45 protein-coding genes, 2 tRNA genes, 1 rRNA gene and 1 pseudogene (1 of these 49 only partly in view) are annotated in these 57,444 nt (G+C 72.5%); 14 read left to right on the top strand and 35 right to left on the bottom strand.

The features are described 5' to 3' along the window. A protein-coding gene (locus tag ACIOGZ_RS07075; RefSeq protein WP_400985140.1) for a chitinase crosses the window boundary here: on the top strand, positions 1-1,503 show its 3' portion. 36 nt of this gene lie to the left of the window's left edge; the window shows 1,503 of its 1,539 coding nt (coding positions 37-1,539); the start codon falls outside the window, past its left edge; its stop codon occupies positions 1,501-1,503. 22 nt (positions 1,504-1,525) lie between these two features. Here the strand turns inward: ACIOGZ_RS07075 and ACIOGZ_RS07070 are convergent, their stop codons facing one another. Further along, complete coding sequence (locus ACIOGZ_RS07070) at positions 1,526-2,047, bottom strand: hypothetical protein (RefSeq protein WP_363586429.1); 522 nt, start codon at positions 2,045-2,047, stop codon at positions 1,526-1,528. A 316-nt stretch (positions 2,048-2,363) separates the two neighbouring features. Further along, positions 2,364-5,003 carry a valine--tRNA ligase gene (locus tag ACIOGZ_RS07065; protein ID WP_363369869.1) on the bottom strand — a complete coding sequence of 880 codons (2,640 nt, stop codon included), beginning with the start codon at positions 5,001-5,003 and terminating at the stop codon, positions 2,364-2,366. Between the two features lie 186 nt (positions 5,004-5,189). Between ACIOGZ_RS07065 and ACIOGZ_RS07060 the strand changes: the two genes are divergently transcribed. Together ACIOGZ_RS07060 and ACIOGZ_RS07055 are read left to right on the top strand one after the other, a co-directional pair. Continuing rightward, positions 5,190-6,065, top strand: a complete 876-nt coding sequence (locus tag ACIOGZ_RS07060; protein ID WP_400985138.1) for a hypothetical protein — start codon at positions 5,190-5,192, stop codon at positions 6,063-6,065. 101 nt (positions 6,066-6,166) lie between these two features. Then, positions 6,167-6,949, top strand: a complete 783-nt coding sequence (locus ACIOGZ_RS07055) for a hypothetical protein (RefSeq protein WP_363586431.1) — start codon at positions 6,167-6,169, stop codon at positions 6,947-6,949. Positions 6,950-7,046: 97 nt separating this feature from the next. Here the strand turns inward: ACIOGZ_RS07055 and clpX are convergent, their stop codons facing one another. From clpX to ACIOGZ_RS07030, 5 genes are all read right to left on the bottom strand, one after another. After that, the gene (gene clpX / locus ACIOGZ_RS07050; RefSeq protein WP_063347569.1) at positions 7,047-8,336 is read right to left on the bottom strand and encodes an ATP-dependent Clp protease ATP-binding subunit ClpX; all 1,290 of its coding nucleotides are present in this window, start codon (positions 8,334-8,336) and stop codon (positions 7,047-7,049) included. A 249-nt stretch (positions 8,337-8,585) separates the two neighbouring features. Next, complete coding sequence (locus ACIOGZ_RS07045) at positions 8,586-9,248, bottom strand: ATP-dependent Clp protease proteolytic subunit (protein ID WP_350886164.1); 663 nt, start codon at positions 9,246-9,248, stop codon at positions 8,586-8,588. Positions 9,249-9,304: 56 nt separating this feature from the next. Beyond that, complete coding sequence (locus ACIOGZ_RS07040) at positions 9,305-9,922, bottom strand: ATP-dependent Clp protease proteolytic subunit (RefSeq protein ID WP_360211667.1); 618 nt, start codon at positions 9,920-9,922, stop codon at positions 9,305-9,307. Positions 9,923-10,187: 265 nt separating this feature from the next. Then, on the bottom strand, positions 10,188-11,582 hold the full coding sequence (gene tig, locus ACIOGZ_RS07035; protein ID WP_400985136.1) for a trigger factor: 1,395 nt from the start codon (positions 11,580-11,582) through the stop codon (positions 10,188-10,190). A gap of 294 nt (positions 11,583-11,876) precedes the next feature. Next, a tRNA-Pro gene (locus tag ACIOGZ_RS07030) sits at positions 11,877-11,950 on the bottom strand. A gap of 157 nt (positions 11,951-12,107) precedes the next feature. Here ACIOGZ_RS07030 and ACIOGZ_RS07025 point away from each other — a divergent pair. Further along, positions 12,108-12,178, top strand: a tRNA-Gly gene (locus ACIOGZ_RS07025). 109 nt (positions 12,179-12,287) lie between these two features. Here the strand turns inward: ACIOGZ_RS07025 and ACIOGZ_RS07020 are convergent. After that, positions 12,288-12,860, bottom strand: coding sequence for a hypothetical protein (locus tag ACIOGZ_RS07020; protein ID WP_400985135.1), 573 nt, complete (start codon positions 12,858-12,860; stop codon positions 12,288-12,290). A gap of 210 nt (positions 12,861-13,070) precedes the next feature. On the opposite strand from ACIOGZ_RS07020, the gene ACIOGZ_RS07015 reads away from it, so the two are divergent. Continuing rightward, entirely contained in the window at positions 13,071-13,862 is a 792-nt protein-coding gene (locus ACIOGZ_RS07015; RefSeq protein WP_363629180.1) for a DUF6348 family protein, read from the top strand. Between the two features lie 34 nt (positions 13,863-13,896). On the opposite strand, the gene ACIOGZ_RS07010 is transcribed toward ACIOGZ_RS07015, so the two are convergent. The 4 genes from ACIOGZ_RS07010 to ACIOGZ_RS06995 form a co-directional block, all read right to left on the bottom strand. Continuing rightward, positions 13,897-14,094 (bottom strand): hypothetical protein, encoded by a 198-nt coding sequence (locus tag ACIOGZ_RS07010; protein ID WP_063347574.1) that lies wholly within the window; start codon positions 14,092-14,094, stop codon positions 13,897-13,899. A 501-nt stretch (positions 14,095-14,595) separates the two neighbouring features. Further along, positions 14,596-15,687, bottom strand: a complete 1,092-nt coding sequence (locus tag ACIOGZ_RS07005) for a PP2C family protein-serine/threonine phosphatase (protein ID WP_400332257.1) — start codon at positions 15,685-15,687, stop codon at positions 14,596-14,598. Between the two features lie 432 nt (positions 15,688-16,119). Then, the gene (locus ACIOGZ_RS07000; RefSeq protein WP_063347575.1) at positions 16,120-16,605 is read right to left on the bottom strand and encodes a ribose-5-phosphate isomerase; all 486 of its coding nucleotides are present in this window, start codon (positions 16,603-16,605) and stop codon (positions 16,120-16,122) included. 44 nt (positions 16,606-16,649) lie between these two features. Beyond that, positions 16,650-17,249: a biotin transporter BioY gene (locus tag ACIOGZ_RS06995; protein ID WP_400805334.1), complete on the bottom strand. Its 600-nt coding sequence runs from the start codon at positions 17,247-17,249 to the stop codon at positions 16,650-16,652. Between the two features lie 277 nt (positions 17,250-17,526). On the opposite strand from ACIOGZ_RS06995, the gene ACIOGZ_RS06990 reads away from it, so the two are divergent. Beyond that, a complete protein-coding gene (locus ACIOGZ_RS06990; RefSeq protein WP_400805332.1) occupies positions 17,527-18,942 on the top strand; it encodes an amino acid permease in 1,416 nt (471 codons plus the stop codon). A gap of 63 nt (positions 18,943-19,005) precedes the next feature. Here the strand turns inward: ACIOGZ_RS06990 and ACIOGZ_RS06985 are convergent, their stop codons facing one another. Beyond that, positions 19,006-19,638 carry a disulfide bond formation protein DsbA gene (locus tag ACIOGZ_RS06985; RefSeq protein WP_400805330.1) on the bottom strand — a complete coding sequence of 211 codons (633 nt, stop codon included), beginning with the start codon at positions 19,636-19,638 and terminating at the stop codon, positions 19,006-19,008. Positions 19,639-19,863: 225 nt separating this feature from the next. Here ACIOGZ_RS06985 and pepN point away from each other — a divergent pair, with 225 nt between their 5' ends. Continuing rightward, entirely contained in the window at positions 19,864-22,428 is a 2,565-nt protein-coding gene (gene pepN / locus ACIOGZ_RS06980; protein ID WP_363586435.1) for an aminopeptidase N, read from the top strand. Between the two features lie 56 nt (positions 22,429-22,484). Here the strand turns inward: pepN and ACIOGZ_RS06975 are convergent, their stop codons facing one another. Together ACIOGZ_RS06975 and acnA are read right to left on the bottom strand one after the other, a co-directional pair. Beyond that, complete coding sequence (locus ACIOGZ_RS06975; protein WP_400805327.1) at positions 22,485-23,822, bottom strand: glycoside hydrolase family 18 protein; 1,338 nt, start codon at positions 23,820-23,822, stop codon at positions 22,485-22,487. Positions 23,823-24,008: 186 nt separating this feature from the next. Then, positions 24,009-26,654 (bottom strand): aconitate hydratase AcnA, encoded by a 2,646-nt coding sequence (acnA, locus tag ACIOGZ_RS06970; protein ID WP_363588329.1) that lies wholly within the window; start codon positions 26,652-26,654, stop codon positions 24,009-24,011. 470 nt (positions 26,655-27,124) lie between these two features. Here acnA and ACIOGZ_RS06965 point away from each other — a divergent pair, with 470 nt between their 5' ends. Then, complete coding sequence (locus ACIOGZ_RS06965; RefSeq protein WP_400805325.1) at positions 27,125-27,697, top strand: superoxide dismutase family protein; 573 nt, start codon at positions 27,125-27,127, stop codon at positions 27,695-27,697. A gap of 9 nt (positions 27,698-27,706) precedes the next feature. Here ACIOGZ_RS06965 and argF read toward each other — a convergent pair whose 3' ends face one another. From argF to ACIOGZ_RS06950, 3 genes and pseudogenes are all read right to left on the bottom strand, one after another. Beyond that, entirely contained in the window at positions 27,707-28,708 is a 1,002-nt protein-coding gene (gene argF / locus ACIOGZ_RS06960) for an ornithine carbamoyltransferase (RefSeq protein WP_400805323.1), read from the bottom strand. A 197-nt stretch (positions 28,709-28,905) separates the two neighbouring features. Then, the gene (locus ACIOGZ_RS06955; protein ID WP_400985134.1) at positions 28,906-31,593 is read right to left on the bottom strand and encodes a polynucleotide kinase-phosphatase; all 2,688 of its coding nucleotides are present in this window, start codon (positions 31,591-31,593) and stop codon (positions 28,906-28,908) included. Continuing rightward, positions 31,590-33,193 (bottom strand): annotated as a pseudogene (locus tag ACIOGZ_RS06950) (3' terminal RNA ribose 2'-O-methyltransferase Hen1). The gene ACIOGZ_RS06955 and the pseudogene ACIOGZ_RS06950 overlap by 4 nt, the downstream one beginning before the upstream one ends. A gap of 176 nt (positions 33,194-33,369) precedes the next feature. Here ACIOGZ_RS06950 and dapD point away from each other — a divergent pair. Both dapD and ACIOGZ_RS06940 read left to right on the top strand, forming a co-directional pair. Then, positions 33,370-34,359, top strand: coding sequence for a 2,3,4,5-tetrahydropyridine-2,6-dicarboxylate N-succinyltransferase (gene dapD / locus ACIOGZ_RS06945; protein ID WP_363588339.1), 990 nt, complete (start codon positions 33,370-33,372; stop codon positions 34,357-34,359). A gap of 449 nt (positions 34,360-34,808) precedes the next feature. Then, entirely contained in the window at positions 34,809-35,051 is a 243-nt protein-coding gene (locus tag ACIOGZ_RS06940; protein ID WP_363588341.1) for a hypothetical protein, read from the top strand. Here the strand turns inward: ACIOGZ_RS06940 and ACIOGZ_RS06935 are convergent. The 6 genes from ACIOGZ_RS06935 to ACIOGZ_RS06910 form a co-directional block, all read right to left on the bottom strand. Continuing rightward, positions 34,991-35,617 (bottom strand): DUF6099 family protein, encoded by a 627-nt coding sequence (locus ACIOGZ_RS06935; protein ID WP_363588343.1) that lies wholly within the window; start codon positions 35,615-35,617, stop codon positions 34,991-34,993. The genes ACIOGZ_RS06940 and ACIOGZ_RS06935 overlap by 61 nt on opposite strands. 165 nt (positions 35,618-35,782) lie before the next feature. Continuing rightward, positions 35,783-36,202, bottom strand: a complete 420-nt coding sequence (locus ACIOGZ_RS06930; protein ID WP_400332227.1) for a nucleotide pyrophosphohydrolase — start codon at positions 36,200-36,202, stop codon at positions 35,783-35,785. 15 nt (positions 36,203-36,217) lie between these two features. Further along, the gene (locus ACIOGZ_RS06925) at positions 36,218-37,570 is read right to left on the bottom strand and encodes an AAA family ATPase (protein WP_400985133.1); all 1,353 of its coding nucleotides are present in this window, start codon (positions 37,568-37,570) and stop codon (positions 36,218-36,220) included. A 94-nt stretch (positions 37,571-37,664) separates the two neighbouring features. After that, positions 37,665-38,495 (bottom strand): putative RNA methyltransferase, encoded by an 831-nt coding sequence (locus ACIOGZ_RS06920; RefSeq protein ID WP_400985132.1) that lies wholly within the window; start codon positions 38,493-38,495, stop codon positions 37,665-37,667. 124 nt (positions 38,496-38,619) lie between these two features. Next, positions 38,620-39,426 (bottom strand): RimK family alpha-L-glutamate ligase, encoded by an 807-nt coding sequence (locus ACIOGZ_RS06915; RefSeq protein WP_400985131.1) that lies wholly within the window; start codon positions 39,424-39,426, stop codon positions 38,620-38,622. After that, on the bottom strand, positions 39,423-40,379 hold the full coding sequence (locus tag ACIOGZ_RS06910; protein WP_400985129.1) for a RimK family alpha-L-glutamate ligase: 957 nt from the start codon (positions 40,377-40,379) through the stop codon (positions 39,423-39,425). The genes ACIOGZ_RS06915 and ACIOGZ_RS06910 overlap by 4 nt, the downstream gene beginning before the upstream one ends. Before the next feature lie 235 nt (positions 40,380-40,614). Here ACIOGZ_RS06910 and ACIOGZ_RS06905 point away from each other — a divergent pair, with 235 nt between their 5' ends. Then, positions 40,615-41,484 (top strand): GNAT family N-acetyltransferase, encoded by an 870-nt coding sequence (locus ACIOGZ_RS06905; protein WP_400805315.1) that lies wholly within the window; start codon positions 40,615-40,617, stop codon positions 41,482-41,484. Positions 41,485-41,558: 74 nt separating this feature from the next. Here the strand turns inward: ACIOGZ_RS06905 and ACIOGZ_RS06900 are convergent, their stop codons facing one another. The 4 genes from ACIOGZ_RS06900 to ACIOGZ_RS06885 form a co-directional block, all read right to left on the bottom strand. Then, positions 41,559-41,981, bottom strand: a complete 423-nt coding sequence (locus tag ACIOGZ_RS06900) for a fic family toxin-antitoxin system, toxin component (RefSeq protein ID WP_350886206.1) — start codon at positions 41,979-41,981, stop codon at positions 41,559-41,561. Then, positions 41,978-42,214, bottom strand: coding sequence for a toxin-antitoxin system HicB family antitoxin (locus tag ACIOGZ_RS06895; RefSeq protein ID WP_063347592.1), 237 nt, complete (start codon positions 42,212-42,214; stop codon positions 41,978-41,980). The genes ACIOGZ_RS06900 and ACIOGZ_RS06895 overlap by 4 nt, the downstream gene beginning before the upstream one ends. Before the next feature lie 153 nt (positions 42,215-42,367). Further along, positions 42,368-45,007, bottom strand: coding sequence for a collagenase (locus tag ACIOGZ_RS06890; protein ID WP_400985127.1), 2,640 nt, complete (start codon positions 45,005-45,007; stop codon positions 42,368-42,370). A gap of 211 nt (positions 45,008-45,218) precedes the next feature. Continuing rightward, positions 45,219-46,178: a LysR family transcriptional regulator gene (locus tag ACIOGZ_RS06885; RefSeq protein WP_363620190.1), complete on the bottom strand. Its 960-nt coding sequence runs from the start codon at positions 46,176-46,178 to the stop codon at positions 45,219-45,221. 431 nt (positions 46,179-46,609) lie between these two features. On the opposite strand from ACIOGZ_RS06885, the gene ACIOGZ_RS06880 reads away from it, so the two are divergent. Further along, positions 46,610-46,807 carry a hypothetical protein gene (locus ACIOGZ_RS06880; protein ID WP_363588357.1) on the top strand — a complete coding sequence of 66 codons (198 nt, stop codon included), beginning with the start codon at positions 46,610-46,612 and terminating at the stop codon, positions 46,805-46,807. 172 nt (positions 46,808-46,979) lie between these two features. Here ACIOGZ_RS06880 and ACIOGZ_RS06875 read toward each other — a convergent pair whose 3' ends face one another. Together ACIOGZ_RS06875 and ACIOGZ_RS06870 are read right to left on the bottom strand one after the other, a co-directional pair. Next, positions 46,980-48,326, bottom strand: coding sequence for a class I SAM-dependent RNA methyltransferase (locus ACIOGZ_RS06875; protein WP_400985382.1), 1,347 nt, complete (start codon positions 48,324-48,326; stop codon positions 46,980-46,982). A gap of 383 nt (positions 48,327-48,709) precedes the next feature. Continuing rightward, positions 48,710-50,779: an APC family permease gene (locus tag ACIOGZ_RS06870; protein WP_363588359.1), complete on the bottom strand. Its 2,070-nt coding sequence runs from the start codon at positions 50,777-50,779 to the stop codon at positions 48,710-48,712. 229 nt (positions 50,780-51,008) lie between these two features. Between ACIOGZ_RS06870 and ACIOGZ_RS06865 the strand changes: the two genes are divergently transcribed. Both ACIOGZ_RS06865 and ACIOGZ_RS06860 read left to right on the top strand, forming a co-directional pair. After that, positions 51,009-51,677 (top strand): TrkA family potassium uptake protein, encoded by a 669-nt coding sequence (locus ACIOGZ_RS06865; RefSeq protein WP_363369779.1) that lies wholly within the window; start codon positions 51,009-51,011, stop codon positions 51,675-51,677. Then, complete coding sequence (locus ACIOGZ_RS06860) at positions 51,677-52,348, top strand: TrkA family potassium uptake protein (protein WP_063347598.1); 672 nt, start codon at positions 51,677-51,679, stop codon at positions 52,346-52,348. The genes ACIOGZ_RS06865 and ACIOGZ_RS06860 overlap by 1 nt, the downstream gene beginning before the upstream one ends. A 96-nt stretch (positions 52,349-52,444) precedes the next feature. Here the strand turns inward: ACIOGZ_RS06860 and ACIOGZ_RS06855 are convergent, their stop codons facing one another. From ACIOGZ_RS06855 to rrf, 5 genes are all read right to left on the bottom strand, one after another. Beyond that, positions 52,445-53,260, bottom strand: coding sequence for a DUF3159 domain-containing protein (locus tag ACIOGZ_RS06855; protein WP_363588361.1), 816 nt, complete (start codon positions 53,258-53,260; stop codon positions 52,445-52,447). Between the two features lie 2 nt (positions 53,261-53,262). Next, on the bottom strand, positions 53,263-53,670 hold the full coding sequence (locus ACIOGZ_RS06850; protein ID WP_063347599.1) for an OB-fold nucleic acid binding domain-containing protein: 408 nt from the start codon (positions 53,668-53,670) through the stop codon (positions 53,263-53,265). A 67-nt stretch (positions 53,671-53,737) separates the two neighbouring features. Then, positions 53,738-54,418 (bottom strand): response regulator, encoded by a 681-nt coding sequence (locus ACIOGZ_RS06845; RefSeq protein ID WP_033351413.1) that lies wholly within the window; start codon positions 54,416-54,418, stop codon positions 53,738-53,740. A gap of 109 nt (positions 54,419-54,527) precedes the next feature. After that, positions 54,528-57,116, bottom strand: coding sequence for a sensor histidine kinase KdpD (locus ACIOGZ_RS06840; protein ID WP_363588363.1), 2,589 nt, complete (start codon positions 57,114-57,116; stop codon positions 54,528-54,530). A 241-nt stretch (positions 57,117-57,357) separates the two neighbouring features. After that, a 5S ribosomal RNA gene (gene rrf, locus ACIOGZ_RS06835) occupies positions 57,358-57,444 on the bottom strand; the annotation flags it as partial.

Below are 57,444 nucleotides of genomic sequence, written 5' to 3'. Positions count from 1 at the left end.
CACACCCTGCTCGCCGGGGCCTGCGCCGTCGCCCTCGGCCTGAGCGGGCTCGCCCTCGCCACCGGCACCGGCGCCCAGGCCGCCGACCCCGACCTGATCGCCAACGGCGGCTTCGAGACCGGCACCCTGTCCGGCTGGTCCTGCGGCAACGGCGCCGTCCAGAGCGCGACCGTGCACTCCGGCCGCTACGCCCTGCAGTCCACCCCGGGCTCGGGCGACACCGGCGAGTGCACCCAGACCGTCGCCGTGCAGCCCTCCTCGACGTACACGCTGAGCTCCTGGGTCCAGGGCTCGTACGTCTACCTGGGCGCCCGCGGCACCGGCGGCACCGACCCCGGCACCTGGACGAACTCCACCGGCTGGGCCCAGCTGAGCACCGGCTTCACCACCGGCCCGCGCACCACCAGCGTCACCGTCTACCTGCACGGCTGGTACGGGCAGCCCGCCTTCCTCGCCGACGACGTCTCGCTGATCGGCCCGGGCGGACCGCAGCCCTCCCAGAGCCCGACCGCCACCACGTCCCCGAGCCCCACCGGCACCGGCAGCCCCTCCCCCACGGACACCGGCACCGCAAGCCCGACCGCCACCTCGACCGGCAAGCCTCCCGGCCTGCCCAAACACATCCTGACCGGCTACTGGCAGAACTTCGACAACGGCGCCACCGTCCAGCGGATCAGCGACGTCCCGGCCGCCTACGACATCATCGCGGTCTCCTTCGCCGACGCCACCACCACACCGGGCGGGCTGGGCTTCACCCTGGACCCCGCCCTCTCCTCCCGCCTCGGCGGCTACACCGACGCCCAGTTCAAGGCCGACATCGCGGCCAAGCGGGCGGCCGGCAAGAAGGTGGTGCTCTCGGTCGGCGGGCAGAACGGCACGGTGTCGGTGAGCGACCCGACCTCGGCGGCCAACTTCGCGAGCACCGCGTGGGCGCTGATGCAAGGCTACGGCTTCGACGGGGTCGACATCGACCTGGAGAACGGCGTCAACGCCGCCTACCTGGGCCAGGCGCTGCACTCGCTGGCGGCGAAGAGCGGCAGCGGGTTCGTCCTCACCATGGCGCCGCAGACCATCGACATGCAGTCGACCGGCATGGAGTACTTCAAGCTGGCGCTGAACGTGAAGGACATCCTCACCATCGTCAACATGCAGTACTACAACTCCGGTGCGATGAACGGCTGCGACGGCAACGTCTACTCGCAGGGCACCGAGGACTTCCTCGCCGGGCTGGCCTGCATCCAGCTCAAGGGCGGGCTGCGGCCCGACCAGGTGGGGCTCGGCGTGCCGGCCTCCACCAGCGCGGCGGGCGGCGGGTACGTCAGCCCGAGCGTGGTCGACAACGCGCTGGACTGCCTGGCCGCCGGCACCAACTGCGGCAGCTACAAACCCGACACCACCTGGCCGGGCATCGGCGGGGCGATGACCTGGTCGACCAACTGGGACGCCAAGGCGGGCAACCCGGTCGCGGGCACCATCGGCGCGCACCTGCACGCCATGCCGTGACGCCCCCTGCCCGGACCGGGGTTCAGACCCCGGCCCGGGCCTCCGGGACGTGTGCCGCGGGCCCGCCGTGCCGGCGGCGCAACTCGGCCGTGATCTCGGCCAGTTCGCCCTCGGGCAGCAGCGGCAGCATCATCGCGACGCCCTGGAGCAGACCGCCGAGCAGGAAGGTGGTGTCGGCGGTCGAGGCGACCAGGCCGCGCACCTCGGCCACCTCACCGGCGGCCACCGCCTCGATCAGCCGGGCGGCGTCCGCGCTCTCCTCGTCCACCGCGACCGCGCCGTTGTCGGCCGGGGCGCGCCGGGCCATCGCCCGCAGCACCCGGTCGCCGACCTCGGGCGCGTACGCCTTGCGGACGGCCTCGGCGGCGATCCAGGCGAGCAGGGTGGTCACCTCGCGCTCGGCGCGCTCGGCGAGGAGCAGGTCCAGCTCGTGGTCGAAGGCGAGCTGGTTGCCGTGGCGGAACGCCAGCAGCAGGGTCGCCGCCCTGGCCTTGGCCTCCTCCACCGCCTCGGCAGGAAGTTCTTCGGCCAATTCCTCGGTCACCACCACGCCATGCCCTCCCGTCCGTCGGCTCAGCAGGAACGCTCAGCAGAAACACCCGTCAGAAACTCCGTGCACACCGTACACATCCGACCTGCAAACTTCCGCGAACCCGCGCGGGCAAGACCGGAATGAATTCGGAAGGAATAGGACCTCACCCGGTCCAGGATGAATATTCGCCGGAAGGGAGCAATGTTGCTGGGCTATTAGGCGTAGCAAAAAGAACACCGCCGCCGTGCCCGGCCGAGCCGCCCGGAAACGCCGGAGGGGCCGCACCCCGCGCGTCGCGGAGTGCGGCCCCTCACGGACCGGTACGGGCTCAGCCCTGCGGCAGCGCCGCGAGCTGGGCGGTGATCCGGGCGATGTCGGCCTCGGCGGCCTCCTGACGGCCCCGGATCTTGGCGACCACCTCGTCCGGCGCCTTCGCGAGGAACGCCTCGTTGCCGAGCTTGGCCGTGGTCTGCGCCTTCTCCTTCTCGGCGGCCGCGAGGTCCTTGGCGAGGCGCTTGCGCTCCGCCGCGACGTCGATGGTGCCGGAGAGGTCGAGCGCGACGGTGGCGCCGGCGACCGGGAGCGAGGCGGTGGCCGCGAAGCCCTCCTCGGGGACGGTCAGCCGCAGCAGCGAGCGGATCGCGTCCTCGTGGACGGCCAGCACGGTGCCGTCCAGCTCCAGCTTCGCCGGGACGCGCTGCGCGGGCTGCAGGCCCTGGTCCGAACGGAACCGGCGGACCTCGGTGACGACCTGCTGCAGCGTGGCGATCTCGGCCTCGGCGGCGGTGTCACGGAACCCGCCGTCCGTCGGCCAGTCGGCGACCACCAGCGACTCGGCGCCGGTCAGCGCCGTCCACAGGGCCTCGGTGACGAACGGGACCACCGGGTGCAGCAGCCGCAGCGTGGTGTCCAGGACCTCGCCGAGCACCCGGCGCGCGGCGTCGGCCTGCGGGCCGCCCTTGGCCAGGGTGGTCTTGGAGAGCTCGACGTACCAGTCGAAGACCTCGTCCCACGCGAAGTGGTAGAGCGCGTCCGAGGCCTTGGCGAACTCGTAGCCGTCGTAGAGCGCGTCCACCTCGGCGATGGTGGCGTTCAGTCGCGACAGGATCCAGCGGTCCACCGCGGTGAGCTGCTCCGGCGCGGGCAGCGGGCCCTCGACGGTGGCACCGTTCATCAGCGCGAAGCGGGTCGCGTTCCAGATCTTGTTGCAGAAGTTGCGCGAGCCCTTGACCCAGTCCTCGCCGATCGGCACGTCGGCGCCCGGGTTGGCGCCGCGGGCCAGGGTGAAGCGGACGGCGTCGGCGCCGTAGGCGTCCATCCAGTCCAGCGGGTCCACGGCGGTGCCCGAGGACTTCGACATCTTCTTGCCGAACTCGTCGCGGACCAGACCGGTCAGGGCGACGGTCTTGAACGGCGCCTCGCCGTCCATCGCGTACAGGCCGAACATCATCATCCGGGCGACCCAGAAGAAGATGATGTCGTGGCCGGTGACCAGGACGTCGGTCGGGTAGAACTTCTCGAGCTCCGGGGTCCGCTCCGGCCAGCCGAGCGTCGAGAACGGCCACAGGCCGGAGGAGAACCAGGTGTCCAGGACGTCCGGGTCCTGGTGCCAGCCCTCGCCGGTGGGCGGCTGCTCGTCCGGGCCGACGCAGACGACCTCGCCGTCCGGGCCGTACCAGACCGGGATCCGGTGGCCCCACCACAGCTGGCGCGAGATGCACCAGTCGTACATGTTGTCGACCCAGTCGAAGTAGCGGCGCTCCAGCTCCTTCGGGTGGATCTCCACCTTGCCGTCGCGCACGGCGTCGCCGGCGGCCTTCGCCAGCGGCTCGACCTTGACCCACCACTGGAGCGACAGCCGCGGCTCGACCACGGTGTGGCAGCGCGAGCAGTGGCCGACCGAGTGCATGTACGGGCGCTTCTCGGCGACGATCCGGCCCTGCTCGCGCAGCGCGCCGACCACGGCCGAGCGGGCCTCCAGCCGGTCCAGGCCGAGGAAGGGGCCGTGCACGGTGATCGCACCGCGCTCGTCCATGATGCTCAGGTTGGGCAGGTTGTGGCGCTGTCCGATCGCGAAGTCGTTGGGGTCGTGCGCGGGCGTCACCTTGACGGCGCCGGTGCCGAACTCCGGGTCGACGTGCTCGTCCGCGACGACCGGGATCTCACGGTCGGTCAGCGGCAGCTTGATGGTCCGGCCGACCAGGTGCCGGTACCGCTCGTCGTCCGGGTGGACGGCCACGGCGGTGTCGCCCAGCATCGTCTCGGCCCGGGTCGTGGCGACGACGATCGAGTCCTCGCCCTCGCCGTAGCGGATCGAGACCAGCTCGCCGGGGACCTCCTCGTGCTCCACCTCGATGTCGGACAGGGCGGTGAGGCAGCGCGGGCACCAGTTGATGATGCGCTCGGCCCGGTAGATCAGGCCGTCGTCGAAGAGGCGCTTGAAGATGGTCTGAACGGCCTGCGAGAGCCCCTCGTCCATGGTGAAGCGCTCGCGCGACCAGTCCACGCCGTCGCCCAGGCGGCGCATCTGGCCGAGGATCCGGCCGCCGTAGTTCTCCTTCCACTCCCAGACCTTCTCGACGAAGGCCTCGCGGCCCAGGTCGTGGCGGGACAGGCCCGACTCGGCGAGCTGCTGCTCCACCTTGTTCTGGGTGGCGATGCCCGCGTGGTCCATGCCCGGCAGCCAGAGCGTCTCGAAGCCCTGCATCCGCTTGCGGCGGGTCAGGGCGTCCATCAGCGTGTGCTGGAAGGCGTGGCCCAGGTGCAGGGCCCCGGTCACGTTCGGCGGGGGGATGACGATGGTGAACGGGGGCTTGTCGCTCTTGGCGTCCGCGGTGAAGTAGCCACGCTCTACCCAGCGCTCGTACAGCTCGCCCTCTACGTCCGCGGGGGTGTAGGTCGTCGGGAGAGTTGCTGCTTCGTCCCCGGCAAAGGTGCTCACGGGGTGCTGGTTCGTCGTGTCGGTCACGACGCACAGTTTACGTAACCGCGGGCACGTGTTACGAACCGCTTTCGCCGCGCGGACGCGACCCGCCCGATCGGCTCGGTGGCGGACACCGTACGGTACCGTTCCCGGGCACTCGTCCGGTGTCCGCACGGACCCCGGGACGACACGACGACAGGCCGCGGGTGCGGCGGGGGAGCACGGACGCAGATGTACGGCCAGGGCCAGCAGTATCCGCAGGGACAACCGCAGGGACAGCCTCAGCCGCACGGGGGCCAGCCCCCGTACGGCCCGCCGCAGCCACCGCCGCCCTACGGCGCCCCGCAGCAGCCGCCCCAGTACGGCTACCCGCCGCAGGACGGCCAGCCCTACGGCGCTCCCCAGCCGCCCTACGGTGCCCCGCAGCAGCCGTACGGCGCCCCGCAGCCCCCGTACGGCTACCCGCCGCAGGCCCCGTACGGCCAGCCGGGCTACCCGCCGCCGCCGAAGAAGGGCCGGACCGGCCTGGTGGTCGGCCTGGTCGTGGGCGCGCTGGTGCTGGGCGGCGGCGGCTTCGCCGCGTGGAAGTTCCTCGGCGACGACCAGGGCGGCCAGTACAAGATCTCCGCGCCGCAGTCGCTGCCGGACGGCTACACCCAGAAGTCCGCCAAGGAGGAGGCCGTCGACCCGGCCAAGCCCGAGGCGGCGAAGTTCGGCAAGAACCTCAGCGTGCTGGCGGCCAGCTACAGCAAGGGCTCCGACGCGCTCGACACGCTCTCCGTGGTCGGCGTCTACGGGGAGCTCAACGACCCCGGCCAGATCATCGACGACTCGAAGAAGGACAGCGGCGGGCTGACCTGGACCACGCCGCTGACGGACTTCCCGGCGCAGGACGGCCACAGCTCCTCGGCGAAGCTCGCCTGCGGCGTGGCCGGCGTCATCGCGGGCAAGGCCGGGCCCACCGTCTGCGTGTGGGCGGACAAGTCCACCACCGGCCGGATCACCTTCAGCAAGATCAGCCTGACCGGCGGCGGCCAGGGCCTCACCCCGGCCCAGGCCGCGGACAGGACCCGGGCGATCCGCGACGCCATGGTCGTCGCCAAGTAACCGGGCACCGCCCCGCCGCGTCACCACACGTCAGCACCACGTCCCCGCCGCCACCGGCCGCGCCGGGCGGCACCCGGGCATCGCCATCAGAGAGGCCTCGCGTGACCGAGCAGAACCCCTACGGCCCCCCGCCGCAGCCGGGACACGACGCACCGCCGCCCCCGCCGGCCCCGCCGGGCTACGGCGGCATCCCGCCGCAGAGCCCGCCGCCCGGCTACCCGCCGGTCGGCGAGCCGGGTGCCTACCCGGGGTACGGCGCCTACCCGCCGGTACCGCCGCCGCGCAAGTCCCGCAAGACGCTCTGGACCGTGCTCGGCGTCGTCGGCGCCTTCGTCCTGCTGGGCGGCGGCACGCTCGCCTACTTCGTCTACGACGTCGCCAGCAACGCGGGCACCCAGAAGATCGTCCTGCCGGCCACGTTCAAGGACCTGCGCCAGAGCGACGACCCCCAGGTCGCCGACACCCTGGAGAAGGGGCTCACCTCCAGCTTCGGCAAGGGCGACGGCAACTGGAACCCCACCGGGGTGGGCGCCCTCTACCAGAACGCGCAGTCGGAGCCTCAGCTGGTCGTGTTCGGGGGCTACGGCAAGGTCCTGGCGCCGAAGCAGGAACTGGACCAGGCGTTCCAGGGCATGGCGTCCACCGGTCGCAAGCTCAGCGACCGGCACGTGGTGGACGCCGGCCCCAAGGGCGGCGCGATGGAGTGCGCCGCGGTCGTCGGCGGCGAGAGCGAGGCCGGGACCACGATGGGCATCTGCTCCTGGGCCGACAGCAGCGGCCTGGTGATGGTCATGACGGTGGCCGACCCGAGCGCCAAGCCGGACCTGGACAAGCTCGCCGCCGACACCCGCGACCTGCGCGCGGTCGCCGAGGTCCCCAAGTAGTCCACCGGGAACCGCCGGTGACCCTCCGGGCACCGGGAAACGCCGAAGGGCCCCGCACCGGTCGGTGCGGGGCCCTTTCGGATACGGCGGGCGCGGGTCAGGCGCTCTTCTCGCGCCGCTCGCGCTTGATCATGTCGCGCGGGACGAGGGTGGGGATGGCGTGCTTGGAGACCACGTCCCCGGTGACCACCACGCGGGCGACGTCCTGACGCGAGGGCACCTCGTACATCACGGACATCAGCACCTCCTCCATGATGGCCCGCAGGCCGCGCGCGCCGGTGCCGCGCAGGATCGCCTGGTCGGCGATCGCCTCCAGCGCGTCCCGGGAGAACTCCAGCTCCACGCCGTCCAGTTCGAAGAGCTTGCGGTACTGCTTGACCAGCGCGTTCTTCGGCTCGGTGAGGATCTGCAGGAGCGCCTCGCGGTCCAGGTTGTGCACGCTGGTGATCACCGGCAGCCGGCCGATGAACTCGGGGATCATGCCGAACTTCACCAGGTCCTCGGGCATCACCTGGCGGAAGTGGTCGCTGGCGTCCGACTCCCGCTTGGAGCGGATGTTGGCGCCGAAGCCGATGCCCTTGGCGCCGGCCCGGCCCTCGATGATCCGCTCCAGGCCGGCGAACGCGCCGCCGACGATGAACAGCACGTTGGTGGTGTCGATCTGGATGAACTCCTGGTGCGGGTGCTTGCGCCCGCCCTGCGGCGGCACCGAGGCGGTGGTGCCCTCCAGGATCTTCAGCAGCGCCTGCTGCACGCCCTCGCCGGAGACGTCCCGGGTGATCGACGGGTTCTCGCTCTTGCGCGCGACCTTGTCGATCTCGTCGATGTAGATGATCCCGGTCTCGGCCTTCTTGACGTCGTAGTCGGCCGCCTGGATCAGCTTGAGCAGGATGTTCTCGACGTCCTCGCCGACGTACCCGGCCTCGGTCAGCGCGGTGGCGTCCGCGATCGCGAACGGCACGTTGAGCATCCGGGCCAGGGTCTGCGCCAGCAGCGTCTTGCCGGAGCCGGTGGGGCCCAGCAGCAGGATGTTGGACTTGGCCAGCTCGATGGCGTCCTCGCGGCCGTTGCCGCCGCTGCGGCCCGCCTCGCCGGCCTGGACGCGCTTGTAGTGGTTGTAGACCGCCACCGACAGCGCCTTCTTGGCGAGGTCCTGGCCGACCACGTACTGGTCCAGGAACTCGTAGATCTCCCGCGGCTTCGGCAACTCCTCGAAGCGCACCTCGGAGGTCTCGGCGAGTTCCTCCTCGATGATCTCGTTGCACAGGTCGATGCACTCGTCGCAGATGTACACGCCTGGGCCGGCGATCAGCTTCTTCACCTGCTTCTGCGACTTGCCGCAGAACGAGCACTTGAGCAGGTCGCCACCGTCTCCGATGCGTGCCACGAGGTGCTTCCCCTTCGCCAGGGGCCCCGCAGGGGTTCCGGGGCCTGGTGCTGTGGACCGTCAACGCCGACGGCGATCGGTCTCGCTATCCGACGGTACTCTGCCGGGCCCCTGATTCCGTCCTCTTCGCCGGGTCTGCCCTACGCCCTGGGCGAATTGATACCGAACAGATGCCGTTGCGGAGGCCGCCGACGAACCGGAGCGGGGCGCGCACGCAGGATGCGCGCCCCGCCTCGGAGGGTGCCGGCCTCAGGAGGTCAGCGAGGTCTTGCGGGTGGAGATGATCTGGTCGACGAGGCCGTACTCCAGGGCCTCCTCGGCGGTGAGGATCTTGTCGCGCTCGATGTCCTCGCGCACCTGCTCCACCGGCTTGTTGGAGTGCTTGGAGAGCATCTGCTCCAGCTGCTCGCGCATCCGGAAGATCTCCTTGGCCTGGATCTCCAGGTCGGACACCTGGCCGCGGCCCGTCTCGGTGTACGGCTGGTGGATCAGGATGCGGGCGTTCGGCAGCGCCATCCGCTTGCCGGGGGTGCCGGCCGCGAGCAGCACGGCCGCGGCGGAGGCCGCCTGGCCCATGCAGACCGTGGTGATGTCCGGCTTCACGTACTGCATGGTGTCGTAGATGGCCGTCAGGGCCGTGAACGAGCCGCCGGGCGAGTTGATGTACATCTGGATCTCGCGGTCCGGGTCCATCGACTCCAGGCACAGCAGCTGCGCCATGATGTCGTTCGCCGAGACGTCGTCGACCTGCGAGCCGAGGAAGATGATGCGCTCCTCGAACAGCTTGGCGTACGGGTCGTACTCGCGGATGCCCTGCGTGGTGCGCTCGACGAAGCGCGGGACGATGTAGCGACCCTCGGCGCGCATGTCCTCGACGCGGGCCTGGGCGGCCGACAGGCTGGGGATGTTCATGGGGGTTCTTGTCCTCCGGGGCGTTGTGGCTGTGGTCTCGTGGGCCGGGCCGAGGCTCAGGCGCCCGTGCCGCCGCCGCCGGGGACGTCCGCGGCGCTGTGCATGATCGCGTCGATCAGGCCGTACTCCAGGGCCTCCTCCGGCGTGAACCAACGGTCGCGGTCGGAGTCCCTGGTGATCTGCTCGAAGGACTGGCCGCTGTGGAAGGCGATCAGCTCGGACATCCGCTTCTTGGTGCGCAGCAGCTGCTCGGCCTGGATGCGGATGTCGGTGGCGGAGCCGCCGAGGCCGGCGGAGGGCTGGTGCATCAGGATGTTGGCGTTCGGCAGCGAGAAGCGCTTGCCCTTGGCGCCGGCGGTCAGCAGGAACTGGCCCATCGAGGCCGCCATGCCCATCGCGATGGTGACGACGTCGTTCTTGATGTACTGCATGGTGTCGTAGATCGCCATGCCCGCCGAGATCGAACCGCCCGGGGAGTTGATGTAAAGGAAGATGTCCTTTTCCGGGTCCGCGGCCAGCAGCAGCAGCTGGGCGGTGATCTTGTTGGCGATGTCGTCGTCGACCTGCTGGCCGAGGAAGATGATCCGCTCGTTGAGCAGCCGGTTGTACACCTGGTCGCCCAGGCCGCCGAGCACGTCACCAGAGGCGGCGTGCGGCGCCATCGGGCCAGGCATCTGCATCTGCGGGAACGTCACTTAGCCACCTGCTCAGTCGATTTGGACGGTCGCTCCACGGCCGTCACGATGTCGCACAGCTTCCGGGTATCACGGTGTGATTGGTGCTGTCCAAGGACCCTAACGCGCAGGCCGGGCCGCAGAATCCCTCACGCAGAACTGTTCGCTGTGAGCGCAGGGTCGGGCCCGCCCCGGGGGACGACGACGGGCCCGGACACCGTACGGCGTCCGGGCCCGTCGCAGACCTCAGGGGCTACCGGGGCACTCAGGCCTCGGTCTTCTCCTCGGCGGCGGTCTCCTCGGCGGCCGGGGCCTCGACGGTGTCGGCCGTCTCGTCCTCGTCGTCGAAGTTGACCTCGTTGCCCTCGGTGTCGACGACCTTGGCGGCCTCGACCACGGTGGCCAGCGCCTTACCGCGGGCGACCTCGCCGACCAGCAGCGGCACCTGGCCACCCTGGACGACCTGCTGCGCGAACTGGTCCGGGGTGAGACCCGAGCCGGCGGCGCGGCGGATGAGGTGCTCGGTCAGCTCCTCCTGGTTAACACCCAGCTCTTCGTCGGCGACGATCTGGTCCAGGACGAACTGGGTCTTGATGCCCTTCTTCGCCTGCTCCTCGATCTCGGCGTCCCACTCCTCGCGGGTCTTGCCCTGGGTCTCCAGGTAGCTGTCGATGTCGAGGCCCATCGGCTGGAGCTGGTGGTGCTCCAGGTTGTGCTTGCGGGTCTCGACCTCGTCCTTGAGGAGCTTCTCCGGGAACTCGATCTCGACCAGGCCGAGCAGGGCGTCCAGCACCTTCTCCTGGGCCTGGGTGGCCTGGTCGTACTCCTTCATGCGCTCCAGGCGCTTGCGGGAGTCGTCGCGCAGGGCCTCCAGGGTGTCGAACTCGCTGGCCAGCTGGGCGAACTCGTCGTCCAGCTCGGGCAGCTCCTTCTCCTGGACGGCGGTGACGGTGACGGTGACCTCGGAGGTCTGGCCCGCCTGGGTGCCACCCTTGAGCTCGGTGGAGAAGGTGGCGGTGCCACCGGCCTCCAGGCCGGTCACGGCGTCGTCGATGCCGTCGATCAGGCGGCCCGAGCCGATCTCGTAGCTGACGCCGTTGGCGGTGCCGTCCTCCGGCACCTCGCCGTCGACCTTGGCGATCAGGTCCACGACCACGATGTCGCCGGCGGCCGCGGCGCGCTCGACGTCCTTGACCGAGGAGAAGCGCTCGCGCAGCTGCTCCAGGGACTTCTCGATGTCCTCGTCGGAGACGACGATCGGGTCGACGGTCACCTCGATGGAGGCGAAGTCCGGAAGGGTGATCTCCGGACGGATGTCCACCTCTGCGGTGAACTTCAGGTCACCGCCATCGGCGATCTTCTCGACACCCTCGATGTTGGTGATGTCGGGCTGGCCGAGGACCTCGATCTTGCCCTCGTCGACGGCCTGCGTGTAGAAGCGCGGCAGGGCGTCGTTGACGGCCTCCTCCAGCACGGCACCGCGGCCGAAACGCTGGTCGATGACGCGAGCCGGGATCTTGCCCTTGCGGAAGCCCGGAACCGTGACCTGCTGGTTGATCTTCTTGTACGCCGCGTCGAGGCTGGGCTTGAGCTCCTCGAAGGGCACCTCGACGGTGAGTCGAACCCGGGTCGGGTTCAGAGTCTCGACGGCGCTCTTCACGGTTAGGTCTCCTATGGGCTTGCGGTCAGGTTGCCTCCGCCGTTCCCGGCCGCCGGCCGAGGCCGTACGAGTGGGTCGGGCGAGACGGGCGATGAAGGGTTGGAGCTGCATCTCCCGTGGGGGGTGGACGGTGAGAGTGACTCCTCGCCCTCGTGCGGTTGACCTGGGTTGAGACCGCAGGGACTACCGCCAGCGCCCCATCCTACCGGTACCACGAAAGGCGGACGCCAGGCGCCACCATCGGGCCCGAACAGAACAGGGCCCCGCCACGGTGGACGAGACCCTGCCGCACTGTCGGGGTGACCGGATTCGAACCGACGGCCTTCCGCTCCCAAAGCGGACGCGCTACCAAACTGCGCCACACCCCGTGGTGCCGAGAGGAAGCGTACACGTCGGGCCCTGGCGGCTCGCCGACATATTCGGGGGCGGTCCGAGGGAGCGCGCGCAGAATCCGGTGTGCGCGGAAGCGGCCGGACCGGGTACGCTGTCCCCCGAACTTCCGGCCGGCAACGACCGGGGGATCACGCGGGCGTAGCTCAATGGTAGAGCCCTAGTCTTCCAAACTAGTCACGCGAGTTCGATTCTCGTCGCCCGCTCATCGGCCCGGCCCCGGTGCGTCTCCACGCACCGGGGCCGTTGGCGTTTCCGGGCGGCCCGGCGGCCCCGCGAGCCCGGCGTCCGGGGGCGGAGGCCAGGAGGGCCGGTTCAGAGTCCGAGCCGGGCGGCCCGGGCGGCGGCCCGGTCGAGCAGCCGGTGGACGTCGGCCTCCCGGGTGGCGGGGCGGTCGTTGTACTCGTCCGGGGAGCGCGCCGGGCGGCCGGTCGCGTGCAGCACCTCCATCAGCTGGACCCGGGCGGTGCGCACGGTGGCCGGGGTGCCGTAGCCGTGCGCGAGGACGGCGGCCTGGGCGCCGAGCAGGCAGACCCGTCCGCGCGCGTCCCACATCGCGCCCTGCAGCCAGCCGTGGGCGCCGATGTAGCGGGAGGCGAGTCGCAGGTGGTCGGCGGCGCTGACCGGCACCGGGCGGGCCGGGCGGCGCAGCGCCCGGTCGAGCAGGGTGGCCCGGGGCGCCGGGTGGCCGGCGCACCACGGCCGCACGGTGGTGCCGTGGGGGCAGACGTACGGCACCGGGTGGCGCGCGAGGGCGGGCAGCGAGGCGAGGTAGGCCTCGATCTCGGCGGCCAGGCCGGAGCCGTCCGGGCCCGCCAGAAGGGGCGGAAGGGGGGGCGGAGGGGCCGTCGGGAGCGATGACGGCCTCGTCGGGGCGGTGCGGGTCATGCGGGCTCTCCAGGCGGGCGGCAGGGCCCCGGCCGGCGGCCACAGGGCGGTTCCGCTTCCCAAAGTGGTGCATTCCAGACATTTCCGCGACTGGAGAACCGGGGAGGCCGGACGGTTTCCCGCCTGGCTGCCGGGCCGATAGCCTCGGCGGCGTTCGAGCGCAGTTCGAGCGGGAGCTCACCCGCCGCGCTCCGAGGTGGAGGAGTCCCGGTGCGTCCCCAGGAGCGGCTGGCCGTCATACAGCGCTGTGTCGTCCGGGAGATGGCACGCCTCGGGCAGGAGTTCACCGCCGACGGCGAGGTGGTGCGCGGCCCGGGGACGACGGCGGTGGCGGTGCGCGAGCACCCCGGGGACGACGGCGCCGGCCACGTCGACCTCGGCTACGTGCTGCACCTGGGCCGGGCGGACGCCCCGGTGGTGTGGGACTGCGCGGCCGGCCTCGGCAAGACCGAGGAGGAGAAGCTCGCCAACGCGGTGAAGATGTGGGCGACCACCACCGCCTCGGTGCTGGTCGAACTGACGGACGGGCGCGGCGTGCACGCCGACCACGCGGACCACGCCGAACTCCAGGGCTGGCACGCCGTCCAGGGGCCGGCGGCGGTGTTCGGCTTCGGCAACGAGCACCTGGCGGGCTGGCTCGCCGAGCACCGGGTGCTGCCGGCGCTCGCGCCCGCGCTGCGGCCGCAGCTGGCCGGGCCGGGTCCGGTCGGGGTGAAGCTCTTCCTGGGCGGGAAGGCGGGCGACGACGTCGCCGAGGTCCGGGTCGACGGCGAGGTGTCGGAGGCCGCGTCGGCGGCGCTGCGCGCGATGGACTGGCCGCGGGGCGAACGACTGTGCTGGGCGCGGCTGTTCGTGCTGTTGACGGCCGATTCGGCGGCGCCGGGGCAGGCCGCCGCGGCGGGTGCCGCGGCACCCGCGCCGATGCGCGCCCCCGCCCAGGCGGCGGCCCGCCCCCGGGGACTGTTCGCTCGCTGGCGGGAGGCCAGACGGGCCGGCCGGTGATCCCCTCGCGGGGGTCGCGGACGGCCCGGCCGGGTCAGCCGCCGGTGATGCCCGAGATGCTGTGGGCGAGGTTCGCCAGCAGGGAGTTGATCGAGCCCGCGACCGTGGTCTCGTGCAGCATGAAGCCGAACAGGGCGGCGATGATGCCGTGCGCGATCTTCAGCTGCTTGTTGCGGATGAAGATGATGCACAGGATTGCGAACAGGACCAGCGCGGAGACGGAGAGTGCCACCCGGACTCACTTCCTCGTTTCATAGCGTGGTGCCGCCGCCCGGCGGCACCTGCGAAGCCGGACCCCGGCCTGTCCGACGGTCCCGAGGCGGAATCGCGGATCGACCGGCACACCACCGGCGAGGGAGCCCGGCGCGGTCGAACGTTGTCTGCCGTGCCGCACGTGACGCCCCCCATCCCCCGAATCCTGAACAGTCCCGCCCGGACTCAGTGTGGTCGACCGTGCCGATTGCGTAAAGGTCTGACAGTCAGCCCAACGCCGATATCCTGCGATGCGAGACGAGTTTCCGCCGACCGGGACGATAGCGGAGTCGTTCTGACGAATCGTCGGCGGGGCGGCGCTGAGCGGCCGGAAGGCGGCCGGGGGCGGGTAACGGAAGCCGCAGGTCCGGTCAGCCGAAGGGGCGGCCGATTTGGCCGAAGATCGGCTGCCCGGCTTGACAGCACGCGCCCGCGGCATGTGCCGGTCCGTCCGGTGACGGACGGCCGGGCCGAGGGGGCGTCAGTCGCGCCAGAGCAGCAGGACCGCGCGGTCGTCGTTGATGTCCCGGGCCACCGTCTCGATCAGCGCGGCCGCCGCACCGGCCCCCGCGCCCGGACCGCTGCCGGGCACCAGCCGGTCCGCCTCCCCCATCAGCCGGTCCATCCCCTCGGAGAGGTCCCGGCCCGGCTCCTCGACCATGCCGTCGGTGCACAGCATCAGCACGTCGCCGCGGTTCAGCCGGCCGCGCACGCCGTCGAACTTCGCGCCGTCGTAGATCCCGAGCAGCGGGCCCTCGGCCTCCTTGACCTCCCAGCGCCCGGCGCCCGCCAGCCGCTGCATCCCCGGCAGGTGCCCGGCCGACAGCAGCTCGTACTCGCCGGTGTCCAGGTCCAGCACCAGGTGGACGGCGGTCGCGAAGCCCTCCTCCCAGGACTGGCGCAGCAGGTAGCCGTTGGCGGCGGGCAGGAAGTCGTGCGCGGGCAGCGAGCCCACCAGGCCGCCGAAGGCGCCGGAGAGCAGCAGCGCGCGGGAGCCGGCGTCCATGCCCTTGCCGGAGACGTCCGCGAGGACCACCTCCAGCAGCCGCTGGCCCGGGCCGGTGCGGGCGGCGACCACGAAGTCCCCGGAGAAGGACTGCCCGCCGGCCGGGCGCAGCGCCATGTCGGCGTGCCAGCCGTCCGGCAGCTCCGGCACCCGGCTCTGCACCCGCAGCCGCTCGCGCAGGTCGAACAGCATGGTCGAGCCGCCCCACCAGGGCACGCCGACCCGGGCCCGGAACTGGGCCAGCAGCAGGCCGCCCACCCCGGCGGCGCCGACCACCAGGGCCGCGCCCGGGGTGACGCCGTAGATGTAGGCCTCGGGGTTCTCGCTGGCCACCCGCTGGCCGGTGTGGATCACCGACTCGGCGGACAGGCCGAGCGCCGCCAGCGCGTACAGCACCACCAGGCTGCCGGGGCGCAGCAGCAGCGCGCCGGCCAGGATCGGCAGGACCAGCGCGGTGGGCGGGGCCCAGGCGGGGATCCAGATGTTGAGCAGGATCAGCAGCGGGACGAGCAGGGCGAGCGCGCAGAGCACCGGCCAGTCGGCGGCGCCGCCGCGGAAGTAGTCCACACCGGCCGTGCGCAGCCTTCGGCGGACCCGGCGGAGCCTCCTGCGCAACCGGGCCGTCACGGGTCCGGACGCCGTGGCGGCGCCGGGCCTCGTCGCAGTCGTCTGGGGCGGTGCGCCCGGCGGTCTGCCAGCCATGGGGCCCGACCCTATCCACGGGCACCGCCCGGCGTCGACGGGCCGGACGCGAGCGGGTGTGCCGTGGCGCGGGTCCGTCAGCCGGTTTCGGCCGATCGCCGCGACGGCGGGCGCGGCGTCAGGAGGCGTGCGCCGGTTGGGCGTACGAACCACGCGGGCGGCGCACGCGCCCCACGCGTACCGGCGTCGGCGCGCCCGGCCCTGTGGCCGATGACACAGCCGTACGGGCCCGGGAACGGCGGCGGCCGGCCGCGTGGAGCACGCGGCCGACCGACGGAGGGTGGACGGGGGGAGGGATCAGCCCTGCGGGTGGTGGGCCGGGATCGGCGGGAGCTCGCCGGTGGTCTCGTACTCGCTCAGCATCTCGATCCGGCGGGTGTGCCGCGGCTCGCCGCTGTAGGGGGTGTTGAGGAAGACCTCGACGAACTTGGTGGCCTCCTCCAGCGTGTGCATGCGGCCGCCGACGGAGACCACGTTGGCGTTGTTGTGCTCGCGGCCGAGCCCGGCGGTCTGCTCGCTCCAGGCCAGCGCCGCCCGCACGCCCTTGACCTTGTTGGCGGCGATCGCCTCACCGTTGCCCGAGCCGCCGATGACGACGCCCAGCGCCTCCGGGTCGGCGGCGGTGCGCTCGGCGGCGCGCAGGCAGAACGGCGGGTAGTCGTCCTCGGCGTCGTAGATGTGCGGCCCACAGTCGACCGGCTCGTGGCCGGCCTCCTTGAGCCACTCCACGAGGTGGTTCTTCAGTTCGTATCCGGCATGGTCTGAGCCCAGGTACACGCGCATGCCATGAGTGTGGCATGCGCGTGCGCCCGGGCCCGGCAGGGGGCTCACCGCTTCGCGGCGAGCTTCCAGACCAGCGGCAGGGCCCCTGCGGCGAGGACGGCCTTCAGCGCGTCGCCGACCAGGTACGGGTAGAGGCCGAGCTCGGCCGCCCGGGCGAGCGGGACGTGCAGCGACAGGGCCAGGTACGGGACGCCGACCGCGTAGATGGCGAGGCTGCCGAGGACCATGGTGCCGGCGGTGTTCACCGGGGTCCGGTCGGCGCCGCGGCGGGCCAGCTCGCCGGTCAGGCCGGCCGCCAGGACGAAGCCGAGCACGTAGCCGAGCGAGGGCATCGTCCAGCCGGAGGTGCCCTCGGCGAACCAGGGCATCCCCGCCAGGCCGGCCAGCAGGTAGAGGGCGAGCGAGGCGACGCCGCGGCGGGCGCCGAGCGCGGTGCCGACCAGCAGGGCGGCGAAGGTCTGGCCGGTGACGGGCACCGGCGAGCCGGGGATGTTCACCGACAGCTGGGCGGCCACGCCGGTCAGGGCGGCGCCGCCGGCCACCAGGGCCAGGTCGCGGGCCTGGGCGCCGAGGCGGGTGGTGGCGGCGGGCAGCAGGTCGGCGAGGACGGCGCGGCGCGGTATCGGGGTGGTGGCAGTGGCCATCGGGGGTCTCCTGTGGGGTGCTCAGGTGAGTGAACACCTGTGAACCTACGTGGTGATCCACTACGCCACCGCCACGGTTTCGGACAAAGCCCCGCCCTCGACCGTTGTCGGAACCGGCCCATTCCGGCCCGTACCGACGCCGTGTCACCGGTCGGACCCGTTCCGTCACCGCGTGGTCCGCATGGTGGGCCCGGGGTCCCCGTTCTTGGCATGAACAGAGGTGTCACCGGATATTGGACAGCTCATGCCGCATTCCGCACAGTCTGGATCCAGCCCTATGGCCCCCACCTCCGCGCCCAAGGCGTCCGGGACCACCGACGCCGACGGTGCCCCGGCCACCGGCCAGCAGCTCGCGCACGGCCTCAAGCAGCGCCACCTGTCGATGATCGCGCTGGGCGGGGTGATCGGCGCGGGCCTGTTCGTCGGCTCCGGCGCCGGTATCGCCGCCGCCGGTCCGGCGATCATCCTGGCGTTCACCCTCTCCGGCCTGCTGGTCATGCTGATCATGCGGATGCTCGGCGAGATGTCGGCCGCCCGCCCCGCCTCCGGGTCGTTCTCGGTGCACGCCGAGAAGGAGATCGGCCCCTGGGCCGGGATCACGGCCGGCTGGATGTACTGGGTGATGCTGTGCTGCGGCGTCGCCGCCGAGGCCACCGCCGCCGGGAAGATCGTCAACGGCTGGGTGCCGGGCGTCTCCTCCTGGGTCTGGGTCGGCCTGTTCATGGTCTTCTTCTGCGCCAGCAACCTGACCGCGGTGAAGAACTTCGGCGAGTTCGAGTTCTGGTTCGCCACCATCAAGGTCGCCGCGATCGTCGCCTTCCTGGTCCTCGGCGGGCTCGGCATCGCCGGGGTGATCGGCCCCGGCGCCCCCGGCGCGACCAACCTGACCGGCCAGGGCGGCTTCCTGCCCACCGGGGTCAGCGGGCTGATCGTCGGCCTGCTCGCCTCGGTCTTCGCCTACGGCGGGCTGGAGACCGTCACCATCGCCGCCGCCGAGTCCGACGACCCCCGCAAGAACGTCGCCAACGCGGTGCGCACGGCGGTGTGGCGGATCGCGATCTTCTACATCGGCTCGATGGCCCTGGTCGTCACCCTGGTCTCCTGGAAGGACCCGGCGGTGGTCACCGACGGCCCGTACGTCACCGTGCTGCGGCACCTCGGGGTGACCGGCGCCGGGACGATCATGGAGGTGGTGGTGCTGATCGCGCTGCTCTCCGCGATGAACGCCAACATCTACGGCGCCTCCCGGATGGCGTACTCGCTGGTCGGCCGCGGCCAGGGCCCCCGGGCGCTGGCCAAGATCTCCGGCGGGGTGCCGCGCCGGGCCGTGCTGGCCTCCTGCCTGTTCGGCTTCGGCGCCGTGCTGGCCGCCAAGTTCTGGCCGGAGACCGTCTTCACCTGGCTGATGAACACCACCGGCGTGGCCATCCTGGTCGTCTGGCTGTTCATCTGCCTGGTCCAGCTGCGGATGCGCCGCCGGCTGGAGCGCGAGGCGCCCGAACTGCTCACCGTGAAGATGTGGGGCTACCCGTACCTGACCTGGATCGCGATGGCCGCCGTCACCGGCATCCTCGCCCTGATGACCACCACCGAGGGCAACCGGCAGCAGCTGTACGCGGCCGGGGTACTGGTCGCGCTGCTGAGCGCCGCCGGCCTGGTCAAGCAGCGGCGGGACGCGGCCGCCGCCCGCTGACCCCGGCACGCACGAGGGCCCGGTACCGCCTGCTGCGGTACCGGGCCCTTCGCGCGCCCCGCGCTACTCGAAGGACGGGCCCGCCGTACGGGTCCGCTTGATCTCGTAGAAGCCCGGGGTGGAGGCCACCAGCAGGGTGCCGTCCCAGAGCCGGGCCGCGGCCTCGCCCTTCGGGGCCGGGGTGACCACCGGGCCGAAGAAGGCGACCCGCTCGCCGTCCACGCCCTCCACCGCGATCACCGGGGTGCCGACGTCCTCGCCGACCAGGGTGATGCCCTCCTTGTGCGAGGCGCGCAGGGCCTCGTCGTACGCGTCCGTGCCGGCCGCGTCCGCCAGCTCCACGGGAAGCCCGGCGGCCACCAGCGCCGCCTCGACCGTCTCCCGGTTCTGCGGCAGGCCCTGGTTGTGGAAGCGCAGGCCCAGCTCGGTGTAAAGCCGGCCCAGCACCTCGTCGCCGTGCTCCCGGGCGGCCGCGATGCACACCCGCACCGCGCCCCAGGCGTTGTCCAGCAGCTCGCGGTAGTTCTCCGGGAGGTCGCGGTCCTCGTTCAGCACCGACAGGCTCATCACGTGCCAGTTCACGTCCACCGGACGCAACTGCTGCACCTCGATCAGCCAGCGGGACGTCATCCACGCCCACGGGCAGGCCGGGTCGAACCAGAAGTCGGCGGTCTTGCGCTCAGCGGCAGTCGTCACGGCTGTCGTCCTTCGTGAGGTGATGACGAGGCAGGCAGGCGTGCCACCCCCACGCGTCAACACCCGCCCGCCGCCGCTGATTCCGGCCCCGCCGGGACGGCCTGTGCAATGGTACCGGCGAGGGAGGGCGTGAAAGGATGCCCCTGCGGGGCGCGGCACACCGCGCGCCGAGACCGCACCACCCACAGACGCACCACCGTGCGAGCCGGACAAAGGAGTACCGCCGTGCCGGGCAAGAACCTGAGCCGCGACGAAGCGCAGCAGCGGGCCAGCATCCTGGCCGTGGAGGGCTACCAGGTCCGGCTGGACGTGACCTCCGCCCCCGATCCGGAGGCCGCCACCTTCCGCTCCACCACCACCGTCACGTTCCGCTGCTCCCGGCCCGGCGCCGACACCTTCCTCGACCTGCTCGCCCCCGCCGTCCACGCCGTCACCCTCAACGGCCGCGCGATCGACCCGGCCACCGCCTACGACGGCGCCCGGGTGCACGTCGACGGCCTCGCCGCCGAGAACGTCCTCACCGTCGAGGCGGACTGCGCCTACAGCCGCACCGGCGAGGGCCTGCACCGCTTCACCGACCCGGTGGACGGCGAGACGTACCTCTACACCCACTACGAGCCGGCCGACGCCCGCCGGGTCTTCGCGACCTTCGAACAGCCCGACCTGAAGGCCCCGTTCGGCTTCACCGTCACCGCCCCCGCCGCCTGGGACGTCTGGTCCAACGCCGTCCACGACAAGGTCACCGAGGAAGGCGCCGCCCGCACCTGGGAGTTCGCGCCGACCCAGCCGATCTCCAGCTACCTCACCGCCGTCGTGGCCGGCCCCTACCACGTCGCCCGCGACCACTACAGCCGCGAACTCGCCGACGGCACCACCCTGGAGATCCCGCTCTCCGCGATGTGCCGCAAGTCCCTCGCCCAGTACTTCGACGCGGACGAGATCCTCGGCGTCACCAAGCTCGGACTCGACTTCTTCCACGAGGAGTTCGACTACCCGTACCCCTTCGGCAAGTACGACCAGGCGTTCGTCCCCGAGTACAACATCGGCGCCATGGAGAACCCCGGCTGCGTCACCTTCCGCGAGGAGTTCGTCTTCCGCTCGAAGGTCACCGACGCCGCCTACGAGGGCCGCGCCAACGTCATCCTGCACGAGATGGCGCACATGTGGTTCGGCGACCTGGTCACCATGCGCTGGTGGGACGACCTGTGGCTGAAGGAGTCCTTCGCCGACTTCATGGGCTCCTACGGCCTGATCGGCGCCCGCACCCGGTACTCCTCCGCCTGGGTCACCTTCGCCAACCAGCGCAAGGCCTGGGCCTACCGGCAGGACCAGCTCCCCACCACCCACCCGATCACCGCCGACATCCGCGACCTCGAGGACGCCAAGCTCAACTTCGACGGCATCACCTACGCCAAGGGCGCCGCCGTCCTCAAGCAGCTGGTCGCGTACGTCGGCTCCGAGGCCTTCTTCGAGGGCGCCCGCCGCTACTTCAAGCGCCACGCCTTCGGCAACACCGAACTCGGCGACCTGCTGGGCGTCCTGGAGGAGACCAGCGGCCGCGACCTCAAGGCCTGGGCCGCCGCCTGGCTGCAGACCGCCGGGGTCGACTCGCTCACCCCGCAGGTGACCACCGACGCCGAGGGCCGGATCACCGAACTCGCCGTCCTCCAGGACGGGGCGGTGCTGCGCCCGCACCGGATCGCGATCGGCCTCTACGACCGGGACGCCGACGGCTCCCTGGTGCGCACCGAGCGGTTCGAGCTCGACGTCACCGGCAACCGCACCGTCGTCGCCGAGGCCGCCGGCCGCCCCCGCCCCGCGCTGGTGCTGCTCAACGACGACGACCTCACCTACTGCAAGATCCGCTTCGACTCCGAGTCCCTGGAGACCCTGCGCACCGGCCTCGGCGACATCCACGACGAGCTGGCCCGGGCACTCGCCTGGTCCGCCGTCTGGAACCTCACCCGGGACGGCCTGATGCCGGCCCGCGACTACGTCGCCCTGGTGCTGCGCTTCGCCGGCCAGGAGGGCAACATCGGCGTGCTGCAGTCGCTGCACGCCCAGGCCAAGACCGCCGTCGACCTGTACGCCGACCCGGCCTGGCGCGGCGAGGGCGGCCGGCAGCTGGCCGACGGCGCCCTGCGCGAACTGCGCGAGGCCGTCCCCGGCAGCGACCACCAGCTGGCCTGGGCCCGCTTCCTCGCCCAGACCGCGGGCGGCGCCGAGCACCTCGGCCTGGTCCGCGGCCTGCTGGCCGGCAGCGCCCGGATCGACGGCCTGGAGGTCGACCAGGAGCTGCGATGGTCGCTGTGGCTGGCACTGGCCGCCGCCGGCCAGGCCGGCGACGAGGAACTGGCCGGAGAGCTGGCCGCCGACAACACCGCCAGCGGCAAGCGCCAGTACACCCAGTGCCTGGCCGCCCGGCCCACCGCGGAGGCCAAGGCCGCCGCCTGGTCGGCCGTGGTCGACTCCGACGAACTGCCGAACGCCCTGGTCGAGGCCGAGATCGCGGGCTTCGCGCTGCCCGCCCACCGCGACCTGACCGCGCTCTACGCGGCGCCCTACTTCAAGCTGCTGGAACGGGTCTGGGCCGAGCGGACCATCGAGATCGCGATGCGGATCGTCAGCGGGTTCTTCCCGCGCGCGCAGACCAGCGAGCAGACCCTGGCCGAGGCCGACGCCTGGTTGGACGGCCACCCGCAGGCCGCGCCGGCGCTGCGCCGCCTGGTCCTGGAGTGCCGCGACGACCTGGCCCGCGCGCTGCGGGCGCAGGCCTGCGACCGGGCCTGACCCAGGCGTGAAGGGGCCCGCCGTGCGGACACGGCGGGCCCCTTCACGTCGGGGCGTCAGTCGCGGCGCAGGCCGCGGTCCAGGGCGGCGATCGCGCTGCCCTGGGCGTCGTCGCCGTCCAGCGACCAGACCATCACGCCGCCCAGGTCGTTCCAGCGCGCGTACCGCGCCTTCTGGGTGAGCACCTCGGCGGTGTCGTAGCTGTAGAAGGTGGTGCCGTCGTACTTCCAGGACGCGCCGTGGTCGCGGTCCACGTACACCTTGCCGGGCAGCGCGTTGACCTCCCGGTAGGAGAGGTCGGGGGCGGCGGCGGTGGCGCTCTGGTAGAGGCCGCCGCGCTTGCCGGGCGCGACGCCCGTCCAGCCGTGGCCGTACAGCGGGGCACCGAGCACGATCTGCTCGGCGGGCAGGCCGCGCTCCTGGTAGTGGTCGACGGCCGTGTCGGCGCTGCGCCGGCGGGCGTCGGGGTCGGCCGGGTCGGAGTAGAGGTTGGCCTGGTGGTTGGCCGGGCCCTTGCCCTCCCAGGGGCCGTGCAGGTCGTAGGTCATCAGGTTGAGCCAGTCCACCGACTCGCTCAGCTCGGGCAGTTCGAGCCGGTCGGCGACGGTCTCGTTGGCGGCGACGGCGGCGGTCAGCAGGTAGTGCCTGCCCTTGTCGCCCTTCTTGCCGCCATCCTTGCCGCCCTTCTTGCCGAAGTCGTCGAGCTGGCGGCGGAACTCCTGCATCAGCAGGGTGAAGTTGCGCCCGTCCTCGGGGCGGACCACGTTGCCCGGGTCCCCGCCGCCGCCCGGGTACTCCCAGTCGATGTCGATGCCGTCGAAGACGCCCGCGGCCGCGCCGGCGCCGCCCTCCGGGGAGCCGGGCAGGACCGGCACGTCGCCCTTGAGGTAGAGGTCGATGCAGGAGGAGACGAACTTCTTGCGCGCGGCGTCGGTGGCGGCCGCGTCGGAGAAGTACTTGGACCAGCTCCAGCCGCCGAGCGAGATGACCGTGCGCAGCTGCGGGTTCTTCGCCTTGAGCTTGCGCAGCTGGTTGAAGTGGCCCTTCAGCTTCTGGCCCGGGGCGTCGGCCACGCCGTCGACCGAGTCGGCGGCGGAGAAGGCGCGCTGGTAGTCGTTGTGGGCGTCGCCCTGGCCGGCGTCGTTGCTCTCGAAGCAGGTGCCGTCGGCGGAGACGTTGCCGAAGGCGTAGTTGACGACGGTGAGCTTCCCGGCCTGGCCGGAGTCCTGGACGCGCTTGGCGGAGCTGTCGGCGCCCCACTGGGTGAAGTAGCCGACCCGCTGGCCCTTCAGCTTCGGGCCGTGCCCGCCGTCGGCGGCGTTGGCGGTGGCGGGGGCGGCGAGCAGCGCGGCGACGGTGGCGGCGGCGAGCAGGGCTGAGGCGCGAGTGGGCATACCGGACCTGTTCTCTGAATGAGCGTCAATTGGTCTGGACCAGATGGGATAGAGGTTTAGTCCATCGCGGCACACCGCACAAGGGGCAGGGCTCAGGAGAGGCAGCATGCAAAAGAGGCCGGACCGCGCGATGCGGTCCGGCCTCTCAGCCACCGGGGCGCTCAGCCCCCGGAACTAGAACTCGGTTCAGCCGATGAGCGAGCGCAGCACGTACTGCAGGATGCCGCCGTTGCGGTAGTAGTCCGCCTCACCGGGGGTGTCGATGCGGACGACCGCGTCGAACTCCTTGTCACCGGCCTTGACCTTGACGGTCTTCGGGGTGCGGCCCTCGTTGAGCTCGGTCACGCCGGTGAAGGAGAAGGTCTCCTCGCCGGTCAGACCGAGGGACTCGGCGGTCTGGCCCTCCGGGAACTGCAGCGGCAGGACGCCCATGCCGATCAGGTTCGAGCGGTGGATGCGCTCGTACGACTCGGCGATGACGGCCTTGACGCCCAGCAGCGCGGTGCCCTTGGCGGCCCAGTCACGGGACGAGCCGGAACCGTACTCCTTGCCGGCCAGGACGACCAGCGGGGTGCCGGCGGCCTGGTAGTTCTGCGAGGCGTCGTAGATGAACGACACCGGGCCGTCGGCCTGGGTGAAGTCGCGGGTGTAGCCGCCCTCGGTGCCCGGCGCGATCTGGTTGCGCAGACGGATGTTGGCGAAGGTGCCGCGGATCATCACCTCGTGGTTGCCGCGGCGCGAGCCGTAGGAGTTGAAGTCGCGCTTCTCGACACCGTTGGCGGTCAGGTACTGCGCCGCCGGGGTGCCCGGCTTGATGTTGCCGGCCGGGGAGATGTGGTCGGTGGTGACCGAGTCGCCCAGCTTGGCCAGGACGCGGGCGCCGGCGATGTCGGTCACCGGGCTCGGGGTCTTGGCCATGCCCTCGAAGTACGGGGGCTTGCGCACGTAGGTGGACTCGGCGTCCCACTCGAAGGTGTTGCCGGTCGGGACCGGGAGCGACTGCCAGCGGTGGTCACCGGCGAAGACGTCCTGGTAGCCCTTGTCGAACATCGCCTCGTCGATGGAGCCGGCGACGGTGTCCGCCACCTCCCGCTCCGACGGCCAGATGTCGGCGAGGAAGACGTCGTTGCCGTCGGCGTCCTGGCCCAGGGCGTCGCGGGTGATGTCGATGTTCATGTTGCCGGCCAGGGCGTAGGCGACCACCAGCGGCGGGGAGGCCAGGTAGTTCATCTTCACGTCCGGGTTGATCCGGCCCTCGAAGTTGCGGTTGCCGGAGAGCACCGAGACGACCGCCAGGTCGGCCTCGTTGACGGCGGCCGAGACCTCCTCGGGCAGCGGGCCCGAGTTGCCGATGCAGGTGACGCAGCCGTAGCCGACCAGGTTGAAGCCCAGCTTCTCCATGTACGGGAGCAGGCCGGCCTTCTCGTAGTAGTCCATGACGACCTTGGACCCGGGGGCCAGGGTGGTCTTGACCCACGGCTTGACCGTGAGGCCCTTCTCCACGGCCTTCTTCGCCAGCAGGGCGGCGCCCAGCATGACGGAGGGGTTGGAGGTGTTGGTGCAGGAGGTGATCGAGGCGATCACGACCGCGCCGTTGTCGATCTCGTACTTCGACCCGTCGGGGGCGGTGACGAGGGTCGGCTTCGAGGCCTCGGCGGAGTAGGTCGGCAGCGCCTCGGCGAACCGGGTGGCGGCCTCGGCCAGGACGACGCGGTCCTGCGGACGCTTCGGGCCGGAGATCGACGGGACGACGGTGGAGACGTCCAGCTCCAGGTACTCGGAGAAGACCGGCTCGACCGACGGGTCGTGCCAGAGGCCCTGCTCCTTGGCGTACGCCTCGACCAGGGCGAGCTGCTGCTCGTCGCGGCCGGTGAGCTTGAGGTAGTTGATGGTCTCGGCGTCGATCGGGAAGATCGCGCAGGTCGAGCCGAACTCCGGCGACATGTTGCCGATGGTGGCGCGGTTGGCCAGCGGGATCGCGGAGACGCCCTCGCCGTAGAACTCGACGAACTTGCCGACCACACCGTGCTTGCGCAGCATCTCGGTGATGGTGAGCACCAGGTCGGTGGCGGTGGTGCCGGCCGGCAGCTGGCCGTTGAGCTTGAAGCCGACCACGCGCGGGATCAGCATGGAGACCGGCTGGCCCAGCATGGCGGCCTCGGCCTCGATGCCGCCGACGCCCCAGCCCAGCACGCCCAGGCCGTTGACCATGGTGGTGTGCGAGTCGGTGCCGACGCAGGTGTCCGGGTAGGCCTGGCCGCCGCGGACCATGATGGTGCGGGCCAGGTGCTCGATGTTCACCTGGTGGACGATGCCGGTGCCGGGCGGGACGACCTTGAACTCGTCGAAGGCGGTCTGGCCCCAGCGCAGGAACTGGTAGCGCTCCTTGTTGCGGCCGTACTCGATCTCGACGTTCTGGACGAAGGCGTCCGGGGTGCCGAACTTGTCGGCGATGACGGAGTGGTCGATGACCAGCTCGGCCGGGGCCAGCGGGTTGATCTTGGCCGGGTCGCCGCCCAGCTCCTTGACGGCCTCACGCATGGTGGCGAGGTCGACCACGCACGGCACGCCGGTGAAGTCCTGCATGATCACGCGGGCCGGCGTGAACTGGATCTCCTGGCTCGGCTGGGCGCTGGCGTCCCAGTTGCCGAGCGCGCGGATGTGGTCGGCGGTGATGTTCGCGCCGTCCTCCGTGCGGAGCAGGTTCTCCAGCAGCACCTTGAGGCTGTACGGCAGCCGCTCGGAACCCTCGACGGCGGAGAGCTTGAAGATCTCGTACGACTCGTCGCCCACCTGCAGCGAGCTGCGGGCGTCGAAGCTGTTCGCGGACACGACTGACTCCTTCTGGGTGCTTCGTGCGGTATCCGGCCGCCACGGTGGTAAGGTCAGCCTTACTTAGGCTTACCTTGCCCGCATCGCCGGCGAGCTCCGCTCGGCAAGTATCTTGATGTCGAGATATATCCTATGGGGCAGTTATCTCGATGTCGAGATAAACCATAGTGCATGCCGTCGCCTTCACCACCGCAGGCATGCCTGGGTCGATAGAAGCGCAGGTCAGCGGCCATTCCGGCGACAGAGGCCGACAACCGCACCGCTGCCGGCCCACCACCGGCTCGGCACCGGCTCAGTGTCGACTCAGCACCGACTCACACCAGCTCACCACCGGAACCGCCGGTCGGCGACGGGACGAGCGGGGGCGCGCCCGCGCGGCCCGCTCGCCTCCGAGCCCGTTCGAGGGTGTCCGCCGGCGCCCGGCGCCGTTGAGCACGGTGTCCGTCACCCCGCCCGTGGAAGGCCCGTTGATGTCCACTCCGCTCGCCGCCGCGCTGCTGCCGCTGGCCCTGCTCGCCCCCGCCGCCGCCTCGCCGGCCCCCGTCACCCCGCGGGCCCCCATCGCCTCGCCCGTCTCCGTCGTCGAGGCCGCCTTCGACCCCGCGACGGCCTTCGTCCCGCCGACCGCCGTCAGCTACGCGGACGACCTCGTGCCGTACGGCGCGCACACCCGGATCGTCACCGACCGCTCCACCGCGGGGCGGACGGTGCTCACCATGACCGTCACCGGGCTCGCCCCCGACCACGAGTTCCCGGTGCACCTGCACACCGGCTCCTGCGGGGCCGACCCGGCCTCGTCCGGACCGCACTACCAGGACGCCGTGGACCCGGTGCAGCCGTCCACCGACCCCGCGTACGCCAACGGGCGCAACGAACTGCGGCTGGCGCTGCGCACCGACGAGCACGGCGAGGGCACCGCGACGGCCTCGGTGCCCTGGCAGCCCCGGCCCGGCGAGGCGCGCTCGCTGGTGATGCACGCGGGCACCCCGGCCGGCCCGCACGCGGCGGGCGACCGGGCGGCCTGCGTCAAGCTGGAGAAGTGAGCTCCTGCTTCAGGAGCCGAGAGTGGCGACCAGGACCGCCTTGATGGTGTGCAGGCGGTTCTCGGCCTGGTCGAACACGACGGAGTGCGCCGACTCGAACAGCTCGTCGGTGCACTCCAGCTCGGTCATGCCGGTCGCCTCGTACATCTGCCGCCCGACCACCGTGCCGAGGTCGTGGAACGCGGGCAGGCAGTGCAGGAACTTCACGGCCGGGTTGCCGGTGGCCCGGACGGTGTCCATCGACACCTGGTAGGGCTTGAGCAACTCGATCCGCTCGGCCCAGACCTCCTTGGGCTCGCCCATCGAGACCCAGACGTCGGTGTAGAGGAAGTCCACGTCGGCCACGCCCTCGGCCACGTCCTCGGTGAGGGTGATCCGGGCGCCGGTCGCCTCGGCCAGCGTCTCGGCCGCCTTCCGGACATCCTCGGCCGGCCAGAGGGAGCGCGGGGCGACGATCCGGACGTCCATGCCGAGCAGGGCGCCGGTGACCAGCAGCGAGTTGCCCATGTTGGAGCGGGCGTCGCCGAGGTAGGCGAGGGCGGTCCCGGTCAGCGGCTTGGTGCCGTGCTCGGTCATGGTGAGCACGTCGGCCAGCATCTGGGTGGGGTGCCACTCGTCGGTGAGACCGTTCCAGACCGGGACGCCGGCATTCGCGGCCAGTTCCTCGACGATCTCCTGGCCGTGGCCGCGGTACTCGATGCCGTCGAACATCCGGCCGAGCACCCGGGCGGTGTCCCGGATGGACTCCTTGTGGCCGATCTGCGAACCGGACGAGTCCAGGTAGGTGGTGGTGGCGCCCTGGTCGTGGGCGGCGACCTCGAAGGCGCAGCGGGTTCGGGTGGAGGTCTTCTCGAAGATCAGCGCGATGTTCTTCCCGCGCAGCCGGGGCTGCTCGGTGCCCGCATACTTGGCCGCCTTGAGCCCGGCGGCGAGGTCCACCAGGAAGCGGAACTCCTGGGGCGTGAAGTCGAGCTCCTTGAGGAAGTGCCTGTTCCGGAGGTTGAAGGCCATACCGGGCTCCTGGGATGACGGGACGTACGGGAAAGTAGCAAGTCTATACGATGCTCGGAATTTCTATACACAGCGGGGGTGGGAGAGGGGGAGCCCCGCTGCGGACTCCCCCTCAACACCCGGTCGGCCCACAGCCGCGGGCACCCTCAACGCCCGGTCGGCCTACGGGCGCGGACCCCCTTCTGCGTCCGGTCGGCCTACAGGCGCGGATCGACCGGCTCGGACTCCAGCGCGAGCACCGCGAACACCGGCTCGTGCACCCGCCACAGCGGCTCGCCGGCCGCCAGCCGGTCCAGCGCCTCCAGGCCCAGCGCGTACTCGCGCAGCGCCAGCGAGCGCTTGTGGCCCAGCGACCGCTCGCGCAGCCGGTCCAGGTACTCGGTGTAGTCCGGGCCGTAGACGATCCGCAGGTACTCCCGGCCGCGCACCTTCACCCCCGGCTGCACCAGCCCGCCCGGACGGCCCCCGCCCCGCTTCGTGCGCACCACCGAGGCCAGCGGTTTGACCACCATGCCCTCGCCGCCCGCCGCCGTCAGCTCCTCCCACCAGGCCGTGGCGGCCGCCACCGAGGCCTCGTCCTCGGTGTCCACCAGGAGACGGCCGGTGCGGTGCAGGACCGGTGCCCGGTCGCCGTCCGTTTCGGACGCCGCCTCGGACGCCGTCACGGACGCCGCTTCGTCGGCCGCGACCAGGCGGTCGATCCAGGCCAGGTGCTCGTCGTGCGGGCGTACGGCGAGGTTCGCCCCCTCGGCGGCCAGCACCTGGAACGGCGCCAGCCGCACACCCGACAGCCCCTCGGTCGGCCAGCAGTACCGCCGGTACGCCTCGGTGAACGCCTGCGCGTCGGCCGCGCGCCGCCGCTGCTTGGCGGTCAGCTCCGCCAGGTCCAGCCCGCGACCGGCCGCCCGCTCCAGGGCCGCCAGCGCCTCCGGCAGGGCGGCGCCCGCCGCCGCGCCGACCGCCGCGTACTGGCGGCGCAGCAGTTCCACGGCCTTCAACGACCAGGGCATCAGCTCGGCATCCAGCAGCAGCCAGCCGGTGCCCAGCTCGTCGAACAGCCCCGAGCGCTCGGCGGCCACCCGCACCCGGCCCAGCACGGCCGCGGTCAGGCCGTCGTCGGCGAGGAACGCCCGGCCCGTCCTGGTCCAGATCGCGCCCGGACCGGCCACGCCGAAGCGCTGCTCCAGCGCCGCGTCGTCCCGGGCGACCAGCACCACCGCGCGGGACCCCATGTGCTTCTCCTCGCACACCAGGTGCCGCACGCCGTCCGCGCGGTAGGCGGCGAACGCCTCCTGCGGGTGCTCCAGGAAGCCGTCCCGGCGGGAGGCGGCGCTCGGCGCCATCGTCGGCGGCAGGTACGCCAGCAGCCGCGGGTCCAGCGCGAAGCGGCTCATCACCTCCAGCGCCGCCGCCGCGTTCTCCTCCCGGACGGCGACCCGCCCATGCAGCCCGGTCTCGACGATCCGGCGGCCCGCCACGTCGGCGAGATCCAGCGGACGGCCCTCGCGGGCGCCCGGCGCGTCCGTGGACAGCGGACGCACCGGCGCGTACCACTCCCGCTCGGCCGGCACGCTCACCAGCTCCCGCTCCGGGTAGCGCAGCGCCGTCAGGGTGCCGCCGAACACGCAACCGGTGTCCAGGCAGACGGTGTTGTTGACGAAGCTCGCCGACGGCACCGGTGTGTGGCCGTACACCACCAGCGCCTTGCCCCGGTACTCCTCCGCCCACGGGTAACGCACCGGCAGGCCGTACTCGTCGGTCTCGCCGGTGGTCTCCCCGTACAGCGCGTGCGAGCGCACCCGGCCCGAGTTGCGGCCGTGGTACCGCTCCGGCAGACCGGCGTGGCAGACCACCAGCGCGCCGCCGTCCAGCAGGTAGTGGCTCACCAGGCCGCGCATGAACTCCCGCGCCTCGGCCCGGAACTCCTCGGACTCGCCGGCCAGCTGATCCAGCGACTCCTGCAGACCGTAGGCGACGTTGACCTTCTTGCCGTCCAGCGCCCGGCCCAGCTTGTTCTCGTGGTTGCCCGGCACGCACAGCGCGTGCCCGGCCGCGACCATGCCCATCACCAGGCGCAGCACGCCCGGTGTGTCCGGGCCGCGGTCGACCAGGTCCCCGACGAACACGGCGGTACGGCCCGCCGGCGGCACCGCGTCCACCGGCCGGCCCCCGGCGTCCCGGGTCAGCGTGTAGCCGAGGCGGATCAGCAGGGTCTCCAGCTCGGAGCGGCAGCCGTGGATGTCACCGACGATGTCGAACGGGCCGGTCAGGTGACGCAGGTCGTTGTAGCGCTTCTCCAGCTCCACCTCGGCCGCCGCCACCTCGGCCGCGCCGCGCAGCACGTGCACCTTGCGGAAGCCCTCGCGCTCCAGGCCGCGCAGGGAACGGCGCAGCTCGCGGTGCTGGCGCGGGACGACGTGGGCCGGCAGCCGGCGGTCCGGGCGGGAGCGGTTGCGCTCGGCGCACACGCCCGGCGGGACGTCCAGCACGATCGCGATCGACAGCACGTCGTGCTCGCGGGCGATCCGCACCAGCTGGCGGCGTGCCTCGGGCTGGACGTTGGTGGCGTCCACGACGGTCAGCCGGCCGGCCGCGAGGCGCTTGCCGACGATGTAGTGCAGGACGTCGAAGGCCTCGGCGGAGGCCGACTGGTCGTTCTCGTCGTCGGCGACCAGGCCGCGGCAGAAGTCGGAGGAGACGACCTGGGTGGGCAGGAAGTGGCGGCGGGCGAAGGTCGACTTGCCGGCGCCGCTGGTGCCGATCAGGACGACGAGGGAGACGTCGGTGACGGGGAGACGGCGGGGGGCGGGGTGGTCCTGGGGCTGACCCTGGTCGTGCTCCTGGTGCTGGTGCTGCTCGGACGTCGGGGTCGCTTCGTCGGTCATCGGGATTCGCCTCCTTCGGGCGCCGGGTCGGTCGGGGTGTGCTCGGTCGCGGCCGGGTCGGTCCGGGTGGCGCCGGTCGGGGTGTGCTCGGTCGGGGTCTGCTCGGTCGGGCTGGTGCCGAGGCGGAACAGGGCCAGCTGGGTCGGCGCGCCGACCTCCCCGTCCTCCGGCCCCACCGGGCGCAGCACCACCGTGTAACCGAACACCGCCGCGACCCGCTCGGCCCACGCGCGGAACTCGGCGCGCGACCACTCGAAGCGGTGGTCGGCGTGCCGGACAGCGCCCGCCGGCAGGCTCTCCCAGCGGACGTTGTACTCGGCGTTCGGCGTGGTGACGACCACCGCCCCCGGCCGGGCCGCGCCGAACACCGCGTACTCCAGGGCGGGCAGCCTGGGCAGGTCCAGGTGCTCGACCACCTCGCACAGCACCGCCGCGTCGAAGCCCTTCAACCGGGCGTCCGTGTACGTCAGCGCGCCCTGCGCCAGCGTCACCCGGGCCGCCTGCCGCTCCGGCATCCGGTCCAGGCGCAGTCCGCGGGCCGCCGCCTGCAAGGCCCGCGCCGACACGTCCACGCCGAGCACCTCGGTGAACCGGGCGTCCTTCAGCAGTTCGCCGATCAACTCGCCCCGGCCGCAGCCGAGATCGGCGACGCGGGCCGCGCCCACCTCCCGCAGGGCGGCGAGGATCGCGGCGCGGCGCTGCCCGGCGAGGGACGGCGGCCTGGGCTCCGATGTCGCCCCGGCGGCCTCCTCCGGCTCCTCCGGCCGCTCGTCGACCGCGTTGTCGACCTCCTCGGGCTCCCGGTCGTCCGCCTCCGCCAGCCGGGCCAGCTCCAGACGCTCCATCGCCACCCGGGTCAGCGCCCGGCTCCGGGACAGGTAGCGGCGGGTGATCAGGTCGCGCTCCGGGTGGGCGGCCAGCCAGCCCTCGCCGGCGGCGAGCAGCTTGTCCACCTCGTCCGGGGCGACCCAGTAGTGCTTGGCGCCGTCCAGCACCGGCAGCAGCACGTACAGCTGCTGGAGCGCGTCGGCGAGCCGCACAGCGTCCGAGACCAGCGTGAGCCGCACGTACCGGGACTCGCCCCACTCCGGGAACGCCTCGTCCAGCGGAAGCGCCACCGCCTCGACCCGCCAGCCCAGCGGCTCGAACAGCCGGACCGCCATCGCCGGGCCACCGCCCTCGCCCGCGCCGTTCGCGGGCACCGCGGGCAGCGTGATCCGCAGCGGGCGCGGCCGGTCCGCCAGCCCGGGCCGGGCCGGGCCGGGCAGGCGCCCTTCATCGCGGACCGGAACACCGTCCGCAGCGCCACCGCGAGCAGCGAGGACGCCGCGTACGGGCGGTCGTTGACGTATTGGGCGAGCGCGAAGTCCGGCGAACCGCCGCGCCCCTTGCCCCGGCCCTTGCGGACCAGCGCGATCGGGTCGACGTCCAGCAGCAGCGCCGCCGTGCAGACGTCGTCGCCCGCCTCGGGGTAGAAGACGTGCGCCTCGCCGTGCGACGTCGCGAACCGCTGGACCTTGCCCGGGTGCTTGTGCAGCAGGAAGCCGAGATCGGTGGCCGGGCCCTCGACGCTGCCGGTGGTGGAGATCGACATGAACACCCGCCCGAGTATCGCCGAGCAAACCTCCGCTGAACACCGGGTTTTCCGGCTCGGCGGCCGTCCGCCGCAGCCCGTCGGTGGCCGTGTACGCACGGCGGGGGCGTGCCGACCGACGGCCGCGTCCGTACGACGGGCGTGTTCGGCAGCAGGGCCCCGCATTGGTTAACGTGCACGGTGTGACTGCTGAATCGACCTCCCTCCCGAACGGGGCCGTGGCCGCCGGCCTGGCCACCATCGCCGCCGACGGCACCGTCCTCGACACCTGGTTCCCCGCCCCCGCCCTGGCCGCCGAGCCCGGCCCGGCCGGCACCGTCCGCCTGACCGCCGAGCAGGCCGAGGCCGAACTCGGCGCCGGCGCCGCCGAGGCGCTGCGCGCCGACCCGCGCCGCGGCGTCGAGGTGGTCGCCGTGCGCACCACCATCGCCTCGCTCGACGAGAAGCCGCTCGACACCCACGACGTGTACCTGCGCCTGCACCTGCTCAGCCACCGCCTGGTCAAGCCGCACGGCCAGAACCTGGACGGCGTCTTCGGGCTGCTCGCCAATGTCGCGTGGACCAGCATCGGCCCCGTCCCGGTGGACGCGGTCGAGCAGGCCCGCCTCGCGGTCCGCGCCCAGGGCGGCCAGCTCGCCGTGTACGGCATCGACAAGTTCCCGCGGATGACCGACTACGTCGCCCCGTCCGGTGTGCGCATCGCCCACGCCGACCGCGTCCGCCTCGGCGCCCACCTGGCCGCCGGCACCACCGTGATGCACGAGGGCTTCGTCAACTTCAACGCCGGCACCCTCGGCACCTCCATGGTCGAGGGCCGGATCAGCGCGGGCGTCGTCGTCGGCGACCACAGCGACATCGGCGGCGGCGCCTCGATCATGGGCACCCTCTCCGGCGGCGGCAAGCAGGTCGTCTCGGTCGGCGAGCGCTGCCTGCTCGGCGCCAACGCCGGCATCGGCATCTCGCTCGGCAGCGACTGCGTCATCGAGGCCGGCCTCTACGTCACCGCCGGCACCCGGGTCACCACCCCGGACGGCACCGTGGCCAAGGCCGTCGAGCTGTCCGGCCAGGACAACCTGCTGTTCCGCCGCAACTCGCAGACCGGCGCCGTCGAGGTCATCGCGCGCTCCGGCTCCTGGGGCGGCCTCAACGCCGACCTGCACGCCCACAACTGACCTGCGGGACCACACCATCGGGGTTCGGAGCCGACTCGGGCTCCGGACCCCGAGTGCGTTCTGCGGCTTTCGGCGGGCGTGCGGGCCCCCTCCTCCCCCTCCCCCTCCCTCCCCTCCGCCCTCCCCTCCTTCCCCTCGCCCGAAGCCTTGGCCCTGTCCCGGCTTGCTCGGGCACCCGGCTTGCTCGGCGCCGAGCAAGCCGGGAGTGTCTCGTCGCGCGCCTAGCCCAGGCCGCTTCGCGGCGGCAAGCCGGGATCACCCGGGAGGCTTACGGCGTAACGGAGTTGGACCACATCGGGTGGCGCGCGGTGACCGGCCGCCGGAGCGGTTCGTTGGTTGCTGCGGCGGGGGCGTGTGCCTCGGTGGCCAGGCATCAGGCACCCCCGCTGCGCGGGCCGAGCCACCGTCGGCCGCTTCACGCCGCACTACCGATCCGAAGAGGTCCCGTCATGACCGAACCAACTGCCACGCCGCAGCTCCCGAGCAGCCCGGCGGGCTCGGCCGCCGGCACCTCGTCCGGGCCCGCCGCGCAGAAGAGCCTGCTGGAACAGTTGCACGAACTGCTCGCCTCGGTGTCCGCGGATCTCGCCGAGTTACAGTCCCCCGGCATCCGGGAGGACGGCCCGGCCGCCTATCCCACCGGTACGGACACCTCCTCCTCCGACGCTCCGGCCACGCCAGGCACCCGATAGTCCGGCGCCTGCTCCTCCCCCGTCGGCCCGCCCTCGTCCGGCGGGTCGAGCCGGACCACGAGTAAGGGCGAGCCCCGCTCGGCCGGCGCCCCGCCGAGCACCGCGCCTTCCTCTCCCTCCAACCTGCCCGCCACCTTCCGCAGCCGCCCGGCCAGGTCCTTGCACTCCGACACCGCGTCCACACCGTCGATGCACGTCCAGTAGAGGCTCTCGGTGTCGGCCCCGCAGGCCAGCACCACCAGCGTCTCCCCGACGTCCCGCAGCAGCCCGTCCAGCGCGCCCAAGGCCGGTGCCAGCTCGCCGAGTTCGGTGAGCCGCCCGGCCCGGCCGCCGCTCAGCACGGCGGCCCTGACGACCGAGCGTTCCAGGCAGACCGCCGCGTGCGCCGCGGCCTCGGCCAGTTGCTGCCCCAGCCCGGCGAGCTCGTCGTCGTCCAGCTCCGCCAGCCTGGCCCCCACCGCCTCGGTGAGCAGCGCGGCCTGCCGCGCCTCGGCCAGCACATCCGGTACGTGTCTGGCCTCGGCCAGGGCGTGCCGGGCCCTCTTGATCAGTCGCAGCGCCTCCATGGCCGCCACTCCTTTCGCTCGCTGTCGCCGTGGGACCACCGCCGCCGGTGGGGCGGTCAGGTGGTCACGGCGAAAGCGTGCGGCGAAGTCGGCGAGGCCGCATCCGTCATCGGGAAAGCTGTGGACAAGTCCGGGGCTGTGGATAACTCCCGTCCCTCACAAGGATTATTCGTCCACGTCCGGGTTGACACCCGCCCCGCCCTGGTCGGCGTCCGCCGGTCCGTCCGGCACCGGGAAGCGGAGCTCGTTCCGCTCGATCTTGGCCGCGAGGGCCTCCAGCGGATCCACCCCGACCACCGTGCAGAACTGCACCAGGTACGCGAGGACGTCCGCGACCTCGTCCCGCACCCGGTGGGCCCGCTCCGGATCGGACATCACCGCGGCTGCCTGCTCGGGCGTCGACCACTGGAAGATCTCCAGCAGTTCGCCGGCCTCCACGCTCAGCGCGGCCGCCAGGTTCTTCGGCGTGTGGAAGGGCTCCCAGCGCCGGGCCGCCGCGAAGTCCGCCAGCCGCTGCCGCAGGGCCTCCAAGGTCGGCCCGGTGGGCCCGGCCGGTTCCCCCGGCCTCGTCACTCGTTCGTTCACCCGTCCAGGTCTACCTCACCCGTCCACCTCGTCCGCCCCCGGGTCGGCTCCGTCCCCGCGCCCGCACTGGGCCGGCACCCTGGTCGTCTCGGGCCGCAGCACGGTGTGCCCCGAGTCCGGGTCGCGCCGGCACTCGACCAGCACGGCCGCGCCCGACCGCGGTTCGGCCGCGCCGAGCGCCTCCCGCGCCGCGGCGGGCTCCTGAAGCGCGGCGAGGACCCGCAGCTGGTTGCGCCCGGACATGTCCCGGGCCAGCCGTAGCAGTGAGGCGGTCTGTTCGGTGGCGAGCCCGGCGCCGAGGTCCTCGGCGAGCACGGTGAGCTGCCGGTGCGCCCACGGCACCTCGGCGGCCACGTCGAGGTCGAGCACCCCGGCCCCGGTGAGCAGCACCGCGGCGAACGCGAGGTGGCGCAGCATGCCGTCGGAGGCCTGGTCGGCCCCGGTGCGTCCGAGGACGCCTTCGTCGAAGACCGCGAGGACGCGCTGGTCGGGCCCGCTGCCGCGGTGGGCGAGGGAGAGTCCGAGCAGCGGGTGCGGGGCGGCGGACTGGACGGCGCGCAGGAGCTGCCCGTAGCGGCGCGGGCACTCGTTGCCGAGCCGGGCGAGGACGGCGGAGATGTTGGCGGCGTTGCTGCGCAGCCGGGCCTGCGGGTCGGGTCGGGCCCAGCCGCGCATGAGGGCGGGGACGGGGTGGACGGGGAAGACCTCGCGCAGGGCGGTGAGCAGGTCCTCGGTGGCGGCGAGGACCTGCCGTTCGCCCCGGGAGGAGCCGGCCACCCGGAGCGGCAGTTGCGCGGTGATCATGGTGCCGCTGGGGAAGGGCGCCCGGATGTCTCCCTGGCGGGTGTCGTTGTGCCAGCAGACGTTGACGCGCCGCTTGCGGACGTCCTGTTCGCCGGTGTCGACGAGGGTGCGGCCGTCCAGGGTGAGCGATTCGCGGGCGATCCGCACCGGGCCGTCGGTGCGGACGACGACGTCGAGCCGGATGCGGCCGTGCGGGGAGCGGACGGTGCAGCCGAGGATGACGGCGTCGCGCCCGTGCGGGACGCACCCGGTCAGGCCGCCGCGGACGGGTTTGGCCAGGGGGCCGGTGCGGTCGGGCAGCCCGTCGAAGGAGTCGGCGATCTCCTCTCCGAGGGCCAGCCGGGAGAGCACGGCCAGTGCGTCGAGGGCGTTGGACTTGCCGACGCCGGCGGGCCCGTGCAGGACGGTGAGGGGCGCGAGCGGCAGGACCGCGCGCCGGTAGGACTTGAACGAGGTGAGCCGGAGCTCCTCGACGGTGGGACGTGTTACGGATGGCCGATCGGGCCCCGGGGCGCTCGGTCGGGGGTGGGCCGGCGCGGCGGGCCGGGTGGCGTCGCGGTTCACCCATCGGACGTTAGCCGCAGGCCGGTCGGCAGAAACGTGCCTGCTCAGCAGATTCATCCCAACGTGGCGGCCACACCCCGCGCGCGCCCGACGTTCAGCGCCGGTAGGCGGCCACCATCACGGAGGCGGTCACCTCGACCGGGTCCGGCAGGTCCGCGAGCGCGGCGGCCAGGCGGTCCGGGTCGGTGTGCCAGGCACTGGGGCCCATGCCGACGACGGTGCGCACGTCGTCCGGGCCGAGCCGCAGGGTGAACTCGACCTGCCGCCGGCCGGCGGAGGTCAGGTAGGGTCCGAGCTTCTCGTCGATCCGCCGCTGCTTCTCCTCGTCGACCGACAACAGGCCCAGTGCGCCGACGAGTTCACGCAGGTGGCGGGCGGTGGGCGAGACCAGCAGCAGGGTGGCGCCGGGGCGCAGCACGCGGCGGATCTCGGGCCCGTTGCGCGGGGCGAAGACGTTGAGCATCAGCCCGGCGGAGGCGTCGCGCAGCGGCAGCGGCCGCCAGGCGTCGCAGACCACGGCACCGATCCGGGGGTGAGCCTTGGCGGCGCGGCGCAGCGCGAACTTGGAGATGTCGAGGGCGGCCCCGGCGCGGCCGGGCAGGGCGTCGAGGACATGGGCCAGGTAGTGGCCGGTGCCGGCGCCGAGGTCGGCGACGAGGCCTTCGGGGTCGGCGTCCGCGGCGGCCTCGGCGAGGGCGTCGGCGATGGGCCGGTAGTGGCCGGCGGCGAGGAAGTCGGCACGGGCGGCGACCATCTCGGCGGTGTCGCCGGTGCCGGTGTGGGCGTCGCCGGCGAGGAGGCTGACGTAGCCCTGCTTGGCGAGGTCGAAGCTGTGGCCGGCGGGGCAGCGCAGGGCGCGCTCGTGCCGGGTGAGGGCCTGCGCGCAGTGGGGGCAGGCCAGGTAGCGCTCGATGTCCTGCAGCAACGTTCCGTCTTCTCTCGCCGTTCGGCCCGGGTGCCCGGTGGCCCTGAGTAACCAGCCTAACGACCCCGCTCGCCCCCGACGGCCCGCCGAACCCGCCCCGGGTCCGACGGCCCCGCCGCCCGGCCTACCGGCCCCGCCCCTGCGCGACGTGCCCGCGCCCGCGCTCCGCCGCGACGCGCAGGGCGAGGGCGGCGAGCGCCTCCGGCGCGCCCAGCCGTCCACGGATGCCGGGGAAGGCGTTGACGTCGACGATGACGGGTTCGGCGGGCCCGTCGAGCAGGTCGACGCCGTAGACGTCGAGCCCGAACACCTCGCCGACGCGCAGAGCCAGCGCAGCCCGTTCGGCAGGCGGCTCCCAGTCCTGCCCCTGCCCCGATTCCCCCTGGCCGTCGGCGAGTTCGGACCGCCGCCGGGCGGCGAACACCTGCCGGTCGATCACCCACAGCTTCTGGTCCCAGCCGGTCCCCGGGACGAACGACTGGGTGACGACGGGCTCGTCGGGCCAACGCGCGACGAGTTCGCGCAACCGGGCCGGGCCGTCGACCCGGGCGACCAGGTCGTGGCGCCGACTGTGCCGGCTCTTGACGACGAACGGGTAGTCGGGATCGGCGAGTTCGGCGATCCGCCCGGCGTCGCGGGTGGCCGCGAAGGGCAGGTCGGCCGCGCGCGCGAGTTCGGCCATCCGCACCCGGTCCTGACAGAGTTCGGTGGCCGCGGCCGAGTTGATGACAGGCGCCCCGCCCCGCTCCAACTCTCGTGCGAGTGAAAGGGATCGACGGGTGTGGGCCTTGAGCAGATAGACGTCGGCGAGCGCCGGTCCCGCCGGGCCGGCAGGGTCGACGATCGTCACCTCGTGCCGGTCCGCCAGCAGGGCGGCGGTCGCCGCGAGCACCGGGTGTCCGGGGTCGGCGGTGATCAGGCCGACCCTCATATCGCCCCGCCCAGGCCGGCCCCGTCAAGGCCGGCCCCACCCAAGCCGGCTCCGCCGAACTCTCCACGACCGAAGCCCAGTTGCCCGTACCCCGCGCCACCACCCGCCGACACCAGTGCGGGCGCGGGCGCCGACACGGCCGTCCCGCTGCGCGCGAGCCGCAGCACCGCCCGGGCGACCCTGGCGACCGCGTCCGGCACCTGGCGGAAGCTCGGGAAGTCGTTGATGTCGACGACCACCGGCCCGTCCGGCCCGAGCAGCACGTCGACGCCGTACAGGTCGAGCCCGAACACCTCACCGACCTGCGCCGCGATCCGCGCGACCTCCCCGGGCAACGGGACCTGCCGTTCGCGCACGCCCTGCCCGGGGTGGAGCGGGGAGGAACGTTCCGTCGCGAAGAGCTCGCCGTCGACGCAGTACACCTTGAGGTCGGTGCCGGAGTTGGGCACGTAGGGCTGGGCGATCAACAGCCCCTCGTCGGCGAGTTCGGCGCCGAGGTCGAGGAGGTGGTCGGGGCTGGGCACGAGCCGGACGGCGCGTCCGGAGCTGCCGTCGGCGGGCTTGACGACGAGCGGGTACTCGGCGGCCGGGATCTCGGCGAGCCGTTCCCAGCGGGCGGTGGCGTAGGTGACGGGGACGGGCAGGCCGCAGGTGCTGGCGATGACGGAGGCGAGCGCCTTGTCGCGGACGCCGCGGATGGAGCGGACGTCGTTGACGGTGGTGAGGCCGACGGCGGCGGCCGCGTCCAGCAGGGTGAGTCCGGGCCCGCCGGAGACGGTCTTGAGCACCCAGGCGTCGTGGCTGCCGGCCCGGATCGCCTCGGAGATCGCCATCAGTGAGTCCCCGGGGCGCAGCACGTCCACCCGGTGCCCCCACGCGGTGAGCTGGCGTGCCACGTCGAGCGGCATGCCGTCGTGCCGGTAGTGCTCCTCCACCAGAAAGCAGAGCCTCATGGGCCTGTCTTCCCCCCTTGCCGAGCCGAGTGCGGACGTCCGCCGTCCCCCTTCGGCAGAGCTGTCAAGGCATCAGCATGCCACGCGGTATACGCACAAGATCACTGCGAGCCGGTAAGCGTTCAGCAACAATCAGGCGCCCGCGCCCGCGCCGCGCCGCCCGTCACCGCCCCTGGCGCCCCCGGCGCGAAGCCCGGGAACAAAGCGGTGGCGGGCCGCCGGCGCCCCTGCTTGGATGCACGCCGTGACTTCTGTTGATCATGCTCCCGACCCTTCCCTCCTCGACGCGATCGAGCGCTACTACGACGCGGTGCCGCGCAGCGCCGCACGGGCCGAGGACTTCGGCCCGCTGACCCTGTTCGTCCGCGAGAGCGCGGGCTGGCCCTACTACGCCCGCCCCACGCTCGACCACGACGGCCCCGCCACCACCGCCGAGGACGTCCTGCGGGTGCTGGCCCGCCAGCGGGAGCTGGGCGAGCCGGAGGCCTTCGAGTGGGTGGCCGAGCGGAGTCCGGAGCTGCGGGCCGCGGTGGAGGCGGCCGGGCTCGCGGTGCACGAGCACCCGCTGCTGGTGCTGGGCCCGCAGGACGAGCCGGCCCCGGCGCCCGAGCTGCCGGAGGAGGTGCGGGTGGAGGTGCTGGGCGCGGACGCACCGGAGCTGGCGTCGGCGGTCGCCGTTCCGCACCTGGCGTTCGCCGAGCCCGGCACCGGCGTGGGCGCCGTGGGTGCGGCCGAACTGGCCGAGGCCGCAGGGCGGTTGGTGGCGGAGGGCGCGGTGGAGCGGATCGCACGGCGGATCACCGACGGCGCCACCGTGCTGGCCGCCGCGCTGGAGGACGGTTCCGCGCTGTGCGCGGGCCAGCACAATCCGGTGGGCGCGGTCACCGAGGTGGCCGGGGTCGGGACGCTGCCGGCCGCGCGGCGGCGCGGGCTGGGCCTGGCGGTCACCGCGGCCCTGGTCGCGCACGCGCGGGCGAACGGCGTGCGGACGGTGTTCCTGTCCGCCGCCGACGAGGAGGTCGCCCGGATCTACCGCCGGGCGGGCTTCCGTCCGTTCGCGACGGCCCTGATCGCCGAGCCGGCCCCGGAGCGGCCCGGCGACTGACCCGCCGGGCGCACCGACCAGAGCCCTGCTGAACGGATGACGAGGACGACGCGACCGGGCATGGGCCCGCCCGGTCAGTCGTCGTCCTCGTCCTCCGCCCCGCTGACGCCCTCCCCCTCGGCCTCGTCGACGACCCACCCCGCCAGCCGTTCGGCGACCCCGGACACGCCGAGCCGCCCCTCCCGGATGGCCCGGGCGAGGCTGCGCACCTCGCGGGCGGTGGTGGCGACGGTGCAGCCGCTGGCGACGAGGTAGGCATAGGCGACGGCGGTGGCGTAGAGCTCGTTGGTCTTCTCCAGGGCCGGCACCCGGATCAGCTGGTGCATCAGGGCGGCGGCGCGGTCCTGCGGTTCGGGGTAGACGTCGATGTCGAAGATCTCGGCCTGGTGCCGGGCGACGGCCGCGAGCAACGACCCGTAGTCGGTGACCTGCGGGTCACCGGGCGTGTACTGCTCGGCGGTCATGAGCAGCCACGAGAGGTCGACCTCCAGCTTCAACGGCGCACGTCCTTCAGGTCGCCCGGCTCCGCGAACTCGGCCAGGAAGGCCGTCTCGTACTCCTTCATGAACTGGGCGGCGGCGTCGACGAAGGCCCGCCCCGCCTCGCCCATGTCCTGCTGGACCAGGCGCTCGATGTACTGGTTCATGCTGATCCCCTGCTGCTCCGCCCGTTCCCGGGCCATCTCCGCGGTCGTGGCGTCCACCCGGACGTTCAGCTGTTTCTTACCCATGAATCTCAAGCTAGCGCTGAAGTGCTAGCACAACAAGGGCGCACGCACGCCGGGCGCGCGCACACCGGGCGGACGCCCCCACGGACGCCGGGCGGCCAGGCCCGCGGCAGGGTGCCGCGGGCCTGGCCGCCCGGGAGCGGACGCGGGACCGGATCAGAACTGGGTGCTGACCGTCACCCCGCTGAAGTCGGTGTTGGCGTAGAGGCTGATGTAGCGGTAGCCGGCCGTCGGGTTGGTGACGGTGATGCTCTGCGTGCTGCCGGCGTTGGTGGAGGAGGCGGTGAAGGCGTTCGGCGAGGCCCAGGTGTCCGCGTTGTAGTACAGGTACGCGGTGCCGGTGCCGCCGGAGGTGCTGATCTTCAGGGTGCTGACGCCGGCCGGCAGGTAGACGTACAGGTAGTCGAGGTTGCCGGCGGTGGCGGTGAGGTTGGACCGGGAGCAGTTCTGGCCGAGCGCGTCGGTGCGCGGGTCGGTGCAGGTCGGCAGGGTGGTGCCGCCGCCGGTGCCGGTGGTGACGGTGACCGAGGCCGGGGTGCTGGCGGTCCTGCCGGTGGCGTCGGTGACGGTCAGGGCGACGGTGTACGTGCCCGCGGCGGCGTAGCCGTGGCTCGGGTTCCGCTGGTCGGAGGAGGTCCCGTCGCCGAAGGTCCAGTGCCAGGCGGTGATCTGGCCGGGGCCGGTCTGGACGGACTTGTCGGTCAGCGTGACGGTGGCGCCGTTGACGGCCTGGGCGAACAGCGCGGTCGGGCCGGCCGCGTAGCAGGCGCCGCCGGCGCAGCCGTCGAGCCAGGCGTCGAAGTCGGCGTCGTAGCCGGTGCCGATGCCGTTGTAGACCGCGTAGCCGCCCTGGTAGTCACCGGTGCGGAAGTGGCCGAGCATGGCGTAGACGTCGGCCGGGTGCTTCTCGAACATGTACCGGACGGCGAGGTAGCCCCACGGGTAGGTGCGCACCGAGTCCGAGTTGCCGTACGTGTTCTGGAAGACGGTGCTGAGCTTGTAGGTGTGCTTGGCGGCCTCGGCCATCGCCTGGGTGTCGGTGGTGCCGCGGTAGGCGTAGGACTCGTACTCGGCGACGCCCTCGATCCACCAGATGTCGGGCACGGAGATCTCGGTGGAGAAGTTGCCCTTCATGTCGTAGATGCCGTCGAGGTAGTGCGTGTACTCGTGGTTGAGGTTCCACACGTTGGCGGTGAAGCCGTCGTTCCACGACTTCTGGTACATCACGCACACGGCACGGTTGTTCGGGTCGGTCGGGTCCATGACGGTCTGGCCGCCGTTGTCGGTGGAGTTCCCGAAGATCGCCCAGGAGTAGTTCAGGTAGTCGGCCTGGTTGGCGAAGACCGCGAGGGTCATGTTCTTGTCGTACGGGTTGACCGGGCCGTTGTCCTTCACCAGGTTGTGGAAGAAGGTGTCCTCGCCGCGCAGGCTGGTGCAGACGGCGGCCAGGTCGGCGGGCGACAGCGACTCGGTCTGGATGGTGCGGTTGTCGCAGACCAGCTGGTTCGGCAGCACCGCCGCGGTCAGCTTCGCCGGCAGGTCGCAGGTGCCGTAGTACGAGCACTGGCCGGGGTCGAAGGCGTTGGCCTGGTAGGCGGTGTGGACGTACAACGGGCCGGTGACGCCGGTGATCTGGGCGCCGTCGAGCACCGCCTTGACCTTCCCCTTGACCGCGGCCTCGACGACGGGGCCGTCGCCGGCCATCCGGCCGAGGTCGTTGCCCGCGTTGACGTCGAGGTAGGCGTTGGCGGTGCCGAGCAGGTCCTTGTGGTTGAGCGCGAAGTCGCCCAGGACGGTGCCGATGCTCGGGTCGGCGCCGACCGCGCTGACGAAGTCGCTGTTCCAATTGCCCCGCCACAGCGGCGCGGACAGCACGGCGTTGACCGCCTTGAGCATCTTCGGGAAGGCGTTGTACGAGTTGTTGTAGCTGGTCAGCACCTGCTTGTAGACGCCCAGGTAGCTGCCCTGCACGTTGGCGCTGTCGGTCAGGACCAGCACCTCGTTGAGCACGGTGCCGTTGTTGTCGGTGACGTCGGTCCAGTGCCGGCCGGCGAAGAAGGCGTCGAGCCCGGCCTTGGAGGCAGTGGTGAGCGCCGCGTCGTAGGGGCCGACCGCGTCCGCGTTGTTGGACTGGACGTAGTACCCGGCCCGCAGGAAGAGCACGAGCTGCAGGATGCCGGTGGAGTTGTCCCCGGTGTAGTTCGCCGCCAGGCCCTGGTAGGCGTTGGCGACGGTGAGCATCTGGGATTCCTTGAAGATCCTGCCCGCGTCGGTGCCGGTGACGTTGAACAGCGTGTTCACACAGTCCGTGGTCGAGCCTTCGAGGAAGGAGACCAGGTCGGCGCCGCTGCGCCCGCCGAAGTCGGCGGGGGTGCAGCTCGGCGCGGCGGCACCGGCCGCACCGGCGACGGCACGGGCCGAACTGCCCGGCTTGGCCGCGGAGTTGCCCGGCTTGGCCGCGGGCGCGTGCGGCTGGGCCGGGCGGGGCGCGGTCTGCACGACGGTGCCGGCCGGCTGGCCCATCACGACCTGGCCCAGCAGCGCCGGCGGCAGCGGCTTGGCGGCGGGGGCGGCGGCCTCGGAGGGATCGGCCGCGAGGAAGGCCCCCAGCGGCTTCGGGACGGCCGACGCGGCGTCGGCCGTCGCCGGGGCGGCGGCGGACGACCTGGCGCCGGTCGGCGGCTGGGCGGCCGGCCCGGACGCGGCGAGCGCGGGGACGGGCAGCAGGGTGGCGGCGGTGGCACAGCCGGCGACGACGCCGGCCATGAGCGTGGGGAGGGGTATGCGAAGGCGCACTGCGGGGTCCTTCTCCTGTGGGGGAGGTGACTGGACGACTGCCGAGGCTTGGGGGAAGTCGACGTGATCCTGCCATCGGGCGACCCGTCAGAACAATGTCACAGGTCATATGACATCGACTGTGGCGGGCATAACACCGCCCCACCGGGACCGGCCGCCCGCCCCGGCCCCGCGGCCGGACCCGGCCTCCCCACCTCCGGACCCGGCCTCCCTACGGCCGGACCGGCCGGTACGTCCGCGCCGCCCACGCCTGGAAGGTCGGCGAACTGGCGATCAGGTCCCGGTAGGCCGCGGCCGCCGCGCCGAACAGCGTCTCCACCACCTCGCCGCTCACCCCGGCGGCCTGCCAGGCCAGCAGGTGGCGGACCCAGATCGGCGTCCCGGCGAGCGGCTTGACCACCACTTCGGCCAGCGGCCTGGTGGTCGCCTGGACGACGGAGATCCCGAGCCCGGCGGAGATCATCTCCTGCAACTCCAGCCGCCCGCCGAGGAACTCGTGGACGGTCGCCGGGGTGAAGCCCGCCGCGGCGCAGGCCCCGTAGAACACGCCGTGCCAGCCGGCCCCGTCGTCGGGGGTGAGGAACCAGTCCTCCTCGGCCAGGTCCACCAGGGCGATCTCGGTGCGGTGCCGGAGCCGGTGGCCCGCCGGGAGTGCGACGAAGGCGGGCTCGGTGACGATGCCGCGGTGCGCGACGGCCGGCGAGTGGCGCAGTTCCCGGCCCGGGTAGTCGACGGCCACGGCGGCCTCCGCGTCACCCTGCTCCAGCAGGTCGACGATGTCCGACGAGCGGTAGACGGAGGTCACCGTGAAGCGCTGGTCGGGCCGCTGGTGCCGGGCCCTGGTGACCAGTCCGGGCAGGATCGGCGAGATGGTCGCGGCCAGGCGCAGCTCCTGGCGGACCGGCTCGCCGGGGGCCGCCGGGCGGCGGCCGAGGCAGTCGGCGCGGGTGAGGAGGTCGCGCGCGGCGGCCACCACCTCGACGCCGAAGCAGGTCGGCGCGACGCCCACGGCCGTGCGCTCGAACAGCGGCGCGCCCAGGTGGCGTTCGATCCGGCGCAGTTGCGTACTGGTCGCGGGCTGCGAGGCGCCGAGCAGGACGGCGGCCCTGCCGACGCTCCCGGTGTCGGCGATGGCGCACAGCACGCGAAGGTGCCGCAGTTCCAGCTCCATGACCCTCCCCCTCACGCAAGGGCCGCACCCTCCCGGCCGACCGCTCCGGGCGGGAGGGTGCGGCCCCGGCGGTGGCTGTGCAACAGCACACATGACATGTCGGCCGCTCACCTTCGCCCCGCGCGAATCACCTCGTCAAGCCCCCTCCGGGAGCCGAACGGCGGCGCCGGCAGCGGCCTTTACCGGCGCATTGCGTCCCCCTGACCGCTCCCTGACCCGCACCCCGGCGACCGTCCGGCCCGGCACCCGCCACCCCGCCCGACGCCGGCCCCCGCGAAGCCCCTCCGAAGCCCCCCGTGGCCCCTCCGCGGCCACCCCGCCCGACGCCGCCCCGCCGGGGCGAGCGAGACTTGAAGAGTTCTTCACCTTCCGGGACTCTGAACTCTCCTGAGCGTTCCGCGGAGCGGCACCGACCGGTCTGGAGGCCGGCAATGACAGCCATGTTCGACCAGGAGCTGCGCGAGCAGCTCACCCAGGCCCGCCGGGACCTCGCAGCGGCCCGGGCCGAAGGGGACGCCGACGGCGTCCAGGCGTACGAGGGCCGGATCGCCGGACTGCTCCGGCTCGCCGCCCAGCACGGGATCGACCTTCCGCACAGCGCCGACGAAGAGGAGCACAACCGGCCCTGACCGTCCCGCACCGGAACGGCGAGGAGGCGGCACCCGCGTGAACGGGTGCCGCCTCCTCTGCCGTCTCCTCCGCCGAACTACCCGGAGCCCTCGGAGTCCCCGGAGCCCCCGGACCGCCTCGAACGCGATCAGCGCCCGTCGAAGCCGGCCGGCACCCCGGAGGGCCGCCGGGTCACTTCCCGATCGGCTCCAGGACCGCCACGCACTCGAAGTGGTGCGTCATCGGGAACAGGTCGAAGGCCCGCAGCGAGACCGGCCGGTAGCCGCCTTCCCGGAAGAACGCCAGGTCCCGGGCGAGCGCCGCCGGGTCGCAGGCGACGTACGCGATCCGGCGCGCCTCCAGGCCGACCAGGTGCGCGACGGTCTCGCGCCCGGCGCCCGAGCGCGGCGGGTCCAGGACGATCAGGTCGGTGGCGGTGATGCCGGTGCGCGGCAGCAGCGTCTCGACGCGGTCGCACTCGATCCGCACGTTGTCCAGCGCGGCCAGGTTGTGCCGGGCGTCGGCCACGGCCTGCTTGGAGGACTCGATGCCGAGCACCGCGCCCTCCTCGCCGACCCGGTCGGCCAGCGCGCCCGCGAACAGGCCGACGCCGCAGTACAGGTCGAGCGCGTTCTCACCCCACTGCGGGTCCAGGCCGTCCAGGACGGCGTCCACCAGGGTGTCCGGCGCCTCGGGGTGGATCTGCCAGAAGCCGCCGTTGCTGACCCGCCAGGTCCGCCCGGTCGCCCGCTCGCGCACGAAGCTGCGGCCGTGCACGCGGTGGATGTCGCCCTGGTCGTCCACCCGGGCGATCGACACCGGCTTGTCCAGCTCGACCAGCGGCAGCTGGGCGCCGGGGCGCGGGGTGAGCACCACCTGGCGGTCCGAGGATCCGCTCGCGGCGATCACCTCGACCGAGGCGATGCCCGGCCAGTCGCGAGCCTCGATGCCGAGTTCGGTGACGCCCTCGGCGGCGATCAGGCAACGGTCCACCGGCTGCACCTCGTGCGAGCGGTGCTTGCGCAGACCGACCTTCCCGGTCTCCTGGTCCACGGCGTACTGCACGCGGGTGCGCCAGGTCGGCACCTGCCCGGCCGGCAGCTTGCCGCCGACCGGCTCGACGCTGCCGTCCCAGCCCGCCTCGGCCGGGGTGAGACCGGCCAGCTTGGCCAGCTGCTCGGTCAGCACCTGCCCCTTGAGCTTGCGCTGCCCGCCCGGGGTGACGTGCTGCCAGTCGCAGCCGCCGCACTTGCCGGGCCCGGAGAACGGGCACGGCGGCGCGATCCGCTCCTTGGCGGGCTCCAGGATCTCGACCGCGTCGGCCCGCAGGAACCGGGAGGTGGAGGTGCCCTCGGTGACCAGTGCGACCACCTTCTCGCCGGGCAGCGCGTGCCGGACGAACAGCACCCGGCCCTCGTGCCGGGCCACGCAGTGCCCGCCGCCGTGCGCGACCGGGCCGACCTCGACCTCGTAGCGCTGGCCGGCCAGCGGATCGCCGGACGGCGTCTCGGGCCGCCCGGCCCGCGGCGCGGTGCGCAGCGCCTTCGGCGGCCGCACCGCCTGCTTGCGCGGCCGCTCCCCCGGCGTGCGGGACGCCTGCGCGCGGGATCCCCGCGCACGGTCGCCCTTCGGCGCACCGTCCTTGGAGCGCTCGGCCTTCTGCGTGCGCTCGGCCTTCTGCGCACCGTCGGTCTTCTGCGTACGGGCGGCCTTCGGCTTCCCCGTGTCGGCTTCCGCCGGACGCGCGGGAGCAGGCTCGCCCGGCGCGAGCGGCGCGGTCTGCGCGGTGAAGCCGTCGCGGTCGGTGGCGGCCGGGCGCACGGGCTTGCCCCAGCGCGGCCGGGCGACCTTGCCGGGCTTGGCGGCGCCCTTGCGGGCGCCCTTGCCCGAGGATCCGGAGGAGCGGGACGGGGTGTTGCGGGTCACTGGGCGGAGTCCTTGCTGCTGTCAGCGGTGGCGTCTGGCATAACGGGGACCTTCGACTTTACGGCCTTCGGCGCCCGAGGCTCGCCACGCCGGACGGCACCCGGCGCCGACCAGGCCTTCTGCGGCTTGCGCCGCTCGGAGGACTCCAGCTGCCACGGCACCGAGGTGACCATCACCCCGGGCTTGAACAGCAGCCGCCCCTTGAGCCGCAGCGCGCTCTGGTTGTGCAGCAGGTGCTCGTACCAGTGGCCGACCACGTACTCGGGGATGTAGACCGACACCACCTCGCGCGGGCTGCTGCGGCGCAGGTTCTTCACGTAGTCGAGGACGGGCCCGGTGATCTCGCGGAACGGCGAGTCCAGCACCTTGAGCGGCACCTCGATGCCGCGCTCGTCCCATTCCCGGCGCAGCGCCGCCGTGTCGGCCGGGTCGACGTTGACGGTCACGGCCTCCAGGGTGTGGGCGCGGGCGAGCCTGGCGTAGGCGAGGGCGCGCAGCGCGGGCTTGTGCAGCTTGGAGACCAGCACGATGGCGTGCACCCGGGTGGGCAGCACCACGTCGTCCGGCTCCTCGGCGGCGATGAGCTCCTCGGAGACCCGGTCGTAGTGGCGGCGGATGCCCTTCATCATCACGAAGAGCACGACCATCGCGGCGATCGCGATCCAGGCGTGGCTGATCTTGGTGACCAGGACGACGATCAGCACGGCCATGGTCATCACCAGGCCGAAGGTGTTGATCGCCCGGCTGCGCTGCATGTGGCGGCGCTTGGCCGGGTCGGTCTCGGTGCGCAGCAGCCGGGTCCAGTGCCGGATCATGCCGGACTGGCTCATGTTGAAGGAGACGAAGACGCCGACGATGTAGAGCTGGATCAGCCGGTTGGGGTCCGCGTCGAAGGCGATGACGAACAGGATCGCGGCGATCGCCAGCAGGATGATGCCGTTGGAGAAGGCCAGCCGGTCGCCGCGGGTGTGCAGCTGGCGCGGCAGGTAGCGGTCCTGGGCGAGGATCGAGCCGAGCACCGGGAAGCCGTTGAAGGCGGTGTTCGCGGCGAGCACCAGGATCAGGCCGGTGACGGCGGCGACGAAGTAGAAGCCGGGCGTGAAGTTGTTGAAGACGGCTTCGCTGATCTGGGCGAGCGCGGTCTTCTGGTGGTAGCCGGGCGAGGAGCCGACGAGCTGCTCGGCCGGGTTCTCGGCCATCTGCACGCCGGTGAGGCGGGCCAGCCAGATGATGCCCATGAACATCACCACGGCGATGCTGGCCATCATCAGCAGGGTGGTGGCGGCGTTCTTGCTCTTGGGCTTGCGGAAGGCCGGCACGCCGTTGGAGATGGCCTCCACGCCGGTGAGCGCGGCGCAGCCGGAGGAGAACGACTTGAGCAGCAGGAACACCATGGCGAACCCGGCCAGCGATTCGTTGCCGGGGGTGGCGGCGAGGTGGAATCCGGAGCTCTCGGCGGGCATGTCCTGGCCGAGCAGGAAGTGCCGGACGAAGCCGTAGCCGACCATGCCGATGACGCCGATCATGAAGGCGTACGTCGGGACGGCGAAGGCGGTGCCGGATTCGCGGACGCCGCGCAGGTTCATGCCCATCAGCACCACCACGACGATGACCGACAGGGTCAGTTCGTGGCCGCGCAGCGCGGGGACGGCGGAGACGACGTTGGCGACGCCCGAGGTCGTCGAGACGGCCACGGTGAGCACGTAGTCGACCATCAGGGCGCTGGCGACGACGAGCCCCGACTTGGGCCCGTGGTTGACGGTCGCGACCTCGTAGTCGCCGCCGCCGCTCGGGTAGGCGTGCACGTTCTGCCGGTAGGAGGCGACCACCGCGAGCATCACGATCGCGACGACGACGCCGATCTGCCAGGAGAAGTGGATCGCCGAGGCACCCGCCACGGAGAGCGTCAGCAGGATTTCCTCGGGGGCGTACGCGACCGAGGAGAGCGCGTCCGAGGCGAAGACGGGCAGCGCGATCCGCTTGGGCAGAAGTGTTTCGCCCAATTTGTCGCTGCGCAGGGCGCGCCCGATCAGGATGCGTTTCGGTAGGTCAGTCGGCATAGGCACGTTAAGGAATCGTAGGGGCTTCCCGGGCCGGGCTCCGCCGTTTGTCCCCCCCTTCGTCGCGACTGCGTTCTATGGACCGGCTAGCGTGTCGGATACGAGTCGGCGGGCAACACTCACGTTGTGAGTCGGCGCCCCACAAGAACGCTCGCCCAGGGAAGCCGGGCGGGAAAGGGAGATGAACGGTGTTTGCGCAGGTCAAGAACCCTACGGGACGGGTGAGGTAGCGCCGGTGCACATCGTCATCATGGGCTGCGGCCGCGTGGGCTCGGCCCTCGCCAGAGCCCTGGAGAAACAGGGCCACTCGGTGGCCGTGGTCGACCAGGACCCGACCGCGTTCCGTCGGCTGGGCGCCGGGTTCAACGGGCGCCGGGTGACCGGCGTCGGCTTCGACCAGGACACCCTGCGCGAGGCGGGCATCGAGGAGGCCGGCGCGTTCGCCGCGGTCTCCAGCGGCGACAACTCCAACATCATCGCCGCGCGGGTGGCCCGGGAGAACTTCGGCGTGGAGAACGTCGCGGCCCGGATCTACGACCCCCGCCGCGCCGAGGTCTACCAGCGCCTGGGCATCCCGACCGTGGCGACGGTCCGGTGGACCGCCGACCAGATGCTGCGCCGGCTGCTGCCGAGCGGCGCCGAGCCGCTGTGGCAGGACCCGAGCGGCGGCGTCCAGCTGGCCGAGGTCGCCTACGCCCCGGGCTGGGTCGGTCACCGCATCAGCGTGCTGGAGGAGTCCTCCGGCGCCCGGGTGGCGTTCGTCACCCGGCTCGGCGAGGGCGTGCTGCCCTCGCCCCAGATGGTGGTGCAGGAGGGCGACCTGGTGCACGTGATGCTGCGCCGGGGCGACCTGACGGCGGTCGAGGCCGCGTTCGCGCAGGGGCCGAAGGAGGAGGGTCACTGATGCGGGTCGCCATTGCCGGGGCTGGTGCCGTGGGTCGCTCGATCGCGGGCGAGCTGCTGGAGAACGGGCACGAGGTCCTGCTGATAGACAAGAACCCCAACTCCATCTCGGTGGAGCGGGTACCCATGGCGGAGTGGCTGCTGGCCGACGCCTGCGAGATCACCTCGCTGGACGAGGCGGCCCTGCAGCGCTGCCACGTGGTGATCGCTGCGACCGGCGACGACAAGGTGAACCTGGTCGTCTCGCTGCTCGCCAAGACCGAGTACGCGGTGCCGCGGGTGGTCGCCCGGGTGAACAACCCGAAGAACGAGTGGCTCTTCAACGAGTCCTGGGGCGTGGACGTGGCCGTGTCCACCCCGCGTCTGATGTCCGCCCTGGTCGAGGAGGCGGTCAGCGTCGGCGACCTGGTCCGGCTGATGCGCTTCAGCCAGGGCAACGCCAACCTGGTCGAGCTGACCCTGGCCGCCGACACCGAGCTGGTCGGCACCCGGGTGGGCGACGTGGCCTGGCCGCAGGACACCGCGCTGGTGACGATCATCCGCGAGGGCCGGGTGCTGGTGCCGGGTAAGGACGACACCCTGGAGGGCGGCGACGAGCTGCTCTTCGTGGCCGCACAGGAGCGCGAGGAGGAACTGGAGGACCTGCTGTCGGCGTCCTCCGGCGCCCAGTAGGGCCGAAGGCGCGGACCGGACACGGGCGAGGGCCCGCACCCCTGGTGGGTGCGGGCCCTCGCCCGTCGCGTTCGGACCGGCCGGCCGGGGCTCCGGCTAGCGGGCCGGCTCCTCGTCGTCGTCGAACTGCGCCTTGATCGGCGGCGGCGCCTTGAGCAGGATCTGCCAGGTGACGTACATCGCCAGCAGCATCGGCGGGATGCCGAGGGCGACCTTGAGCCAGCCGAGCAGGTTGACGTTGTGGGTGAAGTACAGCGGGAAGAGGATCACCGGCTTGAGGCCCATGATCACCACCCAGGCCCAGGTCGCCTTGGTGTAGGCGGCGAACCGGCCCGGGTTCTCCTTGCGCCAGGTGAACATCTCGCCGGTGACCGGGCCGAGCATCACGCCGATCATCGGCCAGCGCACCAGGGCGGAGACCGCCAGGGCGATGCAGTAGCCGACGTTCCACAGCAGGCCGGGCAGGTAGAAGTCCTCGGCGCGACCGCTCTTCATCGAGATCCAGGCGCCGAGGGCGACGCCGAACACCCCGCTGAAGGCGTGCTGGACGGTCTCCCGCCGGGCCAGCCTGGTCACCACGAACACCGCGCACAGGCCCAGCGCGGCCCAGGCGGCGGAGCTGACCTGGTGGGTGATGTTGAAGGTGACGATGAAGACCAGGCCGGGCAGCGTCATGTCGATCATGCCGCGCACGCCGCCGAAGGCCTGCAGAATGGTGTCGGCCGCTTCCTTGGAGGCGGCGGCCTTGCGGGCGGCCTCCTCGGCCGCGCTGTCGGCGGCCTCCTTGGCGACGACGGCCTCGCGGACGGCCGCGTCGGCCGCGGCCCCGGGTCCGTGCGGGCCGGGCGGCGCGTGGTGGTTCGCGGCCAGGTCAAGCTGGGCGGCGGACTCGCCGCCGGGCTGGTTGCTCACGCTCATTCGCTCCCGTGTCCGACCGGACGCAGCTCATAGCGGGGGTTGAACAGCACGCGGCGCCCGCGTGCGTGGCTGATCCGGCCGCTGGCGACGAGCCGGCGGCCCGGCTCTATGCCCGCGATCGAGCGGCGGCCGAGCCAGACCACGTCCAGCGCCTCGGTGCCGTCGAAGAGTTCGGCCTCCAGCGCCGGCACCCCGGCCCGCGGGCGGAGCGTCACCGTGCGCAGCGTGCCCGCGACGGTGACCAGCTCGCGGTCCGCGCAGCCGGCGATCGGCGTGCAGCCCGACTCCGCCGCGCTCTCCTGGCGCAGCTCCTCGGCCTGCAGCTCCTCGGCCGAGGAGGTCAGCCGGCTGAGCATGCGGCGGAATCGCCCCTGCGGCTGGTCGCTGCTGTTGTCACCACTCATGCCGGAAGGGTACCGGTTTCCGCACCCCCGGCGGCAGGCCGTACGGCCACCGGGGGCGCCCCGGGGGTCAGCTCTCGAAGCGGTAGCCCATGCCCGGTTCGGTGATGAAGTGGCGCGGGTGCGAGGGGTCGCGCTCCAGCTTGCGGCGCAGTTGGGCGAGGTAGACCCGCAGGTAGTTGGTCTCGGTGCGGTAGGCGGGGCCCCACACCTCCTGGAGCAGCTGGGTCTGGCTGACCAGTCGGCCGGCGTTGCGGACCAGCACTTCCAGCAGGTGCCACTCGGTCGGGGTGAGGCGGACGTCGGTGCCGTCCCGGTTGACCTTCTTGGCGGCGAGGTCGACGGTGAAGCTCTCGGTGACGACCAGCGAGTCGTCCTCGCCCGCGACCGGCTCGGCGCGGCGTACGGCGGCGCGCATCCGGGCGAGCAGCTCGTCCATGCCGAACGGCTTGGTGACGTAGTCGTCGGCACCGGCGTCCAGGGCCTCGACCTTCTCGTCGGAGGCGTGCCGGGCCGACAGCACGATGATCGGCACCCTGGTCCAGCCGCGCAGGCCGCGGATCACCTCGACGCCGTCCATGTCGGGCAGGCCCAGGTCGAGGACGACGACGTCGGGATGGCGGGCGGCGGCCAGTTCCAGGGCGCTCGCGCCGTCATGGGCCGCGTCGACCTCGTACTTGCGGGCCTTGAGGTTGATCACCAGCGCGCGGACGATCTGCGGTTCGTCGTCCACGACGAGGACCCGGGTCATTTACGGGCTCCGCCTTTCAGGGCTGTCGGACTTACGGACTGTGGGACTTGCTGAACATACGACGTGCGGAAGCGAGGAACGACAGGCCGGAGCGGCAGGCCACCGGCTGTCACGTGATCAGCCGCGACAGCGGATCGTGCCCGTCACCGGCCGCCTCCCCCGGTTCCGGCGGCCGCTCGGCGGCGGGCAGGCTGACGACCATGGTGAGGCCGCCGCCGGGGGTGTCCTCGGCGGTGACGGTACCGTCCATCGCCTCGACGAAGCCGCGCGCCACCGCGAGCCCGAGCCCCACCCCGGCGCCGCGCGGCGCGTCCCCGTAGCGCTGGAACGGCGCGAAGATCCGCTCCTTGGCGTCCTCGGGCACGCCCGGGCCGCGGTCCACGATCCGCAGCTCGACCCGCCCGGAACCGCCCGGCTGACGCAGCGCGTCGGCCTTGACCAGCACCTTGACGCCGTCCGGGCTGTACTTGACGGCGTTCTCGACCAGGTTGGCCAGCGAACGCTCCAGCAGGCCGCCGTCGGCCCGGATCATCGGCAGCGTCTCCGGGACGTCGAGGCGCACGGACTCGGGCGGCACCCCGCCGAGGGCGAACGGCACCACCTCGTCCAGGTCGGTCTCCTGGATCAGCGGGGTGACGGTACCGGTCTGCAACCGGCTCATGTCCAGCAGGTTGTTGATCAGGTGGTCGAGCCGGTCGGCCCCGGCCTCGATGCCGGCCAGCAGCTCCGCCTCGTCCTCCGGCGCCCACTCGACGTCGGCCGCCCGCAACGAGGTGACGGACGCCTTGATCCCCGCCAGCGGGGTGCGCAGGTCGTGCGAGACCGCCGCCAGCAGGGCGGTGCGGATCCGGTTGCCCTCCGCCTCCCGGCGGGCCGCCGCGGCCTCCCGGGCCAGCCGGCGGCGCTCCAGCACCACGGCCGCCTGCGCGGCGAACGCCCCGAGCAGGCGCCGGTCCGCCCCCGGCAGCACCCGGCCGCGCAGCACCAGCGCCAGGCTGTCGCCGACCGGGACGTCCACGTCGGCCTCCTCCGGCCGCTCCGGCGGGCGCGGCCCGGCGGTGGCGACCGGCACCCAGGCACCGAGCGGCTCCGGACGCTCCAGCAGCGCGGCGCTCTCCTGCCCGAAGGTCTCCCGGACCTGCTCCATCAGCGCGGTCAGCACCCCGTCCCCGTTCGGCGCGCCGCGCAGCACGGTACCGGCCAGCGCGCTGAGCGTCTGCGCCTCCGTCTGGCTGCGGGCCGCCTGGTGGGTGCGCCGGGCCGCCAGGTCGACCACGGAGGCGACCGAGATGCCGACCACGGTGAATATCGCCACCGCCATGATGTTCTGCGGCTCGTTGATCGTGAAGGTGTGGATCGGCGGCGTGAAGTAGTAGTTCAGCACCGACGAGGCGACCAGCGCCGACCCGATCGCCGGCAGCAGCCCGCCGACCAGCGCCGCGCACACCGTCAGCGACAGGAACAGCAGCATGTCGGTGGACAGGCCCAGCCCGCCGATCGCGGTCAGCACCAGCGCCAGCACCGGTGGACCAGCCATCCCGATCAGCCAGCCCGCGATGGTACGGGGGCGGCCCAGGTCGGTGATCCGGCGCACCGGCACCCGCCCGCGTCCGTGCCCGGCGTGCTCGTGGGTGACCATGTGGATGTCGATGTCGCCGGCCTCCCGGGTCACCGTGGTGCCGACGCCAGGCCCGTAGAGGTACTGCCAGGCCGGCCGTCGGCTGGTGCCCAGCACGATCTGGGTCGCGTTCACGCCCCGGGCGAAGTCCAGCAGCCCGGCGGCCGGGTCGTCGCCGAGGACGGCGTGGAAGGAGCCGCCGAGGCTCTCCACCAGGGCCCGCTGCTCGATCAGCGTCTGCGGGGAGCCGGTGCCCGAGAGCCCGTCCGAACGGGAGATGTGGACGGCGAGGAGCTCGCCGCCCGAGACACGGGCCGCGATCCGGGCCGCCCGCCGGATCAGCGTCGCCCCCTCGGGGCCGCCGGTCAGGCCCACCACGATCCGCTCCCGGGCCTGCCAGGTGCCCTCGATGCCCTGCTCGGCCCGGTACTTCTGCAGGTACTCGTCGACCCGGTCGGCGGTCCACAACAGCGCCAGCTCGCGCAGCGCGGTCAGGTTGCCCGGGCGGAAGTAGTTGGCCAGGGCCGCGTCTATCTTCTCCGGCGCGTACACGTTGCCGTGCGCCAGCCGCCGCCGCAGCGCCTGCGGCGACATGTCGACCAGCTCGATCTGGTCGGCCCGGCGCACCACCGCGTCCGGCACGGTCTCGCGCTGGCGCACCCCCGTGATGCCCTCGACGGCGTCGCCGAGCGACTCCAGGTGCTGGATGTTGACGGTGGAGATCACGTCGATCCCGGCCGCCAGCAGCTCCTCGACGTCCTGCCAGCGCTTGGCGTTGCGGCAGCCGGGGATGTTGGTGTGCGGCAGCTCGTCCACCAGCGCCACCTGCGGGCGGCGGGCGAGGACGGCGTCCACGTCCATCTCGGCGAACGTGGCCTCCCGGTGCACCAGCTGCCGGCGCGGCACGACCTCCAGCCCGTCGACGAGCTCCGCGGTGAGCCGCCGGCCGTGATCCTCCACGAACGCCACCACGACGTCCGTGCCACGCTGCTGTCGCCGGTGCGCCTCGGCGAGCATGGCGTACGTCTTGCCGACCCCGGGGGCCGCCCCAAGGTAGATGCGCAGCCTGCCTCGTCCCATGAGCACCATTCTTGATCCGGCTCTGCTCCGGGGCCACCCCCGGACACCTGTTCCCCTTCCCTTCGAGACTACGGCGTGAGCGGCGATTTTCCGCTGATCAGTGGACTGATCATGCGGTTTTAGCGACATATTGACGGCGCCCGCCCCCCTCGGCCGGGCCGGCGTGAAAGCCTTCTGCCCTGTCTCCGGGAAATGCAAAAAGACCCCCTCCCGGACGGGAGGGGGTCTTTTCGGAATAATTGTTCGGCGGCGTCCTACTCTCCCACAGGGTCCCCCCTGCAGTACCATCGGCGCTGTAAGGCTTAGCTTCCGGGTTCGGAATGTAACC

The sequence above is a fragment of the Kitasatospora sp. NPDC088160 genome (assembly GCF_044741445.1).
In the GTDB taxonomy this organism is placed as follows: Bacteria; Actinomycetota; Actinomycetes; order Streptomycetales; family Streptomycetaceae; genus Kitasatospora.
This window is presented reverse-complemented; position numbering and strand designations above follow the sequence as displayed.

Coding starts and splice junctions, on each gene's coding strand:
- ACIOGZ_RS07060 (WP_400985138.1), top strand. CDS start 5,190: ATGTACGGCCAGGGCCAGCAGTATCCGCAGGGACAACCGCAGGGACAG.
- ACIOGZ_RS07045 (WP_350886164.1), bottom strand. CDS start 9,248: ATGAACATCCCCAGCCTGTCGGCCGCCCAGGCCCGCGTCGAGGACATG.
- ACIOGZ_RS07040 (WP_360211667.1), bottom strand. CDS start 9,922: ATGCCTGGCCCGATGGCGCCGCACGCCGCCTCTGGTGACGTGCTCGGC.
- ACIOGZ_RS07020 (WP_400985135.1), bottom strand. CDS start 12,860: ATGACCCGCACCGCCCCGACGAGGCCGTCATCGCTCCCGACGGCCCCT.
- ACIOGZ_RS07000 (WP_063347575.1), bottom strand. CDS start 16,605: ATGCGCGTGTACCTGGGCTCAGACCATGCCGGATACGAACTGAAGAAC.
- ACIOGZ_RS06995 (WP_400805334.1), bottom strand. CDS start 17,249: ATGGCCACTGCCACCACCCCGATACCGCGCCGCGCCGTCCTCGCCGAC.
- ACIOGZ_RS06990 (WP_400805332.1), top strand. CDS start 17,527: ATGGCCCCCACCTCCGCGCCCAAGGCGTCCGGGACCACCGACGCCGAC.
- ACIOGZ_RS06975 (WP_400805327.1), bottom strand. CDS start 23,822: ATGCCCACTCGCGCCTCAGCCCTGCTCGCCGCCGCCACCGTCGCCGCG.
- ACIOGZ_RS06965 (WP_400805325.1), top strand. CDS start 27,125: ATGTCCACTCCGCTCGCCGCCGCGCTGCTGCCGCTGGCCCTGCTCGCC.
- argF (WP_400805323.1), bottom strand. CDS start 28,708: ATGGCCTTCAACCTCCGGAACAGGCACTTCCTCAAGGAGCTCGACTTC.
- ACIOGZ_RS06955 (WP_400985134.1), bottom strand. CDS start 31,593: ATGACCGACGAAGCGACCCCGACGTCCGAGCAGCACCAGCACCAGGAG.
- ACIOGZ_RS06940 (WP_363588341.1), top strand. CDS start 34,809: ATGACCGAACCAACTGCCACGCCGCAGCTCCCGAGCAGCCCGGCGGGC.
- ACIOGZ_RS06935 (WP_363588343.1), bottom strand. CDS start 35,617: ATGGAGGCGCTGCGACTGATCAAGAGGGCCCGGCACGCCCTGGCCGAG.
- ACIOGZ_RS06915 (WP_400985131.1), bottom strand. CDS start 39,426: ATGAGGGTCGGCCTGATCACCGCCGACCCCGGACACCCGGTGCTCGCG.
- ACIOGZ_RS06910 (WP_400985129.1), bottom strand. CDS start 40,379: ATGAGGCTCTGCTTTCTGGTGGAGGAGCACTACCGGCACGACGGCATG.
- ACIOGZ_RS06905 (WP_400805315.1), top strand. CDS start 40,615: ATGCACGCCGTGACTTCTGTTGATCATGCTCCCGACCCTTCCCTCCTC.
- ACIOGZ_RS06895 (WP_063347592.1), bottom strand. CDS start 42,214: ATGGGTAAGAAACAGCTGAACGTCCGGGTGGACGCCACGACCGCGGAG.
- ACIOGZ_RS06885 (WP_363620190.1), bottom strand. CDS start 46,178: ATGGAGCTGGAACTGCGGCACCTTCGCGTGCTGTGCGCCATCGCCGAC.
- ACIOGZ_RS06880 (WP_363588357.1), top strand. CDS start 46,610: ATGACAGCCATGTTCGACCAGGAGCTGCGCGAGCAGCTCACCCAGGCC.
- ACIOGZ_RS06860 (WP_063347598.1), top strand. CDS start 51,677: ATGCGGGTCGCCATTGCCGGGGCTGGTGCCGTGGGTCGCTCGATCGCG.
- ACIOGZ_RS06850 (WP_063347599.1), bottom strand. CDS start 53,670: ATGAGTGGTGACAACAGCAGCGACCAGCCGCAGGGGCGATTCCGCCGC.
- ACIOGZ_RS06845 (WP_033351413.1), bottom strand. CDS start 54,418: ATGACCCGGGTCCTCGTCGTGGACGACGAACCGCAGATCGTCCGCGCG.
- ACIOGZ_RS06840 (WP_363588363.1), bottom strand. CDS start 57,116: ATGGGACGAGGCAGGCTGCGCATCTACCTTGGGGCGGCCCCCGGGGTC.